General features: G+C 56.5%; 50 protein-coding genes (1 of these 50 only partly in view). 24 read left to right on the top strand and 26 right to left on the bottom strand.

The window, feature by feature from the left end; genetic code table 11:
• Nucleotides 1-150 precede the first annotated feature (150 nt).
• Both mobB and mobA read right to left on the bottom strand, forming a co-directional pair.
• Entirely contained in the window at nucleotides 151-654 is a 504-nt protein-coding gene (mobB, locus tag KK102_RS20840) for a molybdopterin-guanine dinucleotide biosynthesis protein MobB (RefSeq protein ID WP_216358353.1), read from the bottom strand.
• Complete coding sequence (mobA, locus tag KK102_RS20835; RefSeq protein WP_216358352.1) at nucleotides 651-1,235, bottom strand: molybdenum cofactor guanylyltransferase MobA; 585 nt, start codon at nucleotides 1,233-1,235, stop codon at nucleotides 651-653. Before mobA ends, mobB begins: the two co-directional genes overlap by 4 nt.
• A gap of 68 nt (nucleotides 1,236-1,303) precedes the next feature.
• On the opposite strand from mobA, the gene KK102_RS20830 reads away from it, so the two are divergent.
• From KK102_RS20830 to dsbA, 3 genes are all read left to right on the top strand, one after another.
• Complete coding sequence (locus tag KK102_RS20830; protein ID WP_010436801.1) at nucleotides 1,304-1,573, top strand: YihD family protein; 270 nt, start codon at nucleotides 1,304-1,306, stop codon at nucleotides 1,571-1,573.
• Nucleotides 1,574-1,648: 75 nt separating this feature from the next.
• Nucleotides 1,649-2,635, top strand: coding sequence for a serine/threonine protein kinase (locus tag KK102_RS20825; protein ID WP_126546085.1), 987 nt, complete (start codon nucleotides 1,649-1,651; stop codon nucleotides 2,633-2,635).
• 27 nt (nucleotides 2,636-2,662) lie between these two features.
• Nucleotides 2,663-3,286, top strand: a complete 624-nt coding sequence (dsbA, locus tag KK102_RS20820) for a thiol:disulfide interchange protein DsbA (RefSeq protein ID WP_010436806.1) — start codon at nucleotides 2,663-2,665, stop codon at nucleotides 3,284-3,286.
• Between the two features lie 23 nt (nucleotides 3,287-3,309).
• On the opposite strand, the gene KK102_RS20815 is transcribed toward dsbA, so the two are convergent.
• The gene (locus tag KK102_RS20815) at nucleotides 3,310-4,218 is read right to left on the bottom strand and encodes an acyltransferase (protein ID WP_216358351.1); all 909 of its coding nucleotides are present in this window, start codon (nucleotides 4,216-4,218) and stop codon (nucleotides 3,310-3,312) included.
• A gap of 439 nt (nucleotides 4,219-4,657) precedes the next feature.
• On the opposite strand from KK102_RS20815, the gene polA reads away from it, so the two are divergent.
• A complete protein-coding gene (polA, locus tag KK102_RS20810; protein WP_216358350.1) occupies nucleotides 4,658-7,450 on the top strand; it encodes a DNA polymerase I in 2,793 nt (930 codons plus the stop codon).
• Between the two features lie 166 nt (nucleotides 7,451-7,616).
• Nucleotides 7,617-7,664: a small protein SpfP gene (spfP, locus tag KK102_RS22455; RefSeq protein WP_071892919.1), complete on the top strand. Its 48-nt coding sequence runs from the start codon at nucleotides 7,617-7,619 to the stop codon at nucleotides 7,662-7,664.
• Between the two features lie 98 nt (nucleotides 7,665-7,762).
• On the opposite strand, the gene yihA is transcribed toward spfP, so the two are convergent.
• Complete coding sequence (gene yihA / locus KK102_RS20805; RefSeq protein ID WP_010436812.1) at nucleotides 7,763-8,392, bottom strand: ribosome biogenesis GTP-binding protein YihA/YsxC; 630 nt, start codon at nucleotides 8,390-8,392, stop codon at nucleotides 7,763-7,765.
• 579 nt (nucleotides 8,393-8,971) lie between these two features.
• Here yihA and yihI point away from each other — a divergent pair.
• Together yihI and hemN are read left to right on the top strand one after the other, a co-directional pair.
• Nucleotides 8,972-9,487 (top strand): Der GTPase-activating protein YihI, encoded by a 516-nt coding sequence (gene yihI / locus KK102_RS20800; RefSeq protein WP_126546082.1) that lies wholly within the window; start codon nucleotides 8,972-8,974, stop codon nucleotides 9,485-9,487.
• Between the two features lie 188 nt (nucleotides 9,488-9,675).
• Nucleotides 9,676-11,049 (top strand): oxygen-independent coproporphyrinogen III oxidase, encoded by a 1,374-nt coding sequence (gene hemN, locus KK102_RS20795; protein WP_216358349.1) that lies wholly within the window; start codon nucleotides 9,676-9,678, stop codon nucleotides 11,047-11,049.
• 100 nt (nucleotides 11,050-11,149) lie between these two features.
• Here the strand turns inward: hemN and KK102_RS20790 are convergent, their stop codons facing one another.
• The 4 genes from KK102_RS20790 to glnA all read right to left on the bottom strand — a co-directional run bounded on the left by KK102_RS20790 (nucleotide 11,150) and on the right by glnA (nucleotide 15,424).
• Nucleotides 11,150-11,260: a YshB family small membrane protein gene (locus KK102_RS20790; protein WP_045329576.1), complete on the bottom strand. Its 111-nt coding sequence runs from the start codon at nucleotides 11,258-11,260 to the stop codon at nucleotides 11,150-11,152.
• A gap of 110 nt (nucleotides 11,261-11,370) precedes the next feature.
• On the bottom strand, nucleotides 11,371-12,783 hold the full coding sequence (glnG, locus tag KK102_RS20785; protein ID WP_126546080.1) for a nitrogen regulation protein NR(I): 1,413 nt from the start codon (nucleotides 12,781-12,783) through the stop codon (nucleotides 11,371-11,373).
• An 11-nt stretch (nucleotides 12,784-12,794) separates the two neighbouring features.
• Nucleotides 12,795-13,844, bottom strand: a complete 1,050-nt coding sequence (glnL, locus tag KK102_RS20780; RefSeq protein ID WP_010436825.1) for a nitrogen regulation protein NR(II) — start codon at nucleotides 13,842-13,844, stop codon at nucleotides 12,795-12,797.
• A gap of 170 nt (nucleotides 13,845-14,014) precedes the next feature.
• Nucleotides 14,015-15,424: a glutamate--ammonia ligase gene (gene glnA / locus KK102_RS20775; protein WP_023333896.1), complete on the bottom strand. Its 1,410-nt coding sequence runs from the start codon at nucleotides 15,422-15,424 to the stop codon at nucleotides 14,015-14,017.
• Nucleotides 15,425-15,811: 387 nt separating this feature from the next.
• Here glnA and typA point away from each other — a divergent pair, with 387 nt between their 5' ends.
• The 7 genes from typA (at nucleotide 15,812) to KK102_RS20740 (ending at nucleotide 21,401) form a co-directional block, all read left to right on the top strand.
• A complete protein-coding gene (typA, locus tag KK102_RS20770; protein ID WP_126546079.1) occupies nucleotides 15,812-17,635 on the top strand; it encodes a ribosome-dependent GTPase TypA in 1,824 nt (607 codons plus the stop codon).
• Between the two features lie 132 nt (nucleotides 17,636-17,767).
• A complete protein-coding gene (gene yihX, locus KK102_RS20765) occupies nucleotides 17,768-18,367 on the top strand; it encodes a glucose-1-phosphatase (protein ID WP_216358348.1) in 600 nt (199 codons plus the stop codon).
• Nucleotides 18,361-19,242 (top strand): virulence factor BrkB family protein, encoded by an 882-nt coding sequence (locus KK102_RS20760; RefSeq protein WP_010436837.1) that lies wholly within the window; start codon nucleotides 18,361-18,363, stop codon nucleotides 19,240-19,242. The genes yihX and KK102_RS20760 overlap by 7 nt, the downstream gene beginning before the upstream one ends.
• Entirely contained in the window at nucleotides 19,239-19,676 is a 438-nt protein-coding gene (gene dtd / locus KK102_RS20755; RefSeq protein ID WP_126546077.1) for a D-aminoacyl-tRNA deacylase, read from the top strand. The genes KK102_RS20760 and dtd overlap by 4 nt, the downstream gene beginning before the upstream one ends.
• A gap of 44 nt (nucleotides 19,677-19,720) precedes the next feature.
• Nucleotides 19,721-20,662 carry a fatty acid biosynthesis protein FabY gene (gene fabY / locus KK102_RS20750; RefSeq protein ID WP_216358347.1) on the top strand — a complete coding sequence of 314 codons (942 nt, stop codon included), beginning with the start codon at nucleotides 19,721-19,723 and terminating at the stop codon, nucleotides 20,660-20,662.
• Between the two features lie 122 nt (nucleotides 20,663-20,784).
• Complete coding sequence (locus tag KK102_RS20745) at nucleotides 20,785-21,027, top strand: ribbon-helix-helix protein, CopG family (protein WP_023618112.1); 243 nt, start codon at nucleotides 20,785-20,787, stop codon at nucleotides 21,025-21,027.
• 2 nt (nucleotides 21,028-21,029) lie between these two features.
• The gene (locus KK102_RS20740; RefSeq protein ID WP_126546075.1) at nucleotides 21,030-21,401 is read left to right on the top strand and encodes a PIN domain-containing protein; all 372 of its coding nucleotides are present in this window, start codon (nucleotides 21,030-21,032) and stop codon (nucleotides 21,399-21,401) included.
• A gap of 39 nt (nucleotides 21,402-21,440) precedes the next feature.
• On the opposite strand, the gene fdhE is transcribed toward KK102_RS20740, so the two are convergent.
• Genes fdhE through fdnG form a run of 4 tightly spaced genes read right to left on the bottom strand, consistent with a single transcriptional unit; the run spans nucleotide 21,441 to nucleotide 26,964 of the window.
• On the bottom strand, nucleotides 21,441-22,370 hold the full coding sequence (fdhE, locus tag KK102_RS20735) for a formate dehydrogenase accessory protein FdhE (RefSeq protein WP_025912306.1): 930 nt from the start codon (nucleotides 22,368-22,370) through the stop codon (nucleotides 21,441-21,443).
• A complete protein-coding gene (gene fdoI / locus KK102_RS20730) occupies nucleotides 22,367-23,002 on the bottom strand; it encodes a formate dehydrogenase cytochrome b556 subunit (RefSeq protein ID WP_008501832.1) in 636 nt (211 codons plus the stop codon). Before fdoI ends, fdhE begins: the two co-directional genes overlap by 4 nt.
• Complete coding sequence (fdxH, locus tag KK102_RS20725) at nucleotides 22,999-23,901, bottom strand: formate dehydrogenase subunit beta (RefSeq protein WP_008501831.1); 903 nt, start codon at nucleotides 23,899-23,901, stop codon at nucleotides 22,999-23,001. The genes fdoI and fdxH overlap by 4 nt, the downstream gene beginning before the upstream one ends.
• A 12-nt stretch (nucleotides 23,902-23,913) precedes the next feature.
• Nucleotides 23,914-26,964 carry a formate dehydrogenase-N subunit alpha gene (gene fdnG / locus KK102_RS20720; RefSeq protein ID WP_216358346.1) on the bottom strand — a complete coding sequence of 1,017 codons (3,051 nt, stop codon included), beginning with the start codon at nucleotides 26,962-26,964 and terminating at the stop codon, nucleotides 23,914-23,916.
• 373 nt (nucleotides 26,965-27,337) lie between these two features.
• Here fdnG and fdhD point away from each other — a divergent pair, with 373 nt between their 5' ends.
• Nucleotides 27,338-28,174: a formate dehydrogenase accessory sulfurtransferase FdhD gene (gene fdhD, locus KK102_RS20715; protein WP_216358345.1), complete on the top strand. Its 837-nt coding sequence runs from the start codon at nucleotides 27,338-27,340 to the stop codon at nucleotides 28,172-28,174.
• A gap of 114 nt (nucleotides 28,175-28,288) precedes the next feature.
• Nucleotides 28,289-28,501: a YdgH/BhsA/McbA family protein gene (locus KK102_RS20710; protein ID WP_047360318.1), complete on the top strand. Its 213-nt coding sequence runs from the start codon at nucleotides 28,289-28,291 to the stop codon at nucleotides 28,499-28,501.
• A gap of 39 nt (nucleotides 28,502-28,540) precedes the next feature.
• Here the strand turns inward: KK102_RS20710 and KK102_RS20705 are convergent, their stop codons facing one another.
• Nucleotides 28,541-28,864: an AzlD domain-containing protein gene (locus KK102_RS20705; RefSeq protein WP_059311776.1), complete on the bottom strand. Its 324-nt coding sequence runs from the start codon at nucleotides 28,862-28,864 to the stop codon at nucleotides 28,541-28,543.
• Nucleotides 28,864-29,523: an AzlC family ABC transporter permease gene (locus KK102_RS20700; protein ID WP_010436869.1), complete on the bottom strand. Its 660-nt coding sequence runs from the start codon at nucleotides 29,521-29,523 to the stop codon at nucleotides 28,864-28,866. The genes KK102_RS20705 and KK102_RS20700 overlap by 1 nt, the downstream gene beginning before the upstream one ends.
• A 104-nt stretch (nucleotides 29,524-29,627) precedes the next feature.
• Between KK102_RS20700 and KK102_RS20695 the strand changes: the two genes are divergently transcribed.
• From KK102_RS20695 to KK102_RS20680, 4 genes are all read left to right on the top strand, one after another.
• Nucleotides 29,628-30,176, top strand: a complete 549-nt coding sequence (locus KK102_RS20695; RefSeq protein ID WP_010436871.1) for a helix-turn-helix domain-containing protein — start codon at nucleotides 29,628-29,630, stop codon at nucleotides 30,174-30,176.
• Nucleotides 30,177-30,193: 17 nt separating this feature from the next.
• Nucleotides 30,194-31,189 carry a LacI family DNA-binding transcriptional regulator gene (locus KK102_RS20690; protein ID WP_216358344.1) on the top strand — a complete coding sequence of 332 codons (996 nt, stop codon included), beginning with the start codon at nucleotides 30,194-30,196 and terminating at the stop codon, nucleotides 31,187-31,189.
• 104 nt (nucleotides 31,190-31,293) lie between these two features.
• Nucleotides 31,294-33,417 (top strand): alpha-galactosidase, encoded by a 2,124-nt coding sequence (locus KK102_RS20685; protein WP_216358343.1) that lies wholly within the window; start codon nucleotides 31,294-31,296, stop codon nucleotides 33,415-33,417.
• A 44-nt stretch (nucleotides 33,418-33,461) separates the two neighbouring features.
• Nucleotides 33,462-34,739 (top strand): MFS transporter, encoded by a 1,278-nt coding sequence (locus tag KK102_RS20680; protein WP_126546067.1) that lies wholly within the window; start codon nucleotides 33,462-33,464, stop codon nucleotides 34,737-34,739.
• Here the strand turns inward: KK102_RS20680 and rhaM are convergent.
• The 9 genes from rhaM to rhaB form a co-directional block, all read right to left on the bottom strand.
• Nucleotides 34,727-35,041, bottom strand: coding sequence for an L-rhamnose mutarotase (gene rhaM, locus KK102_RS20675; protein ID WP_126546066.1), 315 nt, complete (start codon nucleotides 35,039-35,041; stop codon nucleotides 34,727-34,729). The genes KK102_RS20680 and rhaM overlap by 13 nt on opposite strands.
• The gene (gene fucO / locus KK102_RS20670) at nucleotides 35,038-36,186 is read right to left on the bottom strand and encodes a lactaldehyde reductase (RefSeq protein ID WP_126546065.1); all 1,149 of its coding nucleotides are present in this window, start codon (nucleotides 36,184-36,186) and stop codon (nucleotides 35,038-35,040) included. Before fucO ends, rhaM begins: the two co-directional genes overlap by 4 nt.
• Nucleotides 36,187-36,323: 137 nt before the next feature.
• Nucleotides 36,324-37,328, bottom strand: coding sequence for an ABC transporter permease (locus KK102_RS20665; protein WP_216358342.1), 1,005 nt, complete (start codon nucleotides 37,326-37,328; stop codon nucleotides 36,324-36,326).
• Nucleotides 37,325-38,329 carry an ABC transporter permease gene (locus tag KK102_RS20660; RefSeq protein ID WP_216358341.1) on the bottom strand — a complete coding sequence of 335 codons (1,005 nt, stop codon included), beginning with the start codon at nucleotides 38,327-38,329 and terminating at the stop codon, nucleotides 37,325-37,327. Before KK102_RS20660 ends, KK102_RS20665 begins: the two co-directional genes overlap by 4 nt.
• Nucleotides 38,329-39,831: a sugar ABC transporter ATP-binding protein gene (locus tag KK102_RS20655; RefSeq protein WP_126546062.1), complete on the bottom strand. Its 1,503-nt coding sequence runs from the start codon at nucleotides 39,829-39,831 to the stop codon at nucleotides 38,329-38,331. Before KK102_RS20655 ends, KK102_RS20660 begins: the two co-directional genes overlap by 1 nt.
• A gap of 48 nt (nucleotides 39,832-39,879) precedes the next feature.
• A complete protein-coding gene (gene rhaS, locus KK102_RS20650) occupies nucleotides 39,880-40,866 on the bottom strand; it encodes a rhamnose ABC transporter substrate-binding protein (protein WP_108417954.1) in 987 nt (328 codons plus the stop codon).
• An 82-nt stretch (nucleotides 40,867-40,948) separates the two neighbouring features.
• The gene (gene rhaD, locus KK102_RS20645) at nucleotides 40,949-41,779 is read right to left on the bottom strand and encodes a rhamnulose-1-phosphate aldolase (protein ID WP_126546061.1); all 831 of its coding nucleotides are present in this window, start codon (nucleotides 41,777-41,779) and stop codon (nucleotides 40,949-40,951) included.
• A 96-nt stretch (nucleotides 41,780-41,875) separates the two neighbouring features.
• Nucleotides 41,876-43,135 (bottom strand): L-rhamnose isomerase, encoded by a 1,260-nt coding sequence (gene rhaA / locus KK102_RS20640; protein WP_216358340.1) that lies wholly within the window; start codon nucleotides 43,133-43,135, stop codon nucleotides 41,876-41,878.
• Complete coding sequence (gene rhaB, locus KK102_RS20635; protein ID WP_216358339.1) at nucleotides 43,132-44,601, bottom strand: rhamnulokinase; 1,470 nt, start codon at nucleotides 44,599-44,601, stop codon at nucleotides 43,132-43,134. Before rhaB ends, rhaA begins: the two co-directional genes overlap by 4 nt.
• Before the next feature lie 301 nt (nucleotides 44,602-44,902).
• Between rhaB and rhaS (KK102_RS20630) the strand changes: the two genes are divergently transcribed.
• Nucleotides 44,903-45,739: an HTH-type transcriptional activator RhaS gene (gene rhaS / locus KK102_RS20630; protein WP_126546058.1), complete on the top strand. Its 837-nt coding sequence runs from the start codon at nucleotides 44,903-44,905 to the stop codon at nucleotides 45,737-45,739.
• Nucleotides 45,740-45,812: 73 nt separating this feature from the next.
• Entirely contained in the window at nucleotides 45,813-46,661 is an 849-nt protein-coding gene (gene rhaR / locus KK102_RS20625) for an HTH-type transcriptional activator RhaR (protein ID WP_126546057.1), read from the top strand.
• Here rhaR and rhaT read toward each other — a convergent pair whose 3' ends face one another.
• Entirely contained in the window at nucleotides 46,662-47,696 is a 1,035-nt protein-coding gene (gene rhaT, locus KK102_RS20620) for an L-rhamnose/proton symporter RhaT (RefSeq protein WP_126546056.1), read from the bottom strand.
• A 288-nt stretch (nucleotides 47,697-47,984) separates the two neighbouring features.
• Here rhaT and sodA point away from each other — a divergent pair, with 288 nt between their 5' ends.
• On the top strand, nucleotides 47,985-48,605 hold the full coding sequence (gene sodA, locus KK102_RS20615; RefSeq protein ID WP_126546055.1) for a superoxide dismutase [Mn]: 621 nt from the start codon (nucleotides 47,985-47,987) through the stop codon (nucleotides 48,603-48,605).
• 71 nt (nucleotides 48,606-48,676) lie between these two features.
• A complete protein-coding gene (gene yiiM, locus KK102_RS20610; RefSeq protein WP_216358338.1) occupies nucleotides 48,677-49,351 on the top strand; it encodes a 6-hydroxyaminopurine reductase in 675 nt (224 codons plus the stop codon).
• Nucleotides 49,352-49,404: 53 nt separating this feature from the next.
• On the opposite strand, the gene cpxA is transcribed toward yiiM, so the two are convergent.
• Together cpxA and cpxR are read right to left on the bottom strand one after the other, a co-directional pair.
• Complete coding sequence (gene cpxA / locus KK102_RS20605) at nucleotides 49,405-50,778, bottom strand: envelope stress sensor histidine kinase CpxA (protein WP_010436910.1); 1,374 nt, start codon at nucleotides 50,776-50,778, stop codon at nucleotides 49,405-49,407.
• Nucleotides 50,775-51,128, bottom strand: partial view of an envelope stress response regulator transcription factor CpxR gene (gene cpxR, locus KK102_RS20600; protein WP_126546053.1) — the 3' portion only. Its footprint extends 345 nt past the window's final position; the window shows 354 of its 699 coding nt (coding positions 346-699); the start codon falls outside the window, past its right edge — the gene reads right to left on this strand; the stop codon is at nucleotides 50,775-50,777. Before cpxR ends, cpxA begins: the two co-directional genes overlap by 4 nt.

Below are 51,128 nucleotides of genomic sequence, written 5' to 3'. Positions count from 1 at the left end.
CGATGGTAGTGTGGGGTCTCCCCATGTGAGAGTAGGGAACTGCCAGGCATCAAACAAGTGAAGAGGCCATCCGAAAGGATGGCCTTTTTGCGTTTATGCGCCAAAAAAACGGTAGGCCGGCCGGGTAAGGCAAAGCCGCCACCCGCCAAGTCAGACCGCACTCCATCTCACAATAAACTCAGCAATTCCGTCAACATCATTCAAATCCAGTACCGGAACCTCAAGCGGCAATACCACATCACTGGCCACCGCAATGACATGCTCATCAAGCGTTAACTCACTCATATCATGCCCGGCATCGCTTCTGAACAGCAGGATCTTAGGTACTGCCTCATGCTTAAATCCCTCAATCAGCACCAGATCCAACGTGGAATGATCCATCCGACTGACAAGATAAGCGAGATCCAGCGGCGCCTCATCCGGCGTTTCTGTCATTAACGCCCAGCGCTGAGGACTGGCTACCATCGTTTGTGCTGCTCCGGCCTTACGCAGCTCATAGCTGTCTTTACCGGGCTTATCGACATCCATATTATGATGCGTGTGCTTAATCAAACCTGGACGAATACCTCTGGCGCACAGTGCAGGTATCAGCTTTTTGAGTAAGGTGGTTTTCCCGGTACCACTCCAGGCGGAAATTGCTAAAACAGATGTCATTTCTTCTCCTGCAGTGCCTGCAAATCTTCTGTCGTATTCACGTTTACAAATGCTGGCTTCACATCGCTAAAATCAACCGGATGTCCGCCTGCCTGCCGCATAAACACCATCACTTTTCTTTCTCCAGCAGCCAGGTAAGCCTGCAGGTCAGAAGCTAGCGATGTATGAATCAGGGCTATGGTCGGATGGTCGCGCTCACCGTCATGTGCCCAAACCACGGGTGAGTCACCGCGCTGTTGTACCATGCGTTCTACCAGGCAAGCCGGAATAAAGGGGGTATCGCAGGAGCAAAAGAGAAACCATTCCCCCTTAGCCTGCTGCATGACCGAAAGCATCCCAGCCAGAGGCCCCGGATAATCTGCCTGGTTATCCGGGTAAACGGGGAATCCGCTGCGTTGGTAAATCGCGATATGACGATTAGCACTGAGCGCGATTGTCGACACCTGATCTGCAAGCCTGTCAGCGACATGCTGCCATAATGGCTTGCCATTCAGCGGCTGTAGCCCCTTATCTTCTCCGCCCATTCGGGTCGCTCTGCCACCGGCCAGAACGACACCGATGATTTTCTGGCACTCATTCACTAATATCGCCTCTTTTATTGTGGGATTGACCCTGCTAACGTGTCTCTCTAAATGAAAGGAGCACCACCATGAAATGTAAACGTCTGAATGAAGTTATTGAACTCCTCCAGCCAGCCTGGCAAAAAGAGCCAGAGCTGAATCTGATGCAATTTTTACAGAAACTGGCGAAAGAGTCAGGTTTTGACGGCGAGCTGACAGACCTTTCTGACGACATCCTGATCTACCACCTTAAAATGCGTGATTCCGCCAAAGATGCTGTTATTCCTGGTATTCAGAAAGATTATGAGGAAGATTTTAAAACCGCATTGCTGCGCGCGCGTGGGGTAATTAAAGAGTAAAAGCTTGTAAGCGGAGCCACCGAAATCGCCACAAGATGATATCCTGAATCATTCGTATAATTTCCGGATGATCGGATGAACGACCAGGCTTTTACTTTCCAGACATTACACCCGGATACCATTATGGACGCCCTGTTCGAGCAGGGTATTCGGGTGGATTCTGGGTTAACCCCGTTAAATAGCTACGAAAATCGCGTCTATCAGTTTCAGGATGAGGAGCGCCAGCGCTTCGTTGTGAAGTTCTATCGTCCTGAGCGTTGGTCCGCAGAACAAATTCAGGAAGAGCATCAGTTTGCCCACGATCTGCTGGATGACGATGTTCCCGTTGCTGCGCCCCTGAAATTCAATAACCAAACGCTCCTCACGCACGAAGGGTATTACTACGCAGTATTCCCAAGCCTGGGTGGTCGTCAGTTTGAAGCGGATAATATCGATCAGATGGAGTGGGTTGCCCGCTACCTGGGGCGTATCCATCAGACGGGACGCAAAAAAGCCTTTATTGCCCGCCCGACTATGGGGATTCAGGAATACCTTCTTGAACCGCGCGAACTATTCGAAACGTCTGCAATGATCCCCGCTGCGCTAAAGGATGGTTTCCTCAACGCCACCGATAAGCTTATTGCTGCAGTGAAAACCTGCTGGCGCGATGATATTTCCGTTCTGCGTCTGCATGGAGACTGCCATGCTGGCAATATTCTCTGGCGCGATGGCCCACTGTTTGTCGATCTCGATGATGCGCGCATGGGGCCAGCGGTTCAGGATCTGTGGATGCTGCTTAATGGTGATAAAGCCGAGCAAAGGATGCAGCTTGAAACCATTATTGAAGCGTATGAAGAATTTAGCCCCTTTAATTCAGACGAAATTGCCTTGATAGAGCCTTTACGTGCGATGCGTTTTGTTTATTATCTCGCATGGCTAATCAGGCGTTGGGATGATCCCGCATTTCCCCGAAATTTCCCGTGGCTTACCGGAGAGGATTACTGGCGCAGCCAGATATCCACATTTACTGAGCAGGTTAAGGTTCTGCAAGAGCCTCCTCTGCAATTAACGCCGATGTATTAATTGGACACACCCAGGAGAGAGTTGATCATGAAAAAAATTTGGCTGGCGCTGGCAGGTATGATTCTGGCATTTAGCGCTTCTGCTGCACAGTTTACCGACGGCAAACAGTACATCACGCTGGACAAGCCGGTCGCTGGCGAGCCACAGGTTCTGGAGTTCTTCTCGTTTTATTGCCCACACTGCTATCAGTTCGAGCAGGTGCTGCATGTCTCTGACAACGTGAAGAAAAAGCTGCCGGAAGGCACCAAAATGACGAAATACCACGTTGAGTTCCTGGGCCCGCTGGGCAAAGACCTGACTCAGGCGTGGGCGGTAGCTATCGCACTGGGCGTGGAAGATAAGATCACCGCCCCAATGTTTGAAGCCGTACAGAAAACCCAGACCGTTCAGACCACTGCGGATATCCGTAAAGTATTCGTGGATGCCGGCGTGAAAGGTGAAGAGTACGATGCCGCATGGAACAGCTTCGTGGTGAAATCACTGGTTGCCCAGCAGGAAAAAGCGGCTGCTGACCTCCAGCTTCAGGGCGTTCCGGCGATGTTTGTTAACGGCAAATATCAGCTGAACATGCAGGGCATGGACACCAGCAGCATGGATATCTTCGTACAACAGTATGCTGATACCGTGAAATATCTGGTTGAGAAGAAGTAAGATTGTTGATGTAAAAACGCCGGTCAATGACCGGCGTTTTTGTATGAAGATTTAATATTGCCTATCTGTTCGTCTTTCTCTTTCCAGAGCGTATTAAGCCAAAGCTGGAAACGACGTTTAAAATTCTTATCGTTAACGTAATCGCCATGCAGTTCCGTCTCAACAGGTACCAGATCAACGTGAACCACAATACGGGTCAGTTTGCCGCTGAGCATGTCATAAAATGGCGTCTTATCGTTCTCCGGGTAGCAAAGCGTAACGTTTAATAATTTATCGAACTGCTCGCCCAACACGTTCAATGCCATCGCAATGCCCGCAGCTTTAGGGGGCAGTAAGTGCTGATAAGGGGAGCGAGTCTGACTGCGCTTCTCTTCGGTAAAACGAGAGCCTTCTACAAAATTAACAATCGTCGTCGGATGTGCACGAAACTTTTCGCAGGAGCGGCGCGTGGTTTCCACATCTTTACCGCGGCGTTCCGGGTGACGAAGTAAATAGCTGCGTGAATAGCGTTTCATAAACGGCATATCCAGCGCCCAGCAGGCCAGGCCAATAAAAGGCACCCAGGCCAGTTGTTGTTTCAGGAAATATTTATTCATCGGGATGTGTTTGCGAAACAGCACACATAACACCACGATGTCAGCCCAGCTGTGATGATTGCAGATCAGCAGATACCAGTTCTTTTTGTTGAGTCTTTCCAGACCCTGAACATCCCACTTCAGGTGCGGGTTAAGGCGCAGCAGAATCGCCAGCCCTTCGCACCAGCAATACATCATAAAATTACAAAACGCAGAGACGGCTCGCCACACCGCGTGCACAGGCAGCAGCAGCTTAATCATCCCGGCGATAATGATCGGCACTGAACAGGCAATAGTCACCAGAATGGTTAAAATGATGCTTAACAGTAGTGTTATTGCAGCGAGCAATCTCAACATAATCAGTCTTTTCAGGTGGTTAGATTAAATTAAGCCGCCGCATATGCGGCGCAGGGCGCTGAGTTTATCAGAAAACAGACTAAAAAATGGTGCTTTCACACGGCGGGGAAGCGGCTTTTACCTGCAGCAGCAGATATGACTACGATGACGGAATAAACGAGGCTTATATCCACATAGACTAAATTGTCATCAATTCGCAATATGGATAATGATTACTAACTTAATATGATGATAATAAACAATAAATTATATAATCGGATAGGTTTTTTTCGGCTGTTATTCATATGTAGTGAAAGTATACACAAACTTATCCACAGTTTGATTTTTGCGAGCGATCCTCACGATCGCAAAATCTTTTCCTGTATCAGGCGCTAATAACTGATGTTTTCATCCTTCTGTGGCATCCTTTACCCATAAATTGATTAAAGGCACGGACATTATGGTTCAGATCCCAGAAAACCCTCTTATTCTCGTCGACGGCTCTTCTTACCTGTATCGGGCGTATCATGCGTTTCCTCCTCTGACCAACAGCGCAGGGGAACCCACCGGCGCAATGTACGGTGTACTGAACATGCTGCGCAGTCTGATCCTTCAGTATCAGCCAACCCATGCGGCAGTAGTCTTTGATGCAAAAGGTAAAACCTTCCGCGACGAGCTGTTTGAGCACTACAAATCCCATCGCCCGCCGATGCCTGACGATCTACGTGCGCAGATCGAGCCGCTGCATACCATGGTGAAAGCGATGGGTCTGCCGCTGCTGGCCGTTTCTGGCGTTGAGGCCGACGACGTCATCGGCACGCTGGCGCGTGAAGCAGAAAAAATGGGCCGTCCGGTGCTGATCAGCACCGGTGATAAAGATATGGCTCAGCTGGTGACGCCAGGGATCACCCTGATTAACACCATGACCAACACCATTCTGGGGCCAGAAGAAGTGGTCACTAAGTATGGCGTGCCGCCTGAGCTGATTATCGACTTCCTCGCGTTGATGGGCGACTCCTCGGATAACATCCCTGGAGTGCCTGGCGTTGGTGAGAAAACCGCGCAGGCGCTGCTTCAGGGGCTTGGCGGGCTGGATACGCTCTACGCGGAATCGGATAAAATCGCCGGGCTCACCTTCCGTGGTGCGAAAACCATGGCGGCGAAGCTGGAAGAGAACAAAGAGGTGGCTTATCTCTCCTATAAGCTGGCAACCATCAAAACAGATGTCGAACTGGAGCTGGGCTGTGAGCAGCTGGAAGTGCAACAGCCTTCCGCTGACGATCTGCTGAGCCTGTTTAAGAAATACGAATTTAAGCGCTGGACCACTGACGTTGAAGCCGGTAAATGGCTGCAGGCAAAAGGCGCGAAACCTGCCGCGAAGCCGAAAGAGACGATTGTTGTGGATGCTGAAGAGCAGGCAGACGAAGAGATCGTCGCACTCTCCTTCGATAACTACGAAACCCTTCTGGAGGAGTCACAGCTGGTCGCCTGGATCGAGAAGCTAAAAAAAGCGCCGGTCTTTGCCTTTGACACCGAAACTGACAGCCTCGATAACATCTCGGCCAACCTGGTGGGCCTGTCATTTGCCACTGAGCCGGGCGTTGCGGCCTATGTCCCTGTTGCACATGACTACCTGGATGCGCCGGATCAGATCTCCCGCGACCGCGTCCTTGAGCTGCTAAAGCCGATTCTCGAAGATGACAAGGCGCTCAAAGTTGGGCAGAACCTGAAATATGATCGCGGCATTCTGCAAAACTACGGGATTGAGTTGCGCGGCATCGCCTTCGACACCATGCTGGAATCCTACATTCTGGACAGCGTGGCAGGCCGTCATGATATGGATTCCTTATCTGACCGCTGGCTCAAGCACAAAACTATCACCTTCGAAGAGATTGCCGGCAAAGGGAAAAATCAGCTCACCTTTAACCAGATTGCTCTCGAAGAGGCAGGACGCTACGCGGCGGAAGACGCTGACGTCACGCTGCAGCTGCACCTGAAAATGTGGCCAAAGCTGCAGAAGCATGAAGGCCCACTGAACGTGTTCCAGCATATCGAAATGCCATTGGTGCCGGTGCTGTCCCGCATCGAACGCAACGGCGTAAAAATCGATCCAACGGTGCTGCATAACCATTCGGGTGAACTGGCGCAGCGTCTGACCGAGCTTGAGCAAAAAGCCCATGAGCTTGCCGGAGAGCCGTTTAACCTGTCGTCGCCTAAACAGCTGCAAACTATCCTGTTTGAAAAGCAGGGCATCAAGCCGCTGAAGAAAACCCCTGGCGGCGCGCCATCAACCTCTGAAGAGGTGCTGGAAGAGCTGGCGCTGGATTATCCTCTGCCAAAAGTTATCCTCGAGTATCGCGGTCTGGCGAAGCTGAAATCGACCTACACCGATAAGCTGCCGTTGATGATTAACCCGAAAACGGGGCGTGTGCATACCTCATACCATCAGGCTGTCGCGGCGACAGGTCGTCTCTCGTCAACCGATCCCAACCTGCAGAACATCCCGGTACGTAACGAAGAGGGCCGCCGTATTCGCCAGGCTTTCATCGCACCAGAGGATTATCTGATTGTCTCGGCGGACTACTCGCAAATCGAACTGCGTATTATGGCGCACCTGTCCCGTGATAAAGGCCTGCTGAGCGCGTTTGCCGAAGGGAAGGATATCCACCGGGCGACTGCAGCCGAAGTCTTCGGTCTGCCGTTGGACAGCGTAACCAACGAACAGCGCCGCAGCGCTAAGGCGATTAACTTCGGTCTGATTTACGGGATGAGCGCCTTTGGCCTGTCACGCCAGCTCAACATTCCGCGCAAAGAGTCGCAGAAGTATATGGATCTCTACTTCGAGCGCTATCCGGGCGTACTGGAGTATATGGAACGCACCCGTGCGCAGGCGAAAGAGAAAGGCTACGTTGAAACGCTGGATGGTCGTCGTCTGTATCTGCCGGACATCAAATCCAGCAACGCGGCGCGTCGTGCAGGCGCAGAGCGTGCGGCTATCAACGCCCCAATGCAGGGAACCGCTGCTGACATCATCAAGCGTGCGATGATCGCCGTGGATGCCTGGCTGGAAAAAGATAAACCGCGCGTGAAAATGATCATGCAGGTACACGATGAACTGGTGTTCGAAGTGCACAAAGACGATCTTGAAAAAGTGTCTCAGAAGATCCACGAACTGATGGAAAGCAGCATGAAGCTGGACGTTCCGTTGCTGGTAGAAGTGGGGAGTGGCGAAAACTGGGATCAGGCTCACTAAGGGTTCATGGAATAACGCGCGTTTTATGTAAGTTAGCAACATAACGACGTGCGTTTTGTGACAATCATTAGAATTCCCTATGTAAAGAATGAAAAAAAACTACAAAAAGTGCTTTTTCTACTGATAAAAAAGGGGTAGAGTTAACGACGTAGGGTACAGAGGTAAGATGTTCTATCTTTCAGACCTTTTACTTCACGTAATCGGATTTGGCTGAATATTTTAGCCGCCCCAGTCAGTAATGACTGGGGCGTTTTTTATTGCGGCAAAGAAAATATCAGGCAAAAGAAAACGCGGACATTGCCGCGCTCATCTTTACTCTTCTTCCGCTTCTGTCGCGGGTTCCAGCTCGTTAAACCAACTGTCGAGCTTCTGACGCAGCTTGTCCACGCCCTGCTTTTTCAGCGAGGAGAACGGCTCAACCTGCACATCACCGTTAAAGGCCAGCACCGCTTCGCGAACCATATTCACCTGCGCTTTTCGCGCACCGCTAGCCAGCTTATCGGCTTTGGTCAGCAGAACCAGCACGGCGATATCGCTCTCTACAGCCCAGTCGATCATCTGCTGATCGAGATCTTTCAGCGGATGGCGAATATCCATCAGCACTACCAGACCTTTCAGGCACTGGCGTTTTTCCAGGTACTCACCCAGCGCTCGCTGCCATTTGATCTTCATCTCTTCAGGTACTTGCGCATAGCCGTAGCCCGGTAAGTCGACGAGGCGTTTGCCTTCTGCAACTTCAAACAGGTTGATCAGCTGAGTACGGCCAGGTGTTTTTGAGGTGCGGGCCAGGCTCTTCTGATTGGTCAGCGTATTCAGGGCGCTGGATTTTCCCGCATTGGAGCGGCCAGCGAATGCCACTTCAATACCCGTATCGGAAGGCAGGTGGCGAATATCAGGCGCACTGGTGACAAAATGCGTCTGTTGGTAGTTCCAGGTAGTCACGTGGTCGTCTCCAAAAATCGTAATCTGCGGGGGATTATACCTGAATGCGGGCAAAAGGCTTTTCCCATCGTACCTGGCCTGTAAGCGAAAACCCATTAATTTGTAAGAGATCGGCCTCAAATCCTATGGGACATTTAAGAGAAATCGCAGGTGTTAAAAAATGCAAACTATTAAATATCATAGACTTGATAGTGAGTAATAATCCGAAAATCCTTTTTTATACCCTTTCGTTGCTTGTTAGTTTAAGGGAAAAAGGTAAAGTGTGCGTCAAGGCGAGGATGCCAACAGGATCAGGACTTAAGGATAAGGGTCAGGAGCGCCAGGAGGCTAAGACTCAGGATTGTCAGGATGATGGGCGCCTGGAGGCGTTATTACAGGAAACGGAACCGTATCACGGACGGTATTAGCCAAGGGATAAACAGGGTTTGTTGTTGGCAAACATGGAATGTCTGGCCCGCTAAGGGTTGTGAGTCAGGAAAAAAGGCGACAGATTGCTCTGTCGCCTTTTTTCTTTGCTTGCTTTCTGCTAGATTTCGCCGCAATTCTATACTGAATAAAACGGCTTAAAGATAAAACATCATGAAAAAACCGACCACCGCAGCGGGCGCGAAACGCCCAGCAAAAGCACGCCGCAAAACGCGCGAAGAACTGAACCAGGAAGCGCGCGACCGCAAACGCGACAAAAAACATCGTGGTCATGCTGCGGGTAGCCGTGCCAACGGTGGTGGTGCAGCGGGAGCTTCTGCAAAAGGCAAACAGCAGAAAGATCCCCGTATCGGCAGTAAAACTCCCATTCCACTGGGCGTGACAGACACCCCGGTCACTAAGCAGCACAAACCAAAGAGCGAGAAACCTATGCTTTCACCGCAGGCTGAGCTGGATTTGCTGGAGAACGATGAGCGCCTGGACGCGCTGCTGGAACGTCTTGAAGAGGGTGAAACCCTGACCGCCGAAGAGCAGTCATGGGTGGATGCCAAACTGGATCGCATCGACGAGCTGATGCAGAAGCTGGGCCTGTCTTACGACGACGAAGACGACGAAGAAGAAGACGAAAAGCAGGAAGATATGATGCGTCTTCTGAAGGGTGGAAACTAACATTTGCACCCGGCAGGCTCGATAGTCCTGCTTATAACCCTTCCGGTTATATGTTATCTGGTGTGGTTATTCGTTAAACTACGGCGGTTGTCGCGGCGACAGAAGTGGCTGCGCACCCGAATGATGGCCCGCAATGGGGTCAGAACGGGCCGCCGTATACGAACGCGACACCAACGGAAGGAGTGAGCATGTCAGCACCAACTATCGACTGGGATTTGGCCCTAATCCAGAAATATAACTATTCCGGGCCGCGTTATACGTCATACCCCACCGCGCTGGAGTTCTCCGATGCCTTCGGCGAGCGTGATTTCCAGCAGGCCGTCGCGCGCTATCCTGAGCGTCCGCTGTCCCTCTACGTCCATATTCCGTTCTGCCACAAGCTTTGCTACTTCTGCGGCTGCAATAAAATCGTGACCCGCCAGCAGCATAAAGCCGACCAGTACCTTGACGCGCTCGAACAGGAAATTGTGCATCGCGCGCCGCTGTTTAAAGGCCGTCACGTCAGCCAGCTGCACTGGGGCGGCGGTACGCCAACCTATCTGAATAAAGCGCAAATCAGCCGCCTGATGACGCTTCTGCGCGGCAACTTTAATTTTAACGACGATGCTGAAATCTCGATCGAGGTCGATCCGCGCGAAATCGAGCTGGATGTCCTGGATCGCTTACGCGCCGAAGGCTTCAACCGCCTGAGCATGGGCGTGCAGGACTTCAACAAAGAGGTGCAGCGTCTGGTGAATCGCGAGCAGGACGAAGACTTTATCTTTGCCTTACTCAACCATGCGCGTGAAATTGGCTTCACCTCGACCAATATTGACCTGATTTACGGCCTGCCCAGGCAAACGCCGGAAAGCTTCGCCTTCACGCTGAAGCGCGTGGCCGAACTCAACCCGGACCGCCTGAGCGTCTTTAACTACGCGCATCTGCCGACGCTGTTTGCCGCCCAGCGTAAAATCAAAGATGCCGATCTTCCTTCTGCCCAGCAGAAGCTGGATATCCTGCAGCAAACCATCACCTCGCTGACCGAAACCGGCTATCAGTTTATCGGGATGGATCACTTTGCCCGCCCGGACGACGAACTGGCGGTCGCTCAGCGCGAAGGCGTTCTGCACCGCAACTTCCAGGGCTACACGACGCAGGGCTATACCGACTTGCTGGGGATGGGCGTCTCTGCCATCAGCATGATTGGCGACTGCTACGCGCAGAACCAGAAAGAGCTGAAGCTGTATTACCAGCAGGTTGATGACACGGGCAACTCGCTGTGGCGCGGCATCGCGTTAACCCGCGACGACTGCATCAGACGCGATGTCATTAAGGCGCTTATCTGCAACTTCCGTCTCGATTTCGGCGATGTGGAAGCGCAGTGGGCGCTGACATTCAGCGATTACTTTGCAGAAGATCTGAAGCTTCTGGCGCCGCTGGCGAAAGACGGGCTGGTGGATGTGTCGGAGAGCGCGATTGAGGTCACGCCGAAAGGGCGTCTGTTGATCCGTAATATCTGCATGTGCTTTGATGCCTATCTGCGTCAGAAAGCGCGTATGCAGCAGTTCTCGCGGGTGATTTGAGCTGTAATGCCGGGTGGCGGCTTTGCCTTACCCGGCCTACTTAAGTGCGAAATGTAGGCCGGGTAAGCGAAGCGCCACCCGGCTTTTCATCGACAGCTCGTTAGCTAAACAGCCCAACCAGCGCCGCACACAGCACCGCCGCAACGGCGGTTTGTGGCGTGTGGCTTTCAGCGGCTCCGCTAGAGAGCATATTCACGATTGTTTCCAGCATGATGTTCACCCCCAATTTCCGGGCACGATCATACAAAACTCATCGGAACAGTAAAGCGCAAAATAACGGCAATTTGCGCTCAATTAATAACCTTTCCGCGCGGGCGGATATCACTCCATTCCCAGTTCTTTCAGCTTGCGCGTCAGGGTATTACGTCCCCATCCAAGCAGGCGAGCGGCCTCCTGCTTATGACCCTGCGTATGACGAAGCGCGGTGGTTAACAGCGTACGCTCCATTTCTGGCTGCGCTTCAGACAGCAGGTTTTGATGACCGGAACGCAGCGCGCGGTCGGCCCACTGCGCCAGCAGCGTTGCCCAACTGTCCGGCAGCGCATGCCCGGTAGTGCTTTCAGGCGCGGTCGCTTCAAACAGCTCGGCCGGTAAATCCTGAATCAGCACTTCCTGCCCGGCGGCCATCACGGTTAACCAGCGGCAGGTGTTTTCCAGCTGACGCACGTTACCAGGCCACGCAAGTCGGGTGAGGGCGGCATCGGTTTCCGGGTGAAGCTGCTTGGCCTCCACGCCCAGCTCGCGGGCTGCCACCTGCAGGAAATGACGCGCCAGGCGCGGGATATCTTCCCGGCGCTCGCGCAGCGGCGGCAGATGAACGCGGATAACGTTCAGTCGGTGGAATAAATCCTCACGGAATTTACCCTCCTGCACGCGTTGCTCCAGGTTCTGGTGGGTCGCGGCAATAATGCGCACGTCCACCTTCACCGGCGCATAGCCGCCCACGCGGTAAAACTGCCCGTCGGCCAGCACGCGCAGCAGGCGGGTCTGAACGTCCAGCGGCATATCGCCGATTTCGTCCAGAAAAAGCGTCCCGCCGTCGGCCTGCTCAAAGCGCCCCTGACGAATGGTATTCGCCCCGGTAAACGCCCCTTTTTCGTGGCCGAACAGCTCGGATTCAATCAAATCCTTAGGGATGGCCGCCATATTCAGGGCGATAAAAGGCGCTTTAGCCCGAGGGCTATGGCGATGCAGCGCGTGGGCAACCAGCTCTTTACCGGTTCCCGATTCGCCGTTAATCAATACGCTGATGGACGAACGCGACAGACGCCCGATGATGCGAAACACATCCTGCATCGCCGGCGCTTCGCCGATGATGTCCGTGGTGGGGCCAAAATCGGGCGCATTACGAGGCTGCTGTTGTTCCTGGTAGTGGCTGATGGCGCGTTCAACCAACGCCACCGCCTCGTCGATATCAAACGGCTTTGGCAGGTAATCAAACGCCCCTTGCTGGTAGGCGCTCACTGCGGCATCCAGGTCGGAGTGCGCCGTCATTATGATGACCGGAAGCATTGGGTGGCGTTGTTTTATCTGCTTTAATAGCGCCAGCCCGTCCATGCCCGGCATGCGAATATCCGAAAGCAGAACATCCGGCGTTTTGGTGGTGAGTGCGTCGAGCACCTCGCTGCCGCTCTCAAACGTCGTGCAGCTTAACCCCGCCCCAGTGAGCGCGCGTTCCAGCACCCAACGGATGGAGCTATCGTCATCGACTACCCAGACTATCCCTCGTTGCATAAACGTCACCTTTATTTTTTAATCGGCAGGAAAACCGAAAACTCGGTATGTCCCGGCCAACTGGTAAATTCAATTTTGCCAGAGTGTTGGTCGATCAAACTGCGGGCAATGGATAACCCCAGCCCGGTACCGCCTTCGCGGCCGCTGACCATCGGGTAAAACAGCGTGTCCTGCAGATGCGGCGGGATCCCCGGACCGTTATCCTCAACGTCGATGCGTGCCGCCAGCCGGTAGCGCACGCCGTGCAGCGTGAGCTGGAAGGCGGTGCGGGTACGTAAAATAATCTCGCCCCCTTCCGGTCCCAGCGCCTGTAGCGCGTTACGTACAATGTTCAGCAGAACCTGTTCAATCTGGTCCGGGTCATGCGCCAGTTCCGGCAGGCTTGGGTCGTAATCGCGCACCAGCGTGACGTTCTCTGGCAGTTCCATTGAGACAAGTTTCACCACCCGTTCCGCCACTTTATGAATGCTTTCAGAGACGTGCATGCCCGGCTGCTGCGGCCCAAGAAGACGGTCAACCAGATTACGCAGGCGGTCGGCCTGCTCAATAATAACGTTGGTGTACTCTGCCAGCGCAGGGTCGGGCAACGCCTTGGTCAGCAGCTGTGCTGCACCGCGTAATCCACCCAGCGGGTTTTTGATTTCATGCGCGAGACCACGCACCAGGTCACGGGCGGCAATTTGCTGTGCATGTTGAAGCTGCTCCTGGCTGAGTCGACGCTGGTTATCCATCGGCGCCATTTCCAGCAGGATCAGTCCTTCAGGAAGACGTTGCGCGGTAAGAGAGAGAATATGTGAACGCCCGTCGATCACCAGCGTCACTTCGTTATCGGTGAACCCCTGTCCGGCCTGCAAACTCTCCTGCATCAGGCCAATATTCAGCGAAAAATAGCTCAACAGTTCAGGAAGCGGGGTGCCAAACAGCTTGCGTGAGCTCTGGGCGAGCAATTGCTGCGCCGCCGGGTTGGCGTAATGCACCGCCAGCTCGTCATCGACCAGCAAGATGCTGTTAATTAAGGAATTGAGGATCTGCCCAGCATCGGGCAGCGTGCCAGTTGCCATTCAGCAGTCTCCTGGAGTTGGTTGCACTAATTTAGTGCAGTATAGCTTTTTCGGCGTAAAAAGCGCGTCAGATCAGGTTGTTGGTGGAGAAAAAAGCCCATCCGGAGATGGGCTAAAAGTTTCCACGGCAACTACTCCCGACGTTTATCACGCCGGGTAAAACAACTCGATTAAACGCTGTAGTACAGTTCGAACTCAACCGGGTGCGGAGTCATACGCACGCGGTCGTTCTCTTCAGTGCGCAGCGCGATGTAAGCGTCGATAGCTTCATCAGTGAATACACCACCCGCGGTCAGGAACTCACGGTCTGCGTCCAGCGCCTGCAGGGCTTCTTCCAGAGAGCCTGCAACCTGTGGGATCTCTTTCGCTTCTTCTGGCGGCAGGTCATACAGGTTTTTGTCCATCGCTTCGCCAGGGTGGATCTTGTTCTTAATACCGTCCAGACCGGCCATCAGCAGTGCTGCGAAGCACAGGTATGGGTTAGCCGCTGGGTCCGGGAAGCGCACTTCGATACGACGTGCTTTCGGAGACGCAACAACCGGGATACGGATAGAAGCAGAACGGTTACGGGCAGAGTAGGCCAGCATGACTGGCGCTTCGTAGCCTGGGACCAGACGCTTGTAGGAGTTGGTGGTTGGGTTCGCCAGAGCGTTGATCGCTTTAGCGTGTTTGATAACACCACCGATGTAGTGCAGCGCCTGCTCGGACAGACCGGCATATTTGTCACCAGAGAACAGGTTGGTACCGTTCTTGGACAGAGACATGTGGCAGTGCATACCGGAACCGTTGTCGCCAAACATTGGTTTTGGCATGAAGGTCGCGGTTTTACCGAAACGGTGCGCAACGTTGTGCACAACGTATTTGTAGATCTGAATCTCATCCGCTTTTTTGGTCATGGTGTTGAAGCGGGTAGCGATTTCGTTCTGGCCAGCGGTCGCCACTTCGTGGTGATGCGCTTCCACAACCAGGCCCATCTCTTCCATGATCAGACACATGGTAGAACGGATGTCCTGTGAAGAATCGACCGGAGGAACCGGGAAGTAACCGCCTTTCACGCCAGGACGGTGACCTTTGTTACCACCTTCGTATTTGGTGGAAGAGTTCCATGCGCCTTCGATGTCATCGATAGCCACGTGGGAACCTGAAATTGACGCGCCGAAACGGATGTCGTCAAACAGGAAGAATTCTGGCTCTGGCCCGAACAGAACGGTGTCTGCGATGCCGGTAGAACGCAGGTACTCTTCAGCGCGTTTCGCGATGGAGCGTGGGTCACGATCGTAGCCCTGCAGCGTGCCTGGCTCGAGGATATCGCAACGGATGATAAGGGTTGGCTCTTCGAAGAACGGGTCAATGAGCGCAGTGGTCGCGTCTGGCATCAGAACCATGTCGGATTCGTTAATGCCTTTCCAGCCACCAATGGAGGAGCCGTCAAACATTTTGCCTTCTTCAAAGAATTCGGCGTTCACCTGATGAGCAGGGATTGTGACGTGCTGTTCTTTACCTTTGGTATCGGTGAAGCGCAGATCAACAAACTTCACTTCATGTTCGTTCAGCATCGTCAAAACGTGTTCAGCGGACATACTTAACTCTCCAGATTGGTCATTGTCGTCGTGGTAACGAGGTCTTCAACTTCTATCAAGGTGGCTGTGATGCCATCTTTTTGCCGTATTTTTATAAAGCGAAATCTGTGCCAACTTTTAAAACACCCCAAAAAGGCGTTATCATGCGCACCATAGTGCAAAAGGGCTGCACCACAATGGATTTGTTGCACCAGTATAGTGCTTCAATGTGAACATTGAGCACCATATTGGTGCAATTTACGTTAAAGTGCCCTTTTACCGCTCCGTGAAAGCGATCACAAAGCATCTCTGCAATACTTGTTTGCGGGGGATGTTTGTGATCCTGTTTTGTAGTGCGATTAATCCGTGTACAATAACGCGCTATTTCTAAATGCCTGAGGCAAAGTTGTGATCGAAAAATTGCGTAACATCGCCATCATCGCGCACGTCGACCATGGTAAAACTACCCTGGTTGATAAGCTGCTGCAGCAGTCCGGTACATTTGATGCTCGTGCCGAAACTCAAGAACGCGTGATGGACTCCAACGATTTGGAGAAAGAGCGTGGGATTACCATCCTCGCCAAAAACACCGCTATCAAATGGAATGACTACCGTATCAACATCGTTGATACCCCAGGGCACGCCGACTTCGGTGGTGAAGTTGAACGTGTAATGTCCATGGTAGACTCCGTTCTGCTGGTCGTTGACGCAATGGATGGCCCAATGCCCCAGACGCGCTTCGTGACCAAAAAAGCGTTTGCTCATGGTCTGAAGCCAATTGTTGTTATCAACAAAGTTGACCGTCCTGGCGCGCGTCCTGACTGGGTTGTTGATCAGGTCTTCGACCTGTTCGTTAACCTTGACGCGACCGACGAGCAGTTGGACTTCCCTATCGTTTACGCTTCTGCGCTGAACGGTATTGCAGGTCTGGACCACGAAGACATGGCAGAAGACATGACCCCGCTGTACCAGGCGATTGTTGACCGTGTTCCTGCACCAAACGTTGATCTCGACGGCACCCTGCAGATGCAGATCTCTCAGCTCGACTACAACAACTACGTTGGCGTAATCGGCATTGGTCGTATCAAGCGCGGTAAAGTGAAGCCTAACCAGCAGGTTACTATCATCGATAGCGAAGGCAAAACCCGTAACGGTAAAGTGGGTAAAGTGCTGACTCACCTGGGTCTTGAGCGTATCGAGAGCGACATCGCTGAAGCGGGCGACATCATCGCTATCACCGGTCTGGGTGAACTGAACATCTCCGACACCATCTGCGATCCGCAGAACGTCGAAGCGCTGCCAGCCCTGTCCGTTGATGAACCAACCGTATCCATGTTCTTCAACGTCAACACCTCTCCGTTCTGTGGTAAAGAAGGTAAGTTCGTTACCTCTCGTCAGATCCTTGACCGCCTGAACAAAGAGCTGGTGCACAACGTTGCGCTGCGCGTTGAAGAAACCGAAGACGCTGATGCATTCCGCGTTTCGGGCCGTGGTGAGCTGCACCTGTCTGTTCTGATCGAAAACATGCGTCGTGAAGGTTTCGAAATGGCGGTTTCCCGTCCGAAAGTTATCTTCCGCGAAATCGACGGCCGTAAACAAGAGCCGTTCGAAAACGTGACTCTGGACGTTGAAGAGCAGCACCAGGGTTCTGTGATGCAGGCTCTGGGTGAGCGTAAAGGCGATCTGAAAAACATGAATCCAGATGGCAAAGGCCGCGTACGTCTCGACTACGTGATCCCAAGCCGTGGCCTGATCGGCTTCCGTTCTGAGTTCATGACCATGACTTCAGGTACCGGTCTGCTGTACTCCACCTTCAGCCACTACGACGACGTTCGTCCGGGTGAAGTGGGCCAGCGTAACAACGGCGTGCTGATCTCCAACGGTCAGGGTAAAGCGGTTGCGTTTGCGCTGTTCGGTCTGCAGGATCGCGGTAAGCTGTTCCTGGGTCACGGTGCTGAAGTTTATGAAGGCCAGATCATCGGTATTCACAGTCGTTCTAACGACCTGACCGTAAACTGCCTGACCGGTAAGAAACTGACCAACATGCGTGCGTCCGGTACTGACGAAGCAACGGTTCTGGTTCCACCGATCAAGATGACTCTGGAGCAGGCTCTGGAATTCATCGATGATGACGAACTGGTCGAAGTGACTCCACAGTCAATTCGTATCCGTAAACGTCACCTGACCGAGAACGATCGTAAACGTGCAATGCGCGGTGCGAAAGAAGAGTAATTCACTCCTCTTTAAGTCTCTAAAACCCCGTCCTTGTGGCGGGGTTTTTCTTTTTCTGCGTTGTGCCCCTCTCCATAGCCAAACCTTATCTTTCCCGCTACAGTTACTTTTCCACGGCGAAAGGAGATAAACATGCTTTATATCTTTGACTTAGGAAATGTAATCGTCGATATCGATTTTAATCGGGTGCTGGGCGCATGGAGCGATTTTAGCCGTGTTCCCCTGGCGACGTTAAAACAGAATTTCGCGATGGGTGAGACATTCCACCAGCACGAACGCGGTGAAATCAGCGATGAAGAATTCGCAGAGCGTTTCTGCCATGAAATGGATCTGCCGTTAAGCTACGAACAGTTTTCCCATGGCTGGCAGGCGGTCTTTGTCGCGATCCGCCCGGAAGTCACCGACATCATGCATAAACTGCGCGAGCAGGGGCATCGCGTGGTGGTGCTGTCAAATACCAACCGCCTGCATACCACGTTTTGGCCGGAGGAATATCCGGAGATCCGTGCGGCAGCAGATAAAATTTATCTCTCCCAGGAGATGGGCATGCGCAAGCCTGAAGCGCGTATTTATCAGGCGGTTCTGCAGGAAGAAGGATTCTCCGCGGCTGATGCGGTCTTTTTCGACGACAACGCCGATAATATAGAGGGAGCTAACCAGTTAGGTATCACGTCAATTCTGGTGACCGGAAAAGAGACGATACCGAACTATTTTGCGAAGCAGTTATGCTAAAAACCGTTCATCAAAAAGCCACGCACCATACCCGGCCGCTCCGGGCATGGCTGAAGCTGCTCTGGCACCGCATTGATGAGGACAACATGACGACGCTGGCGGGGAATCTCGCCTATGTGTCGTTGCTCTCATTGGTGCCGCTGGTGGCGGTCATCTTTGCCCTGTTTTCCGCGTTTCCGATGTTTGCCGACGTCAGCCTGCAGCTTCGTCATTTTGTCTTCGCGAATTTCATTCCGGCCACCGGCGACGTCATTCAGAACTACATTGAGCAGTTTGTCGCCAACTCCAGCAAGATGACGGCGGTGGGCGCCTGTGGCCTCATCGTCACGGCGCTGCTTTTGATGTATTCCATCGACAGTGCCCTCAACACCATCTGGCGAAGCAAAAAAATCCGTCCTAAGGTTTACTCTTTTGCCGTGTACTGGATGATTTTGACCCTCGGTCCGCTGCTGGCGGGGGCGAGCCTGGCGATCAGCTCCTATCTTCTTTCTCTGCGCTGGGCGAGTGACTTAAACAGCGTGATTGATAACGTTCTGCGCATCTTCCCGCTCATTTTATCGTGGCTCTCGTTCTGGCTGCTTTACAGCGTGGTGCCGACGACGCGCGTACCTAATCGTGATGCCATCGTTGGGGCGCTGGTGGCTGCCGTGCTCTTCGAGCTGGGCAAGAAAGGTTTCGCGCTTTACATCACCATGTTCCCGTCTTATCAGCTGATTTACGGCGTGCTGGCGGTGATCCCCATTTTGTTTGTCTGGGTCTACTGGACCTGGTGTATCGTCTTGCTTGGTGCAGAAATAACTGTCACTCTCGGAATATACCGCGAACTTAAAAAAGCAGCAGAAGCTGAAAAACAACAAGAAGCAGACCAACCATGATTGCATTGATACAGCGCGTAACCCGTGCCAGCGTCACCGTGGAGGACGAGGTGACGGGTGAAATCGGCCCAGGACTTTTAGTGTTGTTAGGTGTCGAAAAGGATGATGACGAACAGAAAGCCAACCGCCTTTGCGAGCGCGTGCTGGGCTACCGCATCTTTGGCGATGCGGAGGGCAAGATGAATCTCAACGTGCAGCAGGCGGGTGGAAGCGTGCTGGTGGTTTCCCAGTTTACGTTGGCCGCAGATACCGAACGCGGCATGCGGCCAGGTTTTTCTAAAGGTGCTGCGCCAGAACGCGCAGAAGCCCTTTATGAGTACTTTGTTGAGCGCTGCCGTCAGCAGGAAATGAATACGCAAACCGGACGATTCGCTGCAGATATGCAGGTATCGCTGGTGAACGATGGCCCCGTCACATTCTGGCTTCAGGTATGAGCCAACTGGCGGCGTGGCCGCGGGTAACCAGAGAGAGTACAGCTATGTATCACCTTCGAGTACCGCAAACGGAAGAAGAGTTAGACGCTTATTACCATTTCCGCTGGGAAATGCTGCGCAAACCCTTACATCAACCCAAAGGGTCTGAACGCGACGCCTGGGATGCGATGGCGCACCATCAAATGGTGGTGGATGAAGAGGGTAACCTCGTCGCCGTTGGGCGACTGTATATCAATGCCGACAATGAAGCCTCTATTCGCTTTATGGCGGTTCACCCGTCCGTGCAGGATAAAGGGCTTGGTACCCTGATGGCGATGACGCTGGAGTCCGTGGCCCGTCAGGAAGGCGTTAAGCGCGTCACCTGTAGCGCCCGTGAAGATGCCGTCGAGTTCTTTGCCAAGCTCGGTTTTGTTAACCAGGGCGAAATTACCGCCCCGCAAACCACGCCGATTCGCCACTTTTTGATGATCAAACCCATCGCTACGCTGGATGACATTCTGCATCGCGCGGACTGGTGCGGTCAGCTGCAGCAGGCGTGGTATGAGCACATTCCGCTCAGTGAAAAAATGGGCGTGCGCATTCAGCAATACACCGGGCAGAAATTCATTACCACTATGCCGGAGATCGGCAACCAAAACCCGCACCACACTCTTTTTGCTGGCAGTCTCTTCTCGCTGGCGACCCTGACCGGCTGGGGGCTGATCTGGCTAATGCTGCGCGAGCGTCATCTGGGCGGCACCATTATTCTTGCTGATGCACATATTCGCTACAGCGCCCCCATCAGCGGCAAGCCAAGCGCGGTGGCCGATCTCGGTGCACTGGGCGGCGATCTTGACCGTCTGGCGCGAGGCCGCAAAGCGCGCGTACAGATGCAGGTTGAGCTGTTTGGCGATGAAACGGCGGGCGCGGTGTTTGAAGGAACGTATATCGTTCTTCCGGCGAAGCCCTACGGCGCGTATGAAGAGGGCGGGAACGAGGAGGAGTAGTGTCCAGCTTCTGGAAGACGACTCGCAAAAGCGCTCGCCATTTTCAAAACGTCCTTTATCCCTGTATTCGTAAAGTGTATTTTGCCTGAAAATTAACCGCAGATGATATACTAAGGTGATATATGAGCGTTTTGGCGGAACTTGATATGGGCAGAATACTTATCGATTTGTCTGATGACGTGATTCAACGGTTGGATAACCTCAAGCAGCTGAAAAATCAGCCGCGCGCTGAACTGTTGCGGGAAGCCATTGAGCTGTACCTCGACCAACAGAGTTCTTCGATTATCCGCGATGCGCTTGGGCTGTGGGGAGACCGCAAAGAGGATGGGCTTGAGTATGAGCGTAAGCTGCGTGAGGAGTGGTAATCATGGAACACATGGCAGTGTTTGATACCAATATTCTCATCGATCTCTTTAACAATCGTGTTGAAGCTGCGGATGCGATTGATCGCACAGCGTCTCATAGAGCCATTAGCCTGATCACGTGGATTGAAGTCATGGTAGGCGCGCGCAGACACGGTCATGAAGCTAAAACGGCAGCCGTAATGGGCGCTTTCGAGATTATTGATGTATCTCGGGATATTGCGGAAAGAAGCGTTTTACTCCGCGAGAAGCATGGGATGAAACTGCCTGATGCTATCATTCTGGCCACAGCGCAGAGCAGACATTGTCCGTTGATTTCTCGAAACACGAAAGATTTTGCGGGTATTGAAGAGGTCCTTACGCCTTACCACCTGTAGGCCGGGCAAGCTTGCGCCGCCCGGCACTCTCACAGGAGATTACTCCCCTTCACCCGGGAACAGGAACGGGTTAATCGAGCTGCGGGCAAAGCCCTCCTGCTCCATCTTCGCGTCCAGAATCAGCGAGGCGAGATCGTCGGCCACCGCTTCGACTTTCGGGTCTTTTTCCTGATACAGAATCTTCAGGTAAGTGCCGCAGTCGCCGCAGCTTTCGGCTTTCACCGCCGCGTCTTCATTTTCCAGCGACCAGTAGTTCAGATCGCGGGTCTGCTCGCAGTTGCTGCACTTGATGCGCACCACGTGCCACTCGGTTTCACACAGGTTGCAGTGCAGGTAGCGCAGCCCCTGCGTGGTGCCGATTTGCACCATGCTCGATACCGGCATGGAGCCGCAGACCGGGCAGAACTGGCGCGCTTCGCCGTATTCGGCGCGCGCTTTACCTGGGATCAGGCTTGCCATTTGCGCCCAGTAGAGCGACAGGGCAGCCCAGATAAACGGCGCTTTATCGCTGCTGACCAGCGAGAAGTCAGAGGCAAACAGCGCGCTCGCCATCTCTTCCAGCTCCAGGTCAGAGGCTTTTTCCAGATTCTCGATAACCGCCAGCGCGGTGCCGCTCATCTCGGGTTTCAGCTCGGCAATCAGTGAATGCAGCAGCTTCTGCCAGTGCTTGTCGCGCGGCAGGACGTGAATGTCCAGCGGCGGCTTGCCCTGCGCGTTGGCTTCTTTGATGCGCGCGGTCAGATCCATTTGCAAGGGGTGGTCATACAGCACCACTTCCTGCGCGTGGGCGACCAGCGCGGCAAAACGCAGAAAATCGCCCAGCGGGTTGTTCTCTGCCAGCTCGCGCAGACGCTCTGCGCGGCGGTTGTAGAGGTTCTTGAGTCTGGGGAATAACAACGGCGGAATATAATCCGCCGTGCGTTTCTCGCTCGACCCCAGCTCATCTTGCGGGATTATGCGAATACTCATTCAGATGACTTTTCCTGTTTCTGGCGGACTTCACGGTACCAGCGCGGGTGATGCTTCTTCGCCCACGTACTGGTTACCCATCCTTCCACCATCGCGGTAATGGTGCCTTTCACCCAAAGGGCGGCGTAGATATGCACCATGATAACCACAATTAACGCCACTGCGGCAAATGAATGCAGCATCAGCGCGAATCGGATCACCGGGATTGAGAAAGCAGGCGCAAAGTACGGACGCCAGATGATCACGCCGCTCACCAGCAACAGGACCAGGAAGATAATCGCCGCCCAGAATACGCATTTCTGGCCGAAGTTATAACGCCCGGTATCACCCACTTCCTCGTTGACGACGATCTTACGAATATTCTTCGCCCAAAAGATATCATCCCGATTGATTAGGTTATGGTGCCAGTAGCGGAAAAACATAATGATGAACGACGCGAACATGATGACGCCCACAAACGGGTGCAGGATGCGCGCCAGCTGTGGTGTCCCCATGATCTGCATCAGCCAGTTGAAGGACGGGAAGAAGAACCCCAGCCCGCTTATCGCCGCCAGCATGAAGCAGAAGGCGGTGACCCAGTGGTTGATGCGTTCCGGCGCGGTGTAGCGCACGATGGTGTCACGTTTTCTCATTTGCGCACCTCGTCTTTCTCTTCATGCAGGTTGTCGTCTTCCTCTTCCGCGCGGTTCGGACCGACGCCGACGTAGTGGAAGATGCTCGCTGCGAAGGTGGCAGCAAAGCCCACCGCTGCCAGCGGTTTCCAGATGCCTTTCCAGAACTTCACGGTAGCGCTGATTTCCGGGTTCTCCGGCAGGCCGTGATACAGGTTCGGCTTGTCGGCGTGGTGCAGCACGTACATCACGTGTGTACCGCCAACCCCGGCCGGATCGTACAGGCCCGCGTTGTCGTAACCACGGGTCTTCAGCTCGCCCACACGCTCTGCCGCCAGCGTTTTCATATCCTCTTTGGAGCCAAAGTGGATTGCGCCGGTTGGGCAGGTCTTCACGCATGCAGGCTCCTGGCCGACGGTAACGCGGTCCACGCACAGGGTGCATTTGTAGACGCGGTTGTCTTCCGGGTTCAGGCGCGGTACGTCGAACGGACAGCCTGCGATGCAGTAGCCGCAGCCGATGCACTGTTCGGACTGGAAGTCGACGATGCCGTTGGCATACTGAATGATAGCCCCTTCTGACGGACATGCCTTCAGGCAGCCCGGATCCGCACAGTGCATACAGCCGTCTTTGCGGATAAGCCATTCCAGTTTGTCGTTCTGCTCCACTTCCGAGAAACGCATCACCGTCCAGGACTTGGCGGTCAGGTCCGCCGGGTTGTCGTACACCCCGACGTTGTGACCCACTTCGTCACGCAGATCGTTCCACTCTGAACACGCCACCTGACAGGCTTTACAGCCGATGCAGGTGGTCACGTCGATAAGCTTCGCCACTTCCTGCTGGTGGTCCCGCGCCTGAGGCGCGGGCGTGAAACCGTTAGTCGCGGAACGACGGATAATGTCTTGAGATTGATAAGCCATAAGTCGTCTCCGTTACACCTTTTCCACGTTCACGAGGAAGGCCTTAAACTCCGGCGTCTGCGTGTTCGCATCGCCGACGAACGGCGTCAGGGTGTTCGCAATGAACCCTTTCTTCGCCACGCCCTCATAGCCCCAGTGAATCGGAATACCGATGGTATCCACCTGCTGACCGTGAACGTTCAGCGTGCGAATACGCTTGGTCACCACCGCCTTGGCCTTAATGTAGCCGCGGTTAGAGGAGACCTTCACGGTATCGCCATGGGCAATGCCGAGCTTGTTCGCCAGCTTCTCGCCGATCTCCACAAACTGTTCCGGCTGCGCGATGGCGTTAAGCAGCGCGTGCTTGGTCCAGTAGTGGAAGTGCTCGGTCAGACGGTAGGTGGTGCCCACGTACGGGAACTTGTCTTTTTTACCCAGCGCGTCGAAATCGCCCTTAAAGATACGGGCTGCCGGGTTAGAGACCACGTTCGGGTGCAGCGGGTTGGTGCCCAGCGGCGTCTCAAACGGCTCGTAGTGTTCCGGGAACGGACCTTCCGCCATCTTATCGATAGCAAACAGACGTCCCATCCCTTCAGGCTGCATGATAAACGGCCCAACGTCGCTGCCCGGTGCGGCAGTGCTGTAGTCCGGAATATCCACGCCGCCCCATTTAGCGCCGTCCCACTTCAGAAGCTGACGCTTCGGATCCCACGGGTTGCCCTGCGGGTCAGCGGACGCGCGGTTATAGAGGATGCGGCGGTTGAGCGGCCACGCCCATGCCCAGCCCAGCGTATTGCCGAGGCCCGACGGATCGGCGTTATCGCGGTTGGCCATCTGGTTGCCTTTCGGCGTCCAGCTACCGGCAAAGATCCAGCAGCCGCTTGACGTGGTACCGTCATCGCGCAGGTGGGCGAAGGTACTAAGCTGATCGCCTTTCTTCGCCAGTACGGTGCCGGTGGCCGGGTCGATAACGTCCGCCAGCGCCTTACCGTTGCTCTCCATCGCCACTTCTTCTGGCGCAGGGTTTTCCGGCGTCGAGTAGTTCCAGGTCATGTTCAGGACCGGTTCCGGGTTCGCGCCGCCTTCTTCCGCATACATCTTACGCAGGCGCAAGAAGATACCGGCCAGGATCTCGCCGTCGTTCATGGCGATGCCCGGGGCGTCCGCGCCTTTCCAGTGCCACTGCAGCCAGCGTCCGGAGTTGACGATAGACCCGTTCTCTTCCGCAAAGCAGGTTGACGGCAGACGGAACACTTCGGTCTGAATCTTCGACGGATCGACGTCGTTCGATTCGCCGTGGTTCTGCCAGAAGGTCGAGGTCTCGGTATTGAGCGGGTCAATCGTCACCAGGAACTTCAGCTTCGACAGAGACTCAACAACCTTGTTCTTGTTCGGGAACGAGGCCACCGGGTTAAAGCCCTGGCACAGATAGCCGTTCACTTTGCCCTGGTGCATCATCTCGAAATACTGCAGAACGTCGTAGCCTTTGTCCCACTTCGGCAGCCAGTCAAAGCCCCAGCTGTTTTCCGCCGTTGCTTTATCGCCGAAGAAGGCTTTCATCATCGAGACGAAGAATTTCGGATAGTTGCCCCAGTAGTTCACCTGGCCTTCAAGCAGCGGTTTAGGCGTGCTGGCCGTCAGGTAGGTTTGCAGGTCGGTCTGTTTCTCGCTTGGCAGGTTCATGTAACCCGGCAGGCTTTGAGACAGCAGGCCGAGGTCGGTCAGACCCTGAATGTTGGAGTGACCGCGCAGGGCGTTCACGCCGCCGCCTGCCATCCCCATGTTGCCGAGCAGAAGCTGAACCATCGCCATGGTGCGGATGTTCTGCGCGCCGATGGAGTGTTGCGTCCAGCCGAGGGCGTACAGGAACGATGCGGTTTTGTCTTTCGCGCTGGTTTCGGCGATAAGCTCGCACACCTTCAGGAAGTCCGCCTTCGGTGTACCACAGATGTTTTCGACAACGTCCGGCGTGTAGCGGGAGACGTGCTCTTTCAGCAGGTTCCACACGCAGCGCGGGTGTTGCAGAGTGGTGTCGCGCTTCGCAAAGCCTTTTTCATCCAGCTCGTAGTTCCAGCTGGTTTTGTCGTACTTGCGTTTTTCAGCATCGTAACCGCTGAACAGGCCATCTTCGAAGTGGTAATCCTCACGCACGATCAGGCTGGCGTTGGTATAGGCTTCGGTGTATTCGCGGTTGTATTTTTCGTTGGTCATCAGGTACAGCAGTACGCCTGACAGGAAAGTGATGTCAGTACCTGAACGAATAGGGGTGTAGAAATCCGCCACTGACGCAGTACGCGTAAAGCGGGGATCGATCACAATCAGTTTCGCACCGTTGTGGATTTTGGCTTCCATCGCCCAGCGGAACCCGACAGGGTGCGCTTCAGCGGCGTTACCGCCCATCACCACAATGAGGTTGGCGTTCTTGATGTCGACCCAGTGGTTGGTCATCGCACCGCGACCAAATGTTGGAGCAAGACTTGCTACCGTTGGTCCGTGTCAGACACGCGCCTGGTTGTCGACCGCGAGCATACCGAGTGCGCGCGTAAATTTCTGGGTTAAATAACCGGTTTCGTTGCTGGAAGCAGAGGCACACAGCATCCCGGTGGAGAGCCAGCGGTTGACCGTGACGCCGTCGGCGTTCTTCTCAACAAAGTTGGCATCGCGGTCTTCTTTAATATGTTTTGCGATGCGGTCGAACGCCTCTTCCCAGCTAATTTGCTGCCATTTGTCGGAGCCAGGCGCGCGGTATTCTGGGAATTTAAGGCGGCTTTCGGAGTGGATAAAGTCCACCAGGCCGGCCCCTTTGGGGCACAATGCGCCGCGGTTGACCGGATGATCCGGGTCGCCTTCGATATGGAAAATAGACGCTTTGGCGTTTTTAGCACCGTCGCCGAGGCTATACATCAACAGCCCGCAACCGACAGAGCAGTACGTACAGGTATTACGGGTTTCACGGGTGCGCAGCAGTTTATACTGCCGCGTTTCCGCCAGCGCTACGCCGGGCGCAAAGCCCAGTGCCGCTGCCGTGGTGCCTGCCATACCGCCAGCGCAGATCTTAAAGAACTGCCTTCTGCTGACCTGCATGGGTCACTCCTTGTTTCGACATTGCTTACATATGTAGTTTTAACTTCGCGGTTGAGAATTGACCGCAAAGGAGAAAAATTTGCGTTAATCCCTCAATTCCACGAGGGATATCATCAGAATACCACAATGTCGGTACGACTGTTCCAATGGCGTTAAAACAAAGTGAACGTATTATCACCCTGTTGACTATAAAGTGTGATATAAATCACATTATTAACCCCGCATGTTAAAGGGGTGTAGCATGCGTTTTGTTGCACCTCTCACAAGTGAGTAGGTAAACTTGATGCTGAAAAGTTGATCCATACTATGCGTAAGCCCTGTTGTTTGTGATGCAATAGCAGGCTCACCTCCGTGGTTGTTCAGGAATACCGTCGTGTCTAAACAAAACCGTGCTACCCACCCGTCACCACTGCCTGCGGGCGTTGTGGAACGGGTGGTACACAGACCGCCCCACATTACCCATGCCATGCCCGATTTTCTGGCGGAAGAGGTGCCCGTTGCGCTCGTTTACAACGGTATCTCGCACGTGGTGATGATGGCTTCGCCGAAAGATCTTGAGCTGTTCGCCATCGGTTTTTCCCTCTCGGAAGGCATCATCGACCATCCGCAGGAGATCTACGGCATGGACGTGGTGAAGGCGTGTAACGGCCTTGAAGTGCAAATCGAGCTCTCCAGCCGACGCTTTATGGGGTTAAAAGAGCGTCGGCGCGCGCTGGCCGGACGCACCGGCTGCGGCGTGTGCGGCGTTGAGCAGCTCAACGATATCGGTAAGCCCGTTACGCCACTGCCGTTTACCCAGACGTTTAACCTCGCCAACCTCGATAAAGCACTGGAACACCTCAACGATGTACAGCCCATCGGTCAGCTGAGCGGCTGTACGCACGCGGCGGCGTGGGTTCTGCCATCGGGCGACATTATCGGTGGTCATGAAGACGTGGGCCGCCACGTGGCGCTGGACAAGCTGCTCGGTCGCCGCGCGCGTGAAAGTGACGTCTGGCAGCAGGGAGCTGCACTCGTTTCCAGCCGCGCCAGCTACGAGATGGTGCAGAAAGCCGCCATGTGCGGCGTGGAAATTCTGTTTGCGGTCTCAGCGGCAACGACGCTGGCGGTAGAAGTGGCAGAACGCTGTAACCTGACGCTGGTGGGGTTCTGCAAGCCGGGAAGGGCGACGATTTACACGCATTCACAGCGATTGATTGTTGATCAGTAATTTTGAAAGAGAATAGCAAATCCTTCCGCTTTTAGTTGATCGGGATGAGGTCTAGTATTTATCTCATCAAGGCACGGTGCCTTACCTAAACAACTTAATGAAAGGGTTTATATCATGAAAAGCATCAAAACTTTTGTCGCTGTAATCGCTCTGGCTGCTTCTTTCGGTTCTTTCGCTGCGCAGACAGTAACCGCTTCCGCCTCTACGCTGGACGGCGCAGAAGCCAAAATTGCTGCGCAGGCTCAGGAAGCAGGTGCATCATCGTACAAAATTACCCAGGCATTCACCGGTAACCGCGTACACATGACCGCTGAACTGACTAAATAAGCCGTCACACCGTCGAAAGAGCGCCCCTGGGGCGCTTTTTTAGTTTATGCCCGCCAGACGCAGCAGCGCCGTCACCACGGCCGCCGCAACGATCACCACAATTAACGGCATCTTCCGCCAGGCCAAAAACACCGCAAACGCCACGCCCAGCACCCGCGCCATCCCGGCGAAATGTTCCCCTTCATAAAACGTCGTCGCCAGCGCCACCGAAAACAGCAATACCGTTGCCGCATCTGACAGCAGCGCCTGTGAACGCTCTGACAACGCCAGCCTGCTGCCCAGCTTTGCCCCGCCGAGGCGCATCAAATACGTTCCCGCAGACAGGATCGCGATACCGAGAATAAAGACCGTCATGTTTTCCATTATTTTTTCCTCGCGGCAAGACCGAGCAAGGAGAGCAGCACCGGCAGACCCACCGGAGCAAACGGCACGGCGGCCAGCGACAATACGGCACCGCTGCAGGCGCGGATCAGCGTGGTGCGGTTTTTAAACGCGGGCACCACTAACGCCAGCAAAATGGCGGGAAATACCGCATCCAGCCCAATGGTTTCCGGGTCCGGCAGCAGCTTGCCGACCATGGCACCCAGCAGCGCGCCCAGCGGCCAGATGATTGCCACGCCCAAACCGCACAGCCAGTAGGCCGCTTTACGCTGTTCGGGGGTTTTCTGCGACAGGCCAAACACCACGCTTTCATCGTTCATGATGTGGCAGCCCAAAAAGCTCAGGCCGCGCTTGCCCACCAGTTCCCGCACCGTCACGCCAAACGGCACGTGGCGGGCGTTGACCAGCAAACCGGCAGCCGCAGCCGCCAGGGGATTGCCGCCGCTCGCCACGATGCCGATAAACATAAATTCCGATGCGCCCGCCAGCACGGTAAGAGAGAGCACAAACGGTACCCACAGCGGGAAACCGTAGGCCATCGCCAGCGAGCCGTAGGACATCCCGACCACGCCCACCGCGAGGCAAACCAGGATGATTGCTTTTATCGTGTCGCCTTTCAGGCAGGAAAGATGATGCTTCATACATTTTTAGCCATATCGAACGTGTATCCATTATAATGAACGCAACAGAAGCGTTTTTCAAGATGAACGATTCGTTCGATTTATAGAACAAAAAGGGCCGTTTTATGACGCAGCCAATCAGCGTGATCGCCAAAAGCCTGGTGCGAGAACGCCTGCGAACCGGGCTTTCACTGGCGGAAATTGCCCGTCGTGCCGGGATCGCCAAATCCACGCTTTCGCAACTGGAGTCCGGCAACGGTAACCCCAGCCTGGAGACGCTGTGGTCGCTTTGCGTGGCGCTGGATATCCCTTTCGCCCGCCTGCTGGAACCCCAGCAGACGACAACGCAGGTCATCCGTCGTGGAGAGGGAACGAAGGTCGTTGCCGGGCAGGCGAACTACGAAGCTATTTTGCTGGCGGCGTGTCCGCCGGGCGCGCGGCGCGACATCTATCTGCTGCTCACCCAGCCGGGCGCAGACCGTATATCCCAGCCGCATCCGCCGGGGTCAGTCGAGCACATCATTGTGACGCAGGGAAGAGCGCTGGTCGGCCTGATAGACGCGGCGGAAGAGTTGGGGCCGGGGGACTACATCTGTTATCCCGCCGATCTGCCGCATATCTTTAAGGCGCTGGAGCCGGATACGCACGCGCTGCTGGTGGCGGAACAGAACTAACAGAGATACGGAAAACCATGTCGCTTAAAGCCATTGCCAAAGAACTGGGGCTGTCAGTCACCACCGTCAGCCGCGCACTCAACGGATATGACGACGTCTCCGCCGAGACGCGCGCCCGCGTGGAAGCAGAGGCTCAGCGCCGTGGTTACCGACCTAACACCTTCGCCCGCCGCCTGAAGATGGGCAAAATTGACGCCGTTGGGCTGGTGTTCCCCGTCCATCCCGTTCCGCTCAATAATAGCGTTTTTATGGACATGGTCGGCGAAATTAGCCACGAACTGGCGCGACATGAGATCGATTTACTGCTGATAGCCGATGATGATTTGGCCGATAAGCACAGCTACATGCGCATGGTGCAGAGCCGCCGCGTGGATGCGCTGATCGTAGCGCACACGCTGGACCACGATCCGCGTCTTGAGCAGCTTCAGGCCGCCGGTTTTCCTTTCCTGGCGCTCGGGCGCAGCCACCTCCCTCAGCCGTACGCGTGGTTTGACTTCGACAACTACGCCGGTACGCATCAGGCTACCCGCTGGCTGATCGAGAAAGGCCATCAGCGCATCGCGCTGCTGGGCGAAAGCAACAACCAGGCGTTTATTACCCAGCGTCGTCAGGGCTTTCTCGATGCCCTGCGAGAGGCCGGGCTTTCCAGCGAATGGCTGCGCGCCATGCCGCCGTCGCGCCGCGTGGGGTATGCCATAACCAAAGAGCTTCTCGCTCTGCCGCAGCCGCCCACGGCCATCATTACCGACTGCAACACCCACGGCGACGGTGCGGCAATGGCGCTGGCGCAGATGGGGCGCTTATCCGGCGACAGCGCCGTCTCGCTGGTGGTCTACGACGGCCTGCCGCAGGACAGCATTGTCGATATCGACGTGGCGTCAGTCATTCAGTCCACCCGTCAGGGCGTCGGAAAACAGATTGCCGATATGGTGCGCAAGCTGATTAACGGTGACGATATCGAGCAGCTTCAGGTGCTCTGGCAGCCTGAATTCTCTCCGGGCCAGACGGCCTAAACTCACTAAAATTCCAAACCCGATCACAGATCCGAAACGTTTTGGTTTGTATCCGAAACGTTTCGGATCAACACTCAGGACATCCCGACGACAGGAGATGTCTGATGCAAGATTCCATTTTTCGACTCGAAAGCAATACGGTAGACGTGGTGGTTAAAACCCATCCTTTCGCCGAAATTCTCTACTGGGGGACGCACCTTCAGCACTTTTCGCCGCACGATGTGCTGAGCATTGCGCGCCCGGTGGCGAACGGCAGGCTTGACGTCGACTCCCCGGTCACGCTGATGGCGGAGCTGGGGCACGGTCTGTTTGGCTCGCCGGGCATTGAGGGGCATCGCCAGGGGCTGGACGGTTCCCCGGTGTTCAAAACCACGCGGGTGCAGCAGAAATTCAATACCCTGACGGTTACCGCCGAAGATGAGCTTGCCGGGCTGCGCCTGACCAGCGAGCTGGTGCTGGATGCCAGCGGCGTGCTGGTGGTTCGTCATGGTTTAACGAATCTGAAAGCGATCCCCTGGCAGGTGGACCGTTTCGCCGTCACGCTGCCGGTGGCCGAGCGCGCGCATGAGGTGATGGCCTTCCACGGACGCTGGATCCGTGAATTCCAGCCGCACCGCGTCAGGCTTGAACACGACAGCTTCGTGATTGAAAATCGCCGGGGTAAAACCTCCCACGAGCACTTCCCGGCGCTGATCGCCGGTACGCCATCGTTCAGCGAAATGCAGGGCGACGTCTGGGGCGTGCATCTGGGCTGGAGCGGCAACCACCGCCTGCGCGCCGAAGCGAAAACCGATGGTCGCCGTTATATACAGGCCGAAGCGCTTTACCTGCCGGGTGAAATGGCGGTTGAAGAGGGCGAAACGCTCTGGACTCCGCGCCTCTATGCCAGCTACTCCGAGCACGGCCTGAACGGCATGAGCCAGCCGTTCCACCGCTACCTGCGCGATAACGTTATCCGCTTCCCGGAAAACAAACCGCGCCCGGTGCACCTCAATACCTGGGAAGGGATCTACTTCAACCACGATCCGGAGTACATCATGCGCATGGCCGACGAGGCTGCCGCGCTGGGCGTGGAGCGCTTCATCATTGATGACGGCTGGTTCAAAGGCCGCAACGACGACCATGCCGCGCTGGGCGACTGGTATCTGGATGAGAAAAAATATCCGAACGGCCTGACGCCGGTAATCGACCACGTCAAGCGGCTCGGCATGGAGTTTGGCATCTGGGTAGAGCCGGAGATGATCAATCCGGATTCCGATCTGTATCGCGCGCACCCTGACTGGGTACTGGCGCTGCCGGGCTACGCCCGGGCGACAGGGCGTCATCAGCTGGTGCTCAACCTCAGCATCCCGGAAGCCTTTGATTACCTCGTGGAGCGCATAAGCTGGCTGCTGGGCGAACACGCGGTCGACTACGTGAAGTGGGACATGAACCGCGAGCTGGTGCAGCCGGGACACAAGGGTAAAGCCGCCGCCGACGCGCAGACCCGCCAGTTCTACCGCCTGCTGGACGTGCTGGGCGAGCGCTTCCCGCAGGTTGAGTTTGAATCCTGCTCTTCCGGCGGCGGGCGCATTGATTATGAGGTACTGACCCGCAGCCACCGCTTCTGGGCGTCCGACAACAACGACGCGCTTGAGCGCAGCACCATCCAGCGCGGCATGAGCTACTTCTTCCCGCCGGAGGTGATGGGCGCGCATATCGGTCATCATAAATGCCATGCGACCTTCCGCCAGCACAGCATCCAGTTTCGCGGGCTGACGGCCCTGTTTGGCCATATGGGGCTGGAGCTGGATCCGCTTACCGTCGATGAAGATGAACGCGAAGGCTATCGCCATTACGCCGCGCTGCACAAGCAGTGGCGAGAGGTGATCCACCAGGGTACACAGTGGCGGATTGATATGCCGGACGCCACCACGCTGGCACAGGGTATTGTGAGCGAAGACAAGGCGCAGGGGCTGTTTATGGTCAGCCAGTTCGCGATGCCGGATTACACCCTGATGATGCCGCTGCGCATGCCGGGGTTAGACGCCAGCGCGCAGTACCGCATCACGCTGCTCGATCACCCAAACATCCAGATTACGGGCGAGGGTGGACACACCATGCGCAAGCTGCCTTCGTGGATGGAAGCGCCGCAAACGGTGAGCGGCGAGTGGCTGATGCAGGCGGGCATTGCGCTGCCGATTCTGGACCCGGAGACCGCCATTCTGATTGGCGTCAAACGCGTGTAAGGTTGAAGGGCCGGACAGCCGGCCCTCCGTAGAGGATAAAAATAATGAACACAACAACCTGTACCCACAAAGACAACCCTAACTTCTGGATCTTCGGGCTGTTCTTCTTTCTCTACTTCTTCATCATGGCCACCTGCTTTCCGTTCCTGCCGATCTGGCTGTCGGATATCATCGGCCTGAATAAAACCCATACCGGGATTGTCTTCTCCTGCATCTCGCTGTCGGCTATCGCCTTCCAGCCGGTGCTGGGGGTGATTTCGGACAAGCTGGGGCTGAAAAAACATCTCCTGTGGATCATCGCGGTGCTGCTGTTCCTGTTCGCGCCGTTCTTCCTGTACGTCTTCGCGCCGCTGCTGAAAGCCAATATCTGGCTGGGCGCGCTGAGCGGCGGGCTGTATATCGGCTTTGTCTTCTCGGCGGGATCGGGGGCAATTGAGGCCTACATTGAGCGCGTGAGCCGCAACAGCTTCTTTGAATACGGCAAGGCGCGGATGTTTGGCTGCCTCGGCTGGGGGCTGTGCGCCTCGACGGGCGGCATCCTTTTTGGCATCGATCCGTCATACGTTTTCTGGATGGGGTCGGCGGCGGCGCTGCTGCTGATGCTGCTGCTGGTGGTCGCGAAGCCGAAGCCCAACCAGACGGCGCAGGTGATGAATGCCCTGGGCGCGAATCAGCCGCAGATCACCGCAAAAACCGTGTTTAACCTGTTCCGCCAGCGCAGAATGTGGATGTTCATTTTGTACGTGATTGGCGTGGCCTGCGTGTATGACGTTTTCGATCAGCAGTTTGCCACCTTCTTCAAAACCTTCTTCGCCACGCCGCAGGAAGGCACCCGGGCCTTTGGTTTCGCAACGACTGCGGGAGAAATCTGTAACGCCATCATTATGTTCTGCTCGCCGTGGATCATTAACCGCATCGGCGCGAAGAACACGCTGCTGATCGCCGGGGTGATTATGGCGACGCGCATTATCGGCTCGTCGTTTGCCACCACCGCCGTGGAGGTGATTGCTCTCAAGATGCTGCACGCGCTGGAGGTCCCGTTCCTGCTGGTGGGCGCATTCAAGTACATTACGGGCGTGTTTGATACGCGGCTTTCGGCCACCATCTACCTGATTGGCTTCCAGTTTGCCAAACAGTCGGCGGCGATTTTTCTCTCCGCCTTTGCCGGGAATATGTATGACCGGATCGGCTTCCAGGAGACGTACCTGATGCTGGGGTGCTTCGTGCTGGCGATTACGGTGGTGTCGGCGTTTACGCTGAGCGGCAGGCGGGAGATTGCTGCCGCCGCGGGGGCGGCAGCGTTAACACATCAGTCCAGGTAAAACACCTCTTCCAGCTCCGTACTCACCGGGCTGTTATCCGGGTTCGACGGCATAACGTCACCCATATGCTTCCACCAGCGCTGGCAGACGTCGGTATTCGCGACCGCGTTCCAGCGCTCCTCCGATTCTATCTCCACGGTTGCAAACAGCAGGTTGCGCGCTTTGTCGAGATAAATGGCGTAGTGGTGTGCGCCGTGGGCTTTCAGTACCGCTTCCAGCTCGGGCCAGATGGGATTGTGGCGGCGCGCGTACTCCTCGTGCGCGTCCGGGTTTACCTGCATCACAAAGGCTTTGCGGATCATAGTGCCTCCAGGTACAGCTCGCGGACCTCATCGCGGCTGGCGGTGCGCGGGTTACACGGCGCGCACGGGTCGGCGAGGGCTTTATCCAGCCAGCCTTCGATATCCGCTTTGGTCACGCCGAGCTGGCTGAAGCCGGACGGAATGCCGACGCGGGCGCTCAGGTCGCGAATCGCCTGAATGGCCGACATGCTGGCCGCTTCATCGCTCATGCCGCGCGTATCGACGCCCATCGCCTGCGCCACGCGGGCGAAACGCGCGATCGCGTTCGGACGGTTAAAGTTTTCGACGATCGGCAGCAGGATGGCGTTGCACACGCCGTGCGGCAGGTTGTGCGTCGCGCCCGGCTGGTGCGCCAAAGCATGCACCAGGCCAAGGCCCGCGCTGTTAAACGCCATGCCCGCCAGATACTGACCAAACGCCATCTGCTCACGCGCTTCAAGGTGATGACCGTCCTCGACCGCTTTCGGCAGCCAGAGGTTGATCAGGCGAATCGCTTCCAGCGCGTTGGCATCGGTGAGCGGGTGCGCGCCGACGGACACGTAGGCTTCAATGGCATGAGTTAGCGCATCCATGCCGGTCGCGGCGGTCACCGAGGCGGGAATATCGAGCATCACGCTGGCATCGTCCACGGCGATATCCGGGATGATGTTCGGATCGATAATCACCTCTTTCACCTGGCGCGCGGAGTCGATGATCACCGCGTTGCTGGTCATCTCCGCCGCCGTGCCTGCGGTAGTGTTGATCGCCACCAGCGGCACGCCCGCGTTTTTCACTTTGCCGACGCCGGAGTAATCGGTTGACGGACCGGGGTTAGCGGTGAGGATTTTGATCGCCTTGGCGGTATCAATCGGGCTGCCGCCGCCGAAGGCAATCACGTAATCACACTCCGCGTCCTGATATGCCGCATAGCCTTTCTGCACCAGCGCTTCCGTCGGGTTCGGGAAAACCTCATCGAACAGGTGATACGACATCTGATGGGCGTCCAGCGCGTTAAACAGGCTGTCGAGCAGGCCGAGTTTTACCAGCTGACCGTCGGTGACAACCAGCGCCTTTCCCCACTGCTTGCTCGCCACCAGGTTGACCATATCGCCGATTGCGCCCGCGCCGTGCAGGCTGATTTTTGGCAGTGCCAACATAAAGCTCATGATAATTCTCCTTAATATGATTTTGAGGTAATCCGTTTCCCCCTCACCCCGGCCCTCTCCCCATAGGGGAGAGGGTGAAAGGCCGCACCGAGCAGTCCCCTCTCCCCTATGGGGAGAGGGTTAGGGTGAGGGGCAATTTAATTCCGTCTTCGCTGCATCACCCGGCGGGTAATAATCGGCAGCGAAATCACCACGATCAGCATCGCGCCGATAATCACCGACATCACGATGCCGGGCACGTTGAGCAGGCTCAGGCCAAAGGTCACCAGCCCCATCAGGAAGGCGGCGATAATCACGCCTACCATGCTGCCGGACCCGCCGAGAATATTGACGCCGCCGAGCACCGCCATCGTCACCACCGCCAGCTCCCAGCCCATCGCGATCGTCGGGCGGGTGCTGCCCAGGCGCGAGGTGAGCAGCACCGACGCCAGGCCGGACATCAGCCCCACCAGCGCGAACAGGATCAGGTTGTGGCGCTTAATGTTGATGCCGGAATACCACGCGCCGGTCGGGTTATTGCCGATGGCGTAGGTGCGGCGGCCAAAGTTGGTGCGGTGCAGCACAAAGGCAAACACAGCGGCCAGCACGATAAACAGCGCGAACTCAAACGACAGCGCACCCCAGACGTAGCCCTGGCCGAACCAGGCGAAGCTCTCCGGGTAGCTGTTCAGGGCCTTATCGCCGAGCAGGATGTAGGTGATCCCACGGTACAGGCTCATGGTGCCGATGGTGATGACGATGGACGACAGGTTAAAGCGCGTCACCAGGATGCCGTTGAACAACCCGCACAGCAGCCCCACGCCCAGCCCGACGCAGACCAGCAGCGGCGTATCCACGCCCGCCGCCGCGCAAAAGCCCATCACCGTCGAGCTGAGCGCGATGGTGGAGGCCACAGACAGGTCAATTTCCCGGGCGATAATCAGCATCGCCATCGGCAACACGATGATCGCCTTTTCGGTGAAGTTGAACGTCGCGTCGGAGAGGTTCCAGACGTTGAGGAAGTAGGGCGAGGCCAGCGCGTTCAGCACAAACACCGCCAGCGTCACCGCCAGCAGGAAGCCTTCCCAGCACAGCAGGCGCTGGAAAATGCCCGGCGCGGCAGGCACGTTTTTGATCTCTTCAGAGGCCATCATTTTGCTCATGATTTCACCACCAGTTTCTGACGTGCCAGCGCCGCGTCGCGCAGAATCAGCCGCCCTTTACGCCTGTTGCCGCGCTCGTTCAGCAGTACCGCAATGACGATCACCGTGCCGGAAATTGCCATTTGCCAGAACGGGGAGACGCCGATCACCGGCAGGGCGTTGTTTATCACTCCGAGGAACAGCGCGCCGAACAGGCAGCCGAGCACGCGCCCGGTGCCGCCCATGGTGCTGATGCCGCCAATTACGCAGGCCGCCACCACCTGCAACTCGAAGCCGTTCGCCACGTCGACGTAGGCCACGGCGAAACGGGATATCCACAGATACCCGCAGAACCCAGCCAGCAGCCCGGAGAGGCAGAAGCTGACGAACTGCATTTTCCCGGCGTTGATCCCGGTGTAGTACGCCGCCGTAGCGTTGCCGCCCGCGGTATACAGTGCCCGTCCTGTACGGCTGTAGCGCAGGAAGTAACCCACCAGCAGCAGCGCGGCGACGGCGCACCAGCTCAGTACCGGCAGGCCCAGCACGGAGGCGCGCGGCAGGCCGAGGAAGTCCGCGCCCATCTGGTTAGCGTTCACCCAGCCGCCGCCGGAGAGCAAAAAGATAATCCCGCGGTAGATGCTCATGGTCCCGAGCGTCACCACAATCGCCGGAATGCCCAGCTTCCACACCAGCAGGCCGTTAATCGCGCCCATCAGCATCCCGAGCGCGCTCGCGAGGATCAGCAGCGCCCAGACCGGCACGTCCGGGTAATGGACGTTAATCAGGGCGACAATCATCCCGGTCAGCGCCAGGTTGGCCGCCATCGACAGATCGATGCCTTTGGTGAGCAGCACCATCATCTGCCCGAGCGCGAGGACGATCAGAATGGAAGTGTCATTAAACATCTCAACCAGGTTACCCGGTGTGATAAACGACGGCACGCGGCTGCCGATGGCGATGACCATCAGCACAATCACCGCGCCCAGCAGGGCTTCGCGGTGTTTTAACAGCGAGTTAAGCATTATGCCGCCTCCTGTTTTGCACCGCTGGCGGCGCTGACGATGGTTTCCGCCGTCGCGTCGCCCGCCCGGTATTCGGCCACCATCAGCCCTTCGTGCATCACGATGATGCGGTCCGCCATGCCCATCACTTCCGGCAGCTCGGAGGAAACCATAATCACCGCCAGCCCCTGGCCGACCAGCTCGGACATAAATTGATGAACGGCGGCCTTTGAGCCGATATCGATACCTTTTGTTGGCTCATCGAGGATGATCACGTCAGGATGCGTTGCCAGCCATTTGCCGATAACCACCTTTTGCTGATTGCCTCCTGAGAGGGTGTCCACCGCCTGCTTCCAGCTAAAGGCTTTCACCTGCAGGCGTTTGGCGTATTCATCCGCCAGCCGCCATTCGCGGTCGTCGTGCAGCACGCCGTTCGGGTTGAGCTTGCCAAGCTGCGGCAGGCTGATGTTTTGGGCAATGGACAGTTCGATAATCGCGCCCTGCTTCTGCCGCTCTTCCGGCACGCAGACGATACCGGCTTTGATCGCATCCGCAGGCTGGCGGAAGCGCCGAGCCTGACCATTAAGCATAATTTCGCCTGACGACGGCCGCGTGACGCCGGAAAGCGCCTGCATCAGCTCGGTACGCCCGGCACCCACCAGCCCGTAGAAGCCGAGGATTTCTCCTTTACGCAGGGAGAAGGAGATATTGGCGAACTCGGTCGGGTGGCAGAGATTTTTTACCTCCAGCACCGTCTCGCCTTTTTCGCACGCCACCTTCGGGAAGGTCTGGGTGATGGCGCGCCCGACCATCATCGATACCATCCGCTCTTCGGTTATCCCACTCATCGCGCCTTCTCCGACGAATACGCCGTCGCGCAAAATGGTGTAGTGATCGGCCAGCTCAAAAATCTCGTCGAACTTGTGGGAGATAAACAGGATGGCCTTGCCCTCCTGCTTCAGGCGCTCAACGATTTGGTAAAACTCGAGGATTTCGTGCTGCGACAGCGCCGCTGTGGGTTCATCAAGAATAACCACCTGCGCCTCAAACGACAGCGCGCGGGCGATGGCGACCATGTGGCGCTGGGCGATGCTCAGTGTTTTCAGCGTCGCGCGCGGGTCGATTTGCACTTCAAGGCGGGTGAGGATCGCCTGCGCCCGGCGGAACATCTCCGGCCAGTCGAGCTTTTTCAGAAAGCCTTTGTAGAGGTACTGCCCGACAAAGATATTTTCGGTGACCGACAGTTCATCGAACAGGACGGTTTCCTGATGAATAGCGGTGATGCCGATCTTATGCGCCGAGTCCGGCGTCGGGAGGTGAACGGGGATCGCCTTGTAGAGGATTTCGCCCTCGTCGGGCTGGTAAATGCCGGTCATCACTTTAACCAGCGTCGACTTGCCCGCGCCGTTTTCGCCGATAAGCGCCGTCACTTTGCCGGGCCAGAGCGCAAGCTGCACGTTCTCAAGGGCACGCACGCCGGGGAACACCTTGGTGATGCCAGAAAGCTGTAGCAATGGGGTCATGATAGTTCTCCGTAGTATTCCCTCTCCCACAGGGAGAGGGGGAAAGGATCAAAAGATCTTCGAGAACTTATCAATATTGCTGGCATCGTAGACGAACGGCTCAGCCATCGCGCCGTTGCCGTCGGCATCCAGCTTCACTTTGCCCAGCTTGCCCATGCTGGCCTCGCCCTTCGTGGCGGTGCCTTTCACCAGGTCATCCGCCAGGTAGGTTGCCGCATAGCCCAGGTCAATCGGGTTCCAGATGGCAAAGCTCTTGCTCGCGCCGGATTTCACCGCGCCCGCCATTTCAGACGGCAGGCCCAGCCCCGTCACGTACACTTTGCCGATCTTGCCCTGGTCTTTCACCGCCTGCGCCGCAGCGACAATGCCGACGGACGACGGTGAAACAATCACTTTCAGGTCCGGGTAGGTTTTCAGCAGGCCGACCGCTTCGCGGTAGCTCTTGTCAGAGAGATCGTCGCCGTAGGCCACGGTCACCAGATTGACTGACGGGTACTTCGGCAGCACCTTTTTCATCTCCGCAATCCAGGTGTTCTGATTGGTGGAGGTTGGGGTCGCGCTCAGCACGGCGACGTCGCCCTTCTCCACGTTCAGCGCCTTCAGCGCGTCAGCGGCGAGCTTAACGTTGGTTTCGCCAATCAGCGCGTTATTGGACGGGTTCAGGTGGATCTGACGCCCGGCTTTTGCCACGCCGGAATCCCACGACACCACCTTAATGCCGCGCTGCATCGCTTTTTTCAGCACCGGCACGACGGCGTCCGGATCGTTCGCGGAAATCGCGATCGCATCCACGCCCTGGGCGATCAGCCCGTTCAGCACCTCGATCTGCGCTTCCGCCGTGGTGGTGGTTGGGCCGGTATAAATCACTTTTACATCGCCTAACTCTTTGGCCGCCTCCTGCGCGCCGACGTTCGCTGCCTCGAAGAATCCATTCCCTAAGGACTTCGCCACCAGGGCGATTTTTACTTCTGCTAAAGCGGAACCGGACAACGCCAGAGCGGCAACGGTGAGGATCAAGCTTGTCTTTATTTTCATTGCTTTTACTCCACTGACTTGAGTTAGTTGTAGGGATTGCAGGTGGTTTTCGCCCCGTCTCGGTGAGCGGGGCGCGATGTTGTTATGGGTACAGATCTAACGCGGACTGCATCGGGGTGACGCCAAAGCGTTTGCCCAGGGCGATCAGCTCTTCCCGGGTGATGGTCTGCTTCATGCCGCCCATGGAATAGACCTTCACCAGCACCTCCGCGGATTTCTCGGCGGTGTCGATCAGGCCAAAGGTTTCATCAAGCGTAGGGCCGCTGCCGAAGACGCCGTGGAACGGCCACAGCACCAGAGAATGTTTTTGCATATCTTTGGCGGTTGCCTGGCCGATTTCGTCGGTACCCGGCACCATCCACGGCAGAATGCCGACGCCGTCCGGGAACACTACCAGGCACTCGGTGCTGCCTTCCCACAGCTTGCGGGTGAAGAAATTCGAGCTGTTTTCCAGCACGTAGGTCAGGGCGATCAGGTTGGTGGCGTGACAGTGCATGATCACGCGGTCTTTGCCGTTGGTGGCCTTGATGCGCTCGCAGTGGGAGAGGAAGTGCGCCGGCAGCTCAGAGGTGGGTACCGCTTCATCGGTCAGGCCCCACAGGATGTGGTAGCCCGCGCCGTCGCTGTCCACCTTCACCACGCCGAGGTTGGCCTGCGGATCGAGCTGAACGTTACGGAAGAACTTGCCGGAACCGGTGACGATAAACGGCGTGTTGGCGAGCAGAGGCATCGGCTGGCTCAGCGCGATATAGCGTGGCTTCTGGTGGAAGTCAGCCGCGAAGGGTTCGATATCCGCGTCGTCCAGGCGCAGCGTCAGGTTGCCGCCGTTGCGCTCGTCCCAGCCCTTCAGCCAGGCGTCGGAGGTGGCTTTGATCATGCCCTGGACGAACCAGGAGTGGGTGATGGTTTGCATTCTGCGTTTCCTTTGAAAATGCCGGGTGGCGCTACGCTTACCCGGCCTACTCTTACCTGTAGGCCCGGCAAGCGAAGCGCCGCCGGGCAATGTGTTTTACTGACGCGCGGCGAGAACGTCTTTCTCATACGCCCGCACGTTGTCCAGCCACTGGCTGCCCGCAGGCGCGTCGTTACGCTGGCAGTACATCTCCCACACCGCCTGCCACGGCAGGGACTTTTGCTCTTCCAGCAGCGCCAGGCGCGCGGTGTAGTCACCGTTTGCTTCCAGCTTTTTCAGTTCAGCGGTCGGCTCCAGCAGGGCGCGCAGCAGGGCTTTTTTCATGTTGCTGGTGCCAATAACCCACGCCGCGATGCGGTTGATGGAGGCATCGAAGAAGTCGAGGCCGATATGCACGCGGTCGAAGAGATCGTGGCGGACGATCTCGCTGGCAATGGCCTGGGTTTCGTCATCCAGCAGCACCACGTGGTCGCTGTCCCAGCGCACCGGGCGGCTGACGTGCAGCAGCAGGCGCGGCACGTAGAGCATGGCGGCGGAGATTTTGTCTGAGATCACTTCCGTCGGATGGAAGTGACCGGCATCCAGGCACAGCGCGGTCTGGCGGCTGGTGGCGTACCCCATGTAGAACTCGTTCGAGCCAACGGTATAGCTCTCGGCGCCGATGCCGAACAGCTTGCTCTCCACGGCGTCGATGTGGTGCGCCGGGTCCAGCTTCTCGCTGATGGCCTCATCCAGTGCGGCCAGCAGGCGCTGGCGCGGAGCCAGACGGTCGACGGTGATGTCCTTCATGCCGTCCGGGATCCAGATGTTCATCACCGACGGTGTGCCGAGCTGCTCGCCAAAGTACGCAGACACGCGGCGGCTGGCCTTCACGTGGTCGATCCAGAACTGACGGATTTCATCGTCCGCGTGGGCGAGGGTAAAACCGTCCGCGCTCAGCGGATGCGAAAAGCAGGACGGGTTGAAATCCAGGCCCAGCCTGTTGGCTTTTGCCCACTCCACCCAGTTCTTAAAGTGTTCCGGTTTGATTTCGTTGCGCGTCACCGGCTCGTCGGATTCGAGGTAAATCGCGTGCAGGTTCAGGCGCTTTGGCCCCGGGATCAGGCTCAGGGCCAGCTCCAGGTCGGCGCGCAGCTCGGTCGCGTTACGCGCTTTGCCCGGATAATTACCCGTGGCCTGAATACCACCCGTCAGGGAACCGCCCGGGTTCTCGAAACCGGCGACGTCATCGCCCTGCCAGCAGTGCATGGAGACGGGCAGACGGTCGAGCTGGCGCAGGGCCTCTTCGACATCCACACCGACGGCGGCGAAACGCTGTTTAGCCAGGTCCCAGGCTTGTTCTAATTGAGTGGTCATGCGCAAAGCTCCTTAGTCAGTCGTTTTTGCTGTAACTGTGCCCGGTAACGGGCAATCTCATGGCAGGGATTGGGTGTGAAGGTGGTCAGGCTGGCGTTCGCCGCCACCACCGAACGGAAGTCGTCCACGTTGGAGAGTTCGTCCAGCGTCATCAGCTGAATGCCGATGTTGCCGAGCGTGGAGGCCTCTACAGGGCCCGCCACCACGCTGATGCCGCAGGCATCCGCGCAGAGCTGGTTCAGCAGCTGGTTCTGGCAGCCGCCGCCCACGACGTGCAGCTGGCTGAACGGCTTACCGCGCAGATCGGCTAGCTCGCTGAGGATGTCGGCATACAGCAGGGCGAGGCTGTCAAAAATGCAGCGCGCCAGCTCTGCCGGGCTGGACGGCACCGGCTGCCCGGCGGCGAAACAGGCGGCCTGGATTTCGGCGCTCATGTGCGCCGGGTTGATAAAGCGATCGTCATTCGGGTTGATCAGGAAGGTGCAGGCCTTCAGATTTTCGGTCTCTGCGATAAGCGCAGGCAGGTCGGTAACGTTTTGCTCTTTCAGCACGCGCTGAAGCAGCCACAGGCCCATGATATTTTTCAGCACGCGATAGCGCCCTTCCGCGCCCCCTTCGTTAGTGATGTTCGCCGCCATTGCGGCATCGCTGGTGTACGGCGTTTTGCTCTCAAAGCCCATCAGCGACCAGGTGCCGGAAGAGAGGTACGCCGCGTCTTTACCGGCGAGCGGCGAGGCGATGACTGCGCTGGCGGTATCGTGGCTCGCCACCGCGACGACGGGGATCTTGTTCCCCAGCGGGCAAATCCACTGACCGATCGCATTTCCGGGGTGCGTTGGCGTGCCGAACCAGGACGGCGATGCGCCCGTCCAGGCCAGCAGGCTTTCGTCCCAGTTATCGGTGTTGATGTTCACCAGTTGGGTGGTGGTGGCGTTGGTGTATTCCCAGTTCATGTTGCCGGTCAGGCGGTAGCTCAGGTAATCCGGGATCAGCAGCGCGTGGGCCACGTTCGCGACCAGCTCCGGCTGCTGCTCGACGAGAGCGCGCAGCTGGTAGAGCGTGTTGAACGGCAGAAACTGAATGCCGCTGCGCCCGTAGATGTTGTCCTGGCCAAGCTGGGCGATGGCGTGCGCCATCAGGCCGTCGGTGCGGCTGTCGCGGTAGGAGACCGGCAGGCCGACGCGCTCGCCGTTACCGTCCAGCAGCACGTAGTCCACGCCCCAGGTATCAATACCGATGCTGTCGATGCGAATGCCGTCGTTGCAGACGTTGTTCAGCCCGGTGCGGATCTCCGCCTCAAGGGCATCGATATCCCAGGTTGCAAAACCGTCCTGCTTTTGCAGGCAGTTGGCGAAACGGTGCATTTCGCGAAGCGAAAGTGTGCGCTGGCTACGGTCCCAGGTGGCGAGCATTACGCGGCCGCTGGATGCGCCTAAATCGACAGCCACACAATGGCGAAAAGTCATGGTCGGGTCCTTTCTTAATTCATTAGCGGTGAGTGTAAGAAAGGGAAGAAAAAGGCACCTTCTCGCCACTGACAGGCCAAATCCGGCGCTGGCAAGAAAGCAAAGATGAACGTGAGGGAGTTCACAGTTTCCAGTAATGGCGGAGTTTTCAGGCAGTGTGACGCTTACCGCATTTCCCGATCTTTCCGCCGGTTTCTTGAAAAACGGACAGCTTTTGCGAGGTTTAATGCCAAAAATTTAAGGTGAGGGTGCACGGCCTTAATTACTATTTTGAGAACATTTCTCATTGGTGGGGGCCGTTATGACCGTACTACACAGCGTGGATTTTTTCCCTTCGGGAGGCTCGCCCGTCGCGATTGAGCCGCGGCTCCCTCAGGCCGCGTTCCCTGAGCATCATCATGATTTTCATGAGATTGTGATTGTTGAGCACGGCACGGGCATCCACGTATTTAACGGCCAGCCCTATACCATCAGCGGCGGCACCGTGTGCTTCGTGCGCGACCACGACAGGCACCTGTATGAACATACCGACAACCTGTGCCTGACCAACGTGCTCTATCGCTCCCCGGACGCGTTCCAGTTCCTTTCTGGTTTAAACCAGCTGCTGCCGCAGGAGAAGGACGGGCACTATCCGTCGCACTGGCGGGTAAATCAATCCACCTTACAGCAGGTACGACAGCTGGTGAGCCAGATGGAGCAGAGCGAAGACGGGCAGGAGACGCACGCCATTGCCACGCGCGAGCTGCTGTTCATGCAGCTGCTGGTGCTGCTGCGCCGCAGTAGTCTGGTGGAGGGGCTGGAAAACAACGACGCCCGGCTGAACCATCTGATGGCCTGGCTGGAAGACCATTTCGCCGAAGATATTTGCTGGGAAACGCTGGCAGATGATTTTTCGCTGTCGCTGCGTACCCTGCATCGCCAGCTGAAGCAGCACACCGGGCTGACGCCGCAGCGCTACCTCAACCGCCTGCGGTTAATCAAAGCGCGACATCTTTTACGCCATACTGACGAAAGCGTCACGGATATCGCCTATCGCTGCGGTTTCGGCGACAGTAACCACTTTTCGACGCTTTTTCGTCGGGAGTTTAGCTGGTCGCCGCGCGATATTCGTCAGGGAAAAGACGCGTTGCTTCAGTAACGCGAGGGCAGTCACCGTTTTATTGCCGCAATAAAGCTAATAATGTCAGGTTTTTCGGCACAGAGGTCGTGGTGTGGCTGCTCAGTTAATCCTTCGCAAAGATGATTTTTTTGCCTCCGCGAGTCAGGCCGTCGCGGTGGCCGATCGCTACCCGCAAAACGTCTTTGCCGAGCATACCCACGAGTTTTGCGAGCTGGTGCTGGTGTGGCGCGGCAACGGCCTGCACGTCCTCAACGACCGACCCTACCGCATCACGCGCGGGGACCTGTTCTACATCCGCGCCGAAGACAAACACTCTTACGCCTCGGTTAACGATCTGGTGCTGCAGAACGTCATCTACTGTCCAGACAGGCTTAAACTGAATGTCGACTGGGCGGGCAATATCCCCGGTTTTCATGATGACGGAGGCGAACCTCACTGGCGCTTAAGCAGCAACGGCATGGCTCAGGTGCGCCAGACGATTTCCCAGCTGGAGCAGGAGAGCCAGAAGAGCGACCCGATCGCTAACCAGATGGCGGAGCTGCTTTTCGCCCAGCTGGTGATGACGCTAAAGCGCTACCGTTACGCCACCGATAACCCCTCCGCCACGACGCAGGAAGCGCTACTGGATAAGCTCATCACCACGCTTGCGGGCAGCCTGAACAGAAGCTTTGTGCTGGAGAAATTCTGCGAGCAGGAGCAGTGCAGCGAGCGCGCGCTGCGCCAGCAGTTTCGCACCCAGACGGGGATGACGGTCAACCACTACCTGCGCCAGCTGCGCATCTGCCACGCCCAGTACCTGCTGCAGCATACGGAGCTGATGGTGAGCGAAGTAGCGATGCGCTGCGGCTTTGAGGACAGCAACTACTTTTCGGTGGTGTTTAACCGCGAGGTGGGGATGACGCCGGTTCAGTGGCGTCATCGCAGTCGAAAGGCGGCGTAATCAGTTCGCCATGCCGAGGCCAACGATGTTGGCGGCAATGATAATCACCACGCAGCCCAGGCTCAGCACGCCCACCGGACGACGCCCGGCGTTGTTCCACTCCTTCAGCACCAGCCCAACCAGCCCGCCGCACAGCACGTAGAAGCTCATGTGCAGCATCCAGCTCATATAGTCGTACTGCGCCGGAATACTGGCGTGGCCCCAGGCGTAGAAGAAGAACTGCAGGTACCACATCAGGCCGCCGAGAGCGGAGAGCAGCACGTTGGTGATGATGAGCGGTTTTGCCAGCGAGAAGTCGGCTTTTACCGACAGGTTCTTCACTTTTGCCAGACGAATGAAGCAGAAGCCGAGGTTTACCAGCGCGCCGCCGCCCATGATGATCACGTAGCTTGGCAGGGCAGCGTACAGCGGGTCGACGCCCAGCGCGGCAGCCGCTTCGTGCATCGGTTTGGCGGCGTTCATGGCGAACGACATGCCCGCCGAGAAGATGCCGCACATCACCGCCAGCAGCAGCCCTTTCTTCAGGTTGAAGTCTTCGGCCCTGATGCCCATCTTGCGCTCTTTCAGCTGGCCCGCGCGGGTGACGATACCCACGCCGATCACCGCAACCAGCACGCCCAGCAGCGTCATTCGTCCGCCCTGCGTGTTGATCAGCACGTCGAAGTTGCCGTTGAGGATCGGCGTCATCAGGGTGCCGACGATAAGCGTAATGCCAATCGCGATGCCGATGCCCATCGACATGCCGAGATAGCGCATGGTGAGGCCGTAGTTGATGTTGCCGATGCCCCACATCGCGCCGAACAGAAACACCGGCAGCAGGGTGGAGGCGCTGAAGGAGGAGAAGTAGCCCCAGAAATCGGGCAGCAGCATGGCGCTGATTGTCCACGGCAAAATCAGCCATGACACGGTACCGCCAACGGACCACATGGTTTCCCATGACCAGCCTTTCACTTTTTTAAACGGGGCATAGAAACAGGCAGCACTGGCCGCGCCTATCAAATGCCAGAAGATACCCATCGTAATCGCATGATTCATTTTTACATCCTCATCGTTTTTATAGTCGGTGGCTTCCCGCCGACTTGATGAGTGTAAAAATTAGGCGGTTTGGGAACCTTCAGAAGGTTGCCGCACTTTTGTTCTGGATGGCAATCAGCACGTTAACCGCGTGAGCAGACTCACATTTCCGCCATTAATCGAAAATGGAATAACCTTATAAAAACTACGGCATTGATAATCATTTTCAATATCATTTAATTAACTATAATGAACCAACTGCTTACGCGGCATTAACAGCTGTGCCGCCCGACAATAATGGAGAGGATTATGAGTTATACACTGCCATCCCTGCCGTATGCCTACGACGCACTGGAACCGCATTTCGACAAGCAGACGATGGAAATCCATCACACTAAACACCACCAGACCTATGTGAACAACGCGAACGCCGCGCTGGAAAGCCTGCCAGAGTTCGCGAACCTGTCTGCTGAAGAGCTGATCGCCAAGCTGGACCAGCTGCCTGCGGACAAGAAAACCGTTCTGCGTAACAACGCGGGCGGTCACGCTAACCACAGCCTGTTCTGGAAAGGCCTGAAAACCGGTACCACTCTGCAGGGCGACCTGAAAGCGGCTATCGAGCGCGACTTCGGTTCCGTAGACAACTTCAAAGCGGAATTCGAAAAAGCCGCTGCAACCCGTTTCGGCTCTGGCTGGGCGTGGCTGGTTCTGAAAGGCGACAAGCTGGCGGTGGTTTCTACCGCTAACCAGGACTCCCCGCTGATGGGTGAAGCAATTTCTGGCGCATCCGGCTTCCCAATCCTGGGCCTGGACGTGTGGGAACACGCTTACTACCTGAAATTCCAGAACCGTCGCCCGGACTACATCAAAGCCTTCTGGGACGTGGTGAACTGGGACGAAGCAGCAGCGCGTTTCGCCGCTAAAAAATAAGGTTGCATTGACGCCTGTGAGAAGCGAGTCTGATGACTCGCTTTTTTTGTATCTGCGTAATGGAGGCAGTAATGCATCACCCGGTGAACGTGTTTACAGGCAAGGTAAGGGAGTACGACGGCAGCCGCCCGAGCGCCATCGCTAAAATTCAGGTCGACGGCGAGCTGACGCTTACCGATCTTGGGCTTACGGGCGACGAGCAGGCCGAAAAGAAAATCCACGGCGGGCCCGAGCGCGCGCTGTGCCACTACCCGCGCGAGCACTATCAGCACTGGAAAGCCGAATTTCCCGAACAGGCGGATCTGTTTGTCGCGCCCGCCTTCGGTGAGAACCTCTCGACCGAAGGGCTGACCGAGCAAAACGTCTTTATCGGCGATATTTACCGCTGGGGCGACGCCCTGATTCAGGTGACGCAGCCGCGCTCGCCGTGCTTCAAGCTCAACTTCCATTTCGGCATCAGCGATATGTCCGAGCAGCTGCAAAATGCGGGTAAGACCGGCTGGCTGTATCGCGTGGTGCAGTCGGGGCAGGTTTCTGCGGATGCGCCGCTTGCGCTGGCGTCGCGGCTGAGCGATGTCTCGGTGTATGACGCCTGCGCTATTGCGTGGCATATGCCGTTTGACGACGAGCAGTACCATCGCCTGCTGTCGGCGGCGGGGTTATCGACCAGCTGGACCAGAACGATGCAGAAACGGCGCGTAAGCGGCAAGATCGAGGATAATTCCCGGAGATTGTGGGGGAAGTAGTCCTCCGTAGAAAGTAGGCCGGGTAAGGCGAAGCCGCCACCCGGCACTCACAGCTACGAACGCTTATACAGCGGCAGCCACAGCGTTAACCGTAGCCCACCCAACGGGCTGTCGTCGGCTTTCACCCAGCCACGGTGCTGCTGCATGGCGGTTTCCACAATCGCCAGTCCCAGCCCCGTGCCGCCCGATTCGCGGTCGCGCGCTTCGTCGGTACGGTAGAACGGACGGAAAATCTGCTCGCGATCTTCCGGGCTGACGCCAGGACCGTCATCGTCCACGATGATGGTGATCCCGTCTTTATCCACCGAGAACGCCACTTCAATCTTTGTGTGCGAATAGCGCAGGGCGTTACGCACGATATTCTCCAGCGCGCTTTCCAGCGTGTTGGGGTTACCGTACAGCGGCCACGGGCCCGGCGGGAAGTTGACGGTGAAGGATTTACCCATCTGTTCCGCTTCGAACGCCGCGTTGTCCAGCACCTCGTGCCACAGGTGATTGGCTTTGACCGTTTCGCTCACCAGCGCGTTTTTCTGCTGATTGCGCGACATCACCAGCAGGTCGTTAATCATGCTGTCCAGGCGGTGGGCTTCCGTCTCAATACGCTCCAGCTCTTTGCTCTCACCGCTGCGGCGTCGCAGCAGGGCGGTGCCGAGCTGCAGGCGCGTGAGCGGGGTCCGCAGCTCGTGCGAGATATCCGACAGCAGACGCTGCTGGGCGGTCATCATGCGATCCAGCGCGCTCACCATCTGGTTAAAACTGGTTCCGGCGGCAAGGAACTCCTGCGGCCCGGCTTCCAGCTCAGGATGCTGTCGCAGATTACCCTGAGCCACTTCGTCAGCCGCATTTTTCAGCTTACGTGCCGGTTTTGCCAGGCTCCACGCCAGCCATAACAGCAGCGGCGAGCTGACCAGCATGGTGACAATCAGCAGCAGCAGAGGACGGTCAAACAGCAGGTTGATGAAATCAGACTGGGAGTTGCTCGCAGGGCGAATCAGATAGAGCTGATAGTTATCTTCCCCATCCCGAACCGAGAAAGGGCCGACCATCTCTACCCGACCATATTTCTTTTTCTGTGGGTGATCGGCGTTATCCGCTTGGCCAATGAAGTTACGGATAATCTGCATTTCATTGCGATCGGCCCCAATGACGCGGCCTTCGCTGGTGACCAGCAGCAGGCGTTGTCCGGGCGGCGCCCACTTGTCGATAGCGCGAAATAATCTGCGCCACCACATTAAATCGTTCGGCGGATCGTTTGCCAGCTCGGCTTCCACGTGCTGCTCGATCATCACGCCCTGACGTTGCTCGCTGTCGAGAAGCTCCGTCATCTGGCGTGAGTCGAGTTTTGGCAACATCAGTACGAGCATTAAAACCAGTGCCAGCGTCAGCCAGAAGATGGCGAAGATGCGGGCGGTTAAGCTGCCTATCATGAAGCGGAAACCATCAGATAACCGCGACCACGCAGGGTTTTAAACCATGGATGGCCGTCTTTACGCTCCGGCAGCTTGCGGCGCAGGTTAGAGATGTGCATGTCGATGGCGCGGTCAAACGGCGTAAGACGTTTGCCCAGCACTTCCTGACTGAGATGTTCACGCGAGACCACCTGGCCGAGATGCTGCGCCAGCAGATACAGCAGGGTGAACTCGGTGCCGGTCAGTTCCAGCGTTTCACCGTCGAAGCTCGCTTCCTGACGGCCCGGGTTCAGGCTCAGGGAGTCCACTTCCAGCGTTGGCGTGCTGTTGTCGGTATTCTGCTGCTGCTCGCTCCAGTGGGAACGACG

The sequence above is a fragment of the Enterobacter quasimori genome (genome assembly GCF_018597345.1).
In the GTDB taxonomy this organism is placed as follows: Bacteria; Pseudomonadota; Gammaproteobacteria; order Enterobacterales; family Enterobacteriaceae; genus Enterobacter; species Enterobacter mori.
Note: the sequence above shows the minus strand (reverse complement) of the source record. Positions and strands in the feature narration are given on the sequence as shown.

Bases quoted from the DNA above. Each gene is read 5' to 3' on its own strand.
- fdhE (WP_025912306.1), bottom strand. From the start codon at position 22,370: ATGAGTATTCGCATAATCCCGCAAGATGAGCTGGGGTCGAGCGAGAAA.
- yihI (WP_126546082.1), top strand. From the start codon at position 8,972: ATGAAAAAACCGACCACCGCAGCGGGCGCGAAACGCCCAGCAAAAGCA.
- KK102_RS20745 (WP_023618112.1), top strand. From the start codon at position 20,785: ATGAGCGTTTTGGCGGAACTTGATATGGGCAGAATACTTATCGATTTG.
- KK102_RS20685 (WP_216358343.1), top strand. From the start codon at position 31,294: ATGCAAGATTCCATTTTTCGACTCGAAAGCAATACGGTAGACGTGGTG.
- polA (WP_216358350.1), top strand. From the start codon at position 4,658: ATGGTTCAGATCCCAGAAAACCCTCTTATTCTCGTCGACGGCTCTTCT.
- glnG (WP_126546080.1), bottom strand. From the start codon at position 12,783: ATGCAACGAGGGATAGTCTGGGTAGTCGATGACGATAGCTCCATCCGT.
- rhaM (WP_126546066.1), bottom strand. From the start codon at position 35,041: ATGATCCGCAAAGCCTTTGTGATGCAGGTAAACCCGGACGCGCACGAG.
- yiiM (WP_216358338.1), top strand. From the start codon at position 48,677: ATGCATCACCCGGTGAACGTGTTTACAGGCAAGGTAAGGGAGTACGAC.
- KK102_RS20655 (WP_126546062.1), bottom strand. From the start codon at position 39,831: ATGACCCCATTGCTACAGCTTTCTGGCATCACCAAGGTGTTCCCCGGC.
- KK102_RS20660 (WP_216358341.1), bottom strand. From the start codon at position 38,329: ATGCTTAACTCGCTGTTAAAACACCGCGAAGCCCTGCTGGGCGCGGTG.
- rhaD (WP_126546061.1), bottom strand. From the start codon at position 41,779: ATGCAAACCATCACCCACTCCTGGTTCGTCCAGGGCATGATCAAAGCC.
- KK102_RS20665 (WP_216358342.1), bottom strand. From the start codon at position 37,328: ATGAGCAAAATGATGGCCTCTGAAGAGATCAAAAACGTGCCTGCCGCG.
- glnA (WP_023333896.1), bottom strand. From the start codon at position 15,424: ATGTCCGCTGAACACGTTTTGACGATGCTGAACGAACATGAAGTGAAG.
- KK102_RS20815 (WP_216358351.1), bottom strand. From the start codon at position 4,218: ATGTTGAGATTGCTCGCTGCAATAACACTACTGTTAAGCATCATTTTA.
- rhaB (WP_216358339.1), bottom strand. From the start codon at position 44,601: ATGACTTTTCGCCATTGTGTGGCTGTCGATTTAGGCGCATCCAGCGGC.
- KK102_RS20790 (WP_045329576.1), bottom strand. From the start codon at position 11,260: ATGCTGGAAACAATCGTGAATATGCTCTCTAGCGGAGCCGCTGAAAGC.
- rhaS (WP_126546058.1), top strand. From the start codon at position 44,903: ATGACCGTACTACACAGCGTGGATTTTTTCCCTTCGGGAGGCTCGCCC.
- KK102_RS20825 (WP_126546085.1), top strand. From the start codon at position 1,649: ATGAACGACCAGGCTTTTACTTTCCAGACATTACACCCGGATACCATT.
- hemN (WP_216358349.1), top strand. From the start codon at position 9,676: ATGTCAGCACCAACTATCGACTGGGATTTGGCCCTAATCCAGAAATAT.
- KK102_RS20740 (WP_126546075.1), top strand. From the start codon at position 21,030: ATGGAACACATGGCAGTGTTTGATACCAATATTCTCATCGATCTCTTT.
- KK102_RS20760 (WP_010436837.1), top strand. From the start codon at position 18,361: ATGCTAAAAACCGTTCATCAAAAAGCCACGCACCATACCCGGCCGCTC.
- dsbA (WP_010436806.1), top strand. From the start codon at position 2,663: ATGAAAAAAATTTGGCTGGCGCTGGCAGGTATGATTCTGGCATTTAGC.
- KK102_RS20710 (WP_047360318.1), top strand. From the start codon at position 28,289: ATGAAAAGCATCAAAACTTTTGTCGCTGTAATCGCTCTGGCTGCTTCT.
- KK102_RS20705 (WP_059311776.1), bottom strand. From the start codon at position 28,864: ATGGAAAACATGACGGTCTTTATTCTCGGTATCGCGATCCTGTCTGCG.
- fabY (WP_216358347.1), top strand. From the start codon at position 19,721: ATGTATCACCTTCGAGTACCGCAAACGGAAGAAGAGTTAGACGCTTAT.
- rhaT (WP_126546056.1), bottom strand. From the start codon at position 47,696: ATGAATCATGCGATTACGATGGGTATCTTCTGGCATTTGATAGGCGCG.
- yihX (WP_216358348.1), top strand. From the start codon at position 17,768: ATGCTTTATATCTTTGACTTAGGAAATGTAATCGTCGATATCGATTTT.
- KK102_RS20680 (WP_126546067.1), top strand. From the start codon at position 33,462: ATGAACACAACAACCTGTACCCACAAAGACAACCCTAACTTCTGGATC.
- KK102_RS20830 (WP_010436801.1), top strand. From the start codon at position 1,304: ATGAAATGTAAACGTCTGAATGAAGTTATTGAACTCCTCCAGCCAGCC.
- KK102_RS20700 (WP_010436869.1), bottom strand. From the start codon at position 29,523: ATGAAGCATCATCTTTCCTGCCTGAAAGGCGACACGATAAAAGCAATC.
- rhaS (WP_108417954.1), bottom strand. From the start codon at position 40,866: ATGAAAATAAAGACAAGCTTGATCCTCACCGTTGCCGCTCTGGCGTTG.
- mobB (WP_216358353.1), bottom strand. From the start codon at position 654: ATGACATCTGTTTTAGCAATTTCCGCCTGGAGTGGTACCGGGAAAACC.
- sodA (WP_126546055.1), top strand. From the start codon at position 47,985: ATGAGTTATACACTGCCATCCCTGCCGTATGCCTACGACGCACTGGAA.
- fdxH (WP_008501831.1), bottom strand. From the start codon at position 23,901: ATGGCTTATCAATCTCAAGACATTATCCGTCGTTCCGCGACTAACGGT.
- cpxA (WP_010436910.1), bottom strand. From the start codon at position 50,778: ATGATAGGCAGCTTAACCGCCCGCATCTTCGCCATCTTCTGGCTGACG.
- fdoI (WP_008501832.1), bottom strand. From the start codon at position 23,002: ATGAGAAAACGTGACACCATCGTGCGCTACACCGCGCCGGAACGCATC.
- rhaA (WP_216358340.1), bottom strand. From the start codon at position 43,135: ATGACCACTCAATTAGAACAAGCCTGGGACCTGGCTAAACAGCGTTTC.
- dtd (WP_126546077.1), top strand. From the start codon at position 19,239: ATGATTGCATTGATACAGCGCGTAACCCGTGCCAGCGTCACCGTGGAG.
- KK102_RS20695 (WP_010436871.1), top strand. From the start codon at position 29,628: ATGACGCAGCCAATCAGCGTGATCGCCAAAAGCCTGGTGCGAGAACGC.
- KK102_RS20690 (WP_216358344.1), top strand. From the start codon at position 30,194: ATGTCGCTTAAAGCCATTGCCAAAGAACTGGGGCTGTCAGTCACCACC.
- glnL (WP_010436825.1), bottom strand. From the start codon at position 13,844: ATGGCAACTGGCACGCTGCCCGATGCTGGGCAGATCCTCAATTCCTTA.
- fucO (WP_126546065.1), bottom strand. From the start codon at position 36,186: ATGAGCTTTATGTTGGCACTGCCAAAAATCAGCCTGCACGGCGCGGGC.